The sequence below is a fragment of the uncultured Friedmanniella sp. genome, assembly GCF_964244005.1.
Lineage (GTDB): Bacteria > Actinomycetota > Actinomycetes > Propionibacteriales > Propionibacteriaceae > Microlunatus.
On record NZ_CAXTHG010000019.1, the window covers coordinates 1 to 55935 of the forward strand.

60 protein-coding genes and 2 tRNA genes (1 of these 62 only partly in view) are annotated in these 55935 nt (G+C 69.6%); 29 read left to right on the forward strand and 33 right to left on the reverse strand.

Translation table 11 applies throughout. The features are described 5' to 3' along the window. The first annotated feature begins 197 nt into the window (after positions 1-197). Both ACFE76_RS12865 and ACFE76_RS12870 read left to right on the forward strand, forming a co-directional pair. Positions 198-1115, forward strand: coding sequence for an RDD family protein (locus ACFE76_RS12865; protein ID WP_375432160.1), 918 nt, complete (start codon positions 198-200; stop codon positions 1113-1115). Between the two features lie 211 nt (positions 1116-1326). Then, positions 1327-3135, forward strand: coding sequence for an SdrD B-like domain-containing protein (locus tag ACFE76_RS12870; protein ID WP_375432161.1), 1809 nt, complete (start codon positions 1327-1329; stop codon positions 3133-3135). A gap of 9 nt (positions 3136-3144) precedes the next feature. Here ACFE76_RS12870 and ACFE76_RS12875 read toward each other — a convergent pair whose 3' ends face one another. From ACFE76_RS12875 to ACFE76_RS12890, 4 genes are all read right to left on the reverse strand, one after another. Further along, on the reverse strand, positions 3145-3939 hold the full coding sequence (locus tag ACFE76_RS12875; RefSeq protein WP_375432162.1) for a hypothetical protein: 795 nt from the start codon (positions 3937-3939) through the stop codon (positions 3145-3147). Further along, entirely contained in the window at positions 3936-4811 is an 876-nt protein-coding gene (locus ACFE76_RS12880) for an oxidoreductase (RefSeq protein ID WP_375432163.1), read from the reverse strand. Before ACFE76_RS12880 ends, ACFE76_RS12875 begins: the two co-directional genes overlap by 4 nt. A gap of 258 nt (positions 4812-5069) precedes the next feature. Then, on the reverse strand, positions 5070-5639 hold the full coding sequence (locus tag ACFE76_RS12885; RefSeq protein WP_375432164.1) for an isochorismatase family protein: 570 nt from the start codon (positions 5637-5639) through the stop codon (positions 5070-5072). Further along, on the reverse strand, positions 5636-7018 hold the full coding sequence (locus ACFE76_RS12890; RefSeq protein WP_375432250.1) for a nicotinate phosphoribosyltransferase: 1383 nt from the start codon (positions 7016-7018) through the stop codon (positions 5636-5638). Before ACFE76_RS12890 ends, ACFE76_RS12885 begins: the two co-directional genes overlap by 4 nt. An 87-nt stretch (positions 7019-7105) precedes the next feature. Here ACFE76_RS12890 and clpS point away from each other — a divergent pair, with 87 nt between their 5' ends. The 12 genes from clpS (at position 7106) to ACFE76_RS12950 (ending at position 14447) form a co-directional block, all read left to right on the forward strand. Beyond that, positions 7106-7432: an ATP-dependent Clp protease adapter ClpS gene (clpS, locus tag ACFE76_RS12895; protein WP_375432165.1), complete on the forward strand. Its 327-nt coding sequence runs from the start codon at positions 7106-7108 to the stop codon at positions 7430-7432. A gap of 30 nt (positions 7433-7462) precedes the next feature. Next, complete coding sequence (locus tag ACFE76_RS12900; RefSeq protein WP_375432166.1) at positions 7463-8038, forward strand: DUF2017 domain-containing protein; 576 nt, start codon at positions 7463-7465, stop codon at positions 8036-8038. An 80-nt stretch (positions 8039-8118) separates the two neighbouring features. Next, a complete protein-coding gene (locus tag ACFE76_RS12905; RefSeq protein WP_375432167.1) occupies positions 8119-8589 on the forward strand; it encodes a Mov34/MPN/PAD-1 family protein in 471 nt (156 codons plus the stop codon). 72 nt (positions 8590-8661) lie between these two features. Then, the gene (locus tag ACFE76_RS12910; protein WP_375432168.1) at positions 8662-8934 is read left to right on the forward strand and encodes a MoaD/ThiS family protein; all 273 of its coding nucleotides are present in this window, start codon (positions 8662-8664) and stop codon (positions 8932-8934) included. Positions 8935-8936: 2 nt separating this feature from the next. Further along, the gene (locus ACFE76_RS12915; RefSeq protein ID WP_375432169.1) at positions 8937-9887 is read left to right on the forward strand and encodes a PLP-dependent cysteine synthase family protein; all 951 of its coding nucleotides are present in this window, start codon (positions 8937-8939) and stop codon (positions 9885-9887) included. 71 nt (positions 9888-9958) lie between these two features. After that, positions 9959-10759, forward strand: coding sequence for a glutamate racemase (gene murI, locus ACFE76_RS12920; RefSeq protein ID WP_375432170.1), 801 nt, complete (start codon positions 9959-9961; stop codon positions 10757-10759). A gap of 24 nt (positions 10760-10783) precedes the next feature. Further along, a complete protein-coding gene (locus ACFE76_RS12925) occupies positions 10784-11575 on the forward strand; it encodes an MBL fold metallo-hydrolase (protein WP_375432171.1) in 792 nt (263 codons plus the stop codon). A gap of 75 nt (positions 11576-11650) precedes the next feature. Continuing rightward, positions 11651-12370 (forward strand): ribonuclease PH, encoded by a 720-nt coding sequence (gene rph, locus ACFE76_RS12930; RefSeq protein ID WP_375432172.1) that lies wholly within the window; start codon positions 11651-11653, stop codon positions 12368-12370. After that, entirely contained in the window at positions 12363-13031 is a 669-nt protein-coding gene (rdgB, locus tag ACFE76_RS12935) for an RdgB/HAM1 family non-canonical purine NTP pyrophosphatase (RefSeq protein ID WP_375432173.1), read from the forward strand. The genes rph and rdgB overlap by 8 nt, the downstream gene beginning before the upstream one ends. Next, positions 13028-13846 (forward strand): thymidylate synthase, encoded by an 819-nt coding sequence (locus ACFE76_RS12940; RefSeq protein WP_375432174.1) that lies wholly within the window; start codon positions 13028-13030, stop codon positions 13844-13846. Before rdgB ends, ACFE76_RS12940 begins: the two co-directional genes overlap by 4 nt. 1 nt (position 13847) lies before the next feature. Next, a complete protein-coding gene (locus ACFE76_RS12945) occupies positions 13848-14351 on the forward strand; it encodes a dihydrofolate reductase (RefSeq protein ID WP_375432175.1) in 504 nt (167 codons plus the stop codon). Between the two features lie 15 nt (positions 14352-14366). After that, positions 14367-14447, forward strand: a tRNA-Leu gene (locus ACFE76_RS12950). Between the two features lie 26 nt (positions 14448-14473). Here ACFE76_RS12950 and bcp read toward each other — a convergent pair. Then, the gene (gene bcp / locus ACFE76_RS12955; protein ID WP_375432176.1) at positions 14474-14953 is read right to left on the reverse strand and encodes a thioredoxin-dependent thiol peroxidase; all 480 of its coding nucleotides are present in this window, start codon (positions 14951-14953) and stop codon (positions 14474-14476) included. A 144-nt stretch (positions 14954-15097) separates the two neighbouring features. On the opposite strand from bcp, the gene ACFE76_RS12960 reads away from it, so the two are divergent. The 5 genes from ACFE76_RS12960 (at position 15098) to ACFE76_RS12980 (ending at position 19767) form a co-directional block, all read left to right on the forward strand. Further along, entirely contained in the window at positions 15098-15403 is a 306-nt protein-coding gene (locus tag ACFE76_RS12960; protein ID WP_375432177.1) for a DUF3618 domain-containing protein, read from the forward strand. A gap of 169 nt (positions 15404-15572) precedes the next feature. Then, a complete protein-coding gene (locus ACFE76_RS12965) occupies positions 15573-16883 on the forward strand; it encodes an ABC transporter substrate-binding protein (RefSeq protein WP_375432178.1) in 1311 nt (436 codons plus the stop codon). A gap of 77 nt (positions 16884-16960) precedes the next feature. After that, on the forward strand, positions 16961-18055 hold the full coding sequence (locus tag ACFE76_RS12970; RefSeq protein ID WP_375432179.1) for a carbohydrate ABC transporter permease: 1095 nt from the start codon (positions 16961-16963) through the stop codon (positions 18053-18055). After that, entirely contained in the window at positions 18055-18984 is a 930-nt protein-coding gene (locus ACFE76_RS12975) for a carbohydrate ABC transporter permease (RefSeq protein ID WP_375432180.1), read from the forward strand. The genes ACFE76_RS12970 and ACFE76_RS12975 overlap by 1 nt, the downstream gene beginning before the upstream one ends. A 147-nt stretch (positions 18985-19131) precedes the next feature. Next, positions 19132-19767 carry a DedA family protein gene (locus ACFE76_RS12980; RefSeq protein ID WP_375432181.1) on the forward strand — a complete coding sequence of 212 codons (636 nt, stop codon included), beginning with the start codon at positions 19132-19134 and terminating at the stop codon, positions 19765-19767. Positions 19768-19847: 80 nt separating this feature from the next. On the opposite strand, the gene ACFE76_RS12985 is transcribed toward ACFE76_RS12980, so the two are convergent. Beyond that, entirely contained in the window at positions 19848-20000 is a 153-nt protein-coding gene (locus ACFE76_RS12985; protein WP_375432182.1) for a hypothetical protein, read from the reverse strand. A gap of 142 nt (positions 20001-20142) precedes the next feature. Here ACFE76_RS12985 and ACFE76_RS12990 point away from each other — a divergent pair, with 142 nt between their 5' ends. From ACFE76_RS12990 to ACFE76_RS13005, 4 genes are all read left to right on the forward strand, one after another. Beyond that, positions 20143-20784 (forward strand): B12-binding domain-containing protein, encoded by a 642-nt coding sequence (locus ACFE76_RS12990; RefSeq protein WP_375432183.1) that lies wholly within the window; start codon positions 20143-20145, stop codon positions 20782-20784. Positions 20785-22279: 1495 nt separating this feature from the next. Then, a complete protein-coding gene (locus ACFE76_RS12995; protein ID WP_375432184.1) occupies positions 22280-23539 on the forward strand; it encodes an ABC transporter substrate-binding protein in 1260 nt (419 codons plus the stop codon). A gap of 34 nt (positions 23540-23573) precedes the next feature. Next, positions 23574-24443 (forward strand): carbohydrate ABC transporter permease, encoded by an 870-nt coding sequence (locus tag ACFE76_RS13000; RefSeq protein WP_375432185.1) that lies wholly within the window; start codon positions 23574-23576, stop codon positions 24441-24443. Continuing rightward, a complete protein-coding gene (locus tag ACFE76_RS13005) occupies positions 24440-25345 on the forward strand; it encodes a carbohydrate ABC transporter permease (protein ID WP_375432186.1) in 906 nt (301 codons plus the stop codon). Before ACFE76_RS13000 ends, ACFE76_RS13005 begins: the two co-directional genes overlap by 4 nt. Positions 25346-25480: 135 nt before the next feature. On the opposite strand, the gene ACFE76_RS13010 is transcribed toward ACFE76_RS13005, so the two are convergent. Genes ACFE76_RS13010 through hisD form a run of 3 tightly spaced genes read right to left on the reverse strand, consistent with a single transcriptional unit; the run spans position 25481 to position 28336 of the window. Further along, positions 25481-26224, reverse strand: a complete 744-nt coding sequence (locus ACFE76_RS13010) for an HpcH/HpaI aldolase/citrate lyase family protein (RefSeq protein WP_375432187.1) — start codon at positions 26222-26224, stop codon at positions 25481-25483. Continuing rightward, complete coding sequence (locus tag ACFE76_RS13015) at positions 26224-26979, reverse strand: SDR family NAD(P)-dependent oxidoreductase (RefSeq protein WP_375432188.1); 756 nt, start codon at positions 26977-26979, stop codon at positions 26224-26226. Before ACFE76_RS13015 ends, ACFE76_RS13010 begins: the two co-directional genes overlap by 1 nt. A gap of 16 nt (positions 26980-26995) precedes the next feature. After that, positions 26996-28336, reverse strand: coding sequence for a histidinol dehydrogenase (gene hisD / locus ACFE76_RS13020; protein ID WP_375432189.1), 1341 nt, complete (start codon positions 28334-28336; stop codon positions 26996-26998). Positions 28337-28490: 154 nt separating this feature from the next. Here hisD and ACFE76_RS13025 point away from each other — a divergent pair, with 154 nt between their 5' ends. The 3 genes from ACFE76_RS13025 (at position 28491) to ACFE76_RS13035 (ending at position 31839) form a co-directional block, all read left to right on the forward strand. Beyond that, positions 28491-29495, forward strand: coding sequence for a LacI family DNA-binding transcriptional regulator (locus ACFE76_RS13025; RefSeq protein WP_375432190.1), 1005 nt, complete (start codon positions 28491-28493; stop codon positions 29493-29495). Positions 29496-29648: 153 nt separating this feature from the next. Continuing rightward, complete coding sequence (locus ACFE76_RS13030) at positions 29649-30629, forward strand: ester cyclase (RefSeq protein WP_375432191.1); 981 nt, start codon at positions 29649-29651, stop codon at positions 30627-30629. A 46-nt stretch (positions 30630-30675) separates the two neighbouring features. Then, positions 30676-31839 (forward strand): cupin domain-containing protein, encoded by a 1164-nt coding sequence (locus tag ACFE76_RS13035; RefSeq protein ID WP_375432192.1) that lies wholly within the window; start codon positions 30676-30678, stop codon positions 31837-31839. A gap of 218 nt (positions 31840-32057) precedes the next feature. Here the strand turns inward: ACFE76_RS13035 and ACFE76_RS13040 are convergent, their stop codons facing one another. The 15 genes from ACFE76_RS13040 to ACFE76_RS13110 form a co-directional block, all read right to left on the reverse strand. Beyond that, positions 32058-33212, reverse strand: a complete 1155-nt coding sequence (locus tag ACFE76_RS13040) for an NAD(P)/FAD-dependent oxidoreductase (RefSeq protein ID WP_375432193.1) — start codon at positions 33210-33212, stop codon at positions 32058-32060. Between the two features lie 47 nt (positions 33213-33259). Then, positions 33260-34675, reverse strand: coding sequence for an FGGY family carbohydrate kinase (locus ACFE76_RS13045; protein ID WP_375432194.1), 1416 nt, complete (start codon positions 34673-34675; stop codon positions 33260-33262). Continuing rightward, the gene (locus ACFE76_RS13050; protein WP_375432195.1) at positions 34672-35061 is read right to left on the reverse strand and encodes a hypothetical protein; all 390 of its coding nucleotides are present in this window, start codon (positions 35059-35061) and stop codon (positions 34672-34674) included. Before ACFE76_RS13050 ends, ACFE76_RS13045 begins: the two co-directional genes overlap by 4 nt. Before the next feature lie 144 nt (positions 35062-35205). Next, a complete protein-coding gene (locus ACFE76_RS13055; protein ID WP_375432196.1) occupies positions 35206-36045 on the reverse strand; it encodes a DeoR/GlpR family DNA-binding transcription regulator in 840 nt (279 codons plus the stop codon). A gap of 380 nt (positions 36046-36425) precedes the next feature. Next, positions 36426-37073, reverse strand: a complete 648-nt coding sequence (locus tag ACFE76_RS13060) for an NAD(P)-dependent oxidoreductase (RefSeq protein WP_375432197.1) — start codon at positions 37071-37073, stop codon at positions 36426-36428. A 192-nt stretch (positions 37074-37265) separates the two neighbouring features. Next, the gene (locus ACFE76_RS13065) at positions 37266-37400 is read right to left on the reverse strand and encodes a hypothetical protein (RefSeq protein ID WP_375432198.1); all 135 of its coding nucleotides are present in this window, start codon (positions 37398-37400) and stop codon (positions 37266-37268) included. A 413-nt stretch (positions 37401-37813) separates the two neighbouring features. Next, positions 37814-39142, reverse strand: coding sequence for an FGGY-family carbohydrate kinase (locus ACFE76_RS13070; protein ID WP_375432199.1), 1329 nt, complete (start codon positions 39140-39142; stop codon positions 37814-37816). Next, positions 39142-40059 (reverse strand): dihydrodipicolinate synthase family protein, encoded by a 918-nt coding sequence (locus ACFE76_RS13075; protein WP_375432200.1) that lies wholly within the window; start codon positions 40057-40059, stop codon positions 39142-39144. The genes ACFE76_RS13070 and ACFE76_RS13075 overlap by 1 nt, the downstream gene beginning before the upstream one ends. Then, positions 40056-40847, reverse strand: a complete 792-nt coding sequence (locus ACFE76_RS13080; RefSeq protein ID WP_375432201.1) for an HAD-IA family hydrolase — start codon at positions 40845-40847, stop codon at positions 40056-40058. The genes ACFE76_RS13075 and ACFE76_RS13080 overlap by 4 nt, the downstream gene beginning before the upstream one ends. Continuing rightward, a complete protein-coding gene (locus tag ACFE76_RS13085; RefSeq protein WP_375432202.1) occupies positions 40844-41704 on the reverse strand; it encodes a ketose-bisphosphate aldolase in 861 nt (286 codons plus the stop codon). The genes ACFE76_RS13080 and ACFE76_RS13085 overlap by 4 nt, the downstream gene beginning before the upstream one ends. Positions 41705-41738: 34 nt before the next feature. After that, on the reverse strand, positions 41739-42503 hold the full coding sequence (gene rpiA, locus ACFE76_RS13090) for a ribose-5-phosphate isomerase RpiA (protein WP_375432203.1): 765 nt from the start codon (positions 42501-42503) through the stop codon (positions 41739-41741). Between the two features lie 29 nt (positions 42504-42532). Continuing rightward, positions 42533-43171: an HAD family hydrolase gene (locus ACFE76_RS13095; protein WP_375432204.1), complete on the reverse strand. Its 639-nt coding sequence runs from the start codon at positions 43169-43171 to the stop codon at positions 42533-42535. After that, the gene (gene xylB / locus ACFE76_RS13100; protein WP_375432205.1) at positions 43168-44655 is read right to left on the reverse strand and encodes a xylulokinase; all 1488 of its coding nucleotides are present in this window, start codon (positions 44653-44655) and stop codon (positions 43168-43170) included. The genes ACFE76_RS13095 and xylB overlap by 4 nt, the downstream gene beginning before the upstream one ends. Then, positions 44652-46076: an aldehyde dehydrogenase family protein gene (locus ACFE76_RS13105; protein ID WP_375432251.1), complete on the reverse strand. Its 1425-nt coding sequence runs from the start codon at positions 46074-46076 to the stop codon at positions 44652-44654. Before ACFE76_RS13105 ends, xylB begins: the two co-directional genes overlap by 4 nt. 5 nt (positions 46077-46081) lie before the next feature. Next, positions 46082-47062, reverse strand: a complete 981-nt coding sequence (locus ACFE76_RS13110; RefSeq protein ID WP_375432206.1) for a C-terminal binding protein — start codon at positions 47060-47062, stop codon at positions 46082-46084. Between the two features lie 211 nt (positions 47063-47273). On the opposite strand from ACFE76_RS13110, the gene ACFE76_RS13115 reads away from it, so the two are divergent. Beyond that, positions 47274-48080 (forward strand): FadR/GntR family transcriptional regulator, encoded by an 807-nt coding sequence (locus ACFE76_RS13115; RefSeq protein ID WP_375432207.1) that lies wholly within the window; start codon positions 47274-47276, stop codon positions 48078-48080. 91 nt (positions 48081-48171) lie between these two features. Here the strand turns inward: ACFE76_RS13115 and ACFE76_RS13120 are convergent, their stop codons facing one another. Then, a complete protein-coding gene (locus tag ACFE76_RS13120; protein WP_375432208.1) occupies positions 48172-48435 on the reverse strand; it encodes a hypothetical protein in 264 nt (87 codons plus the stop codon). A 17-nt stretch (positions 48436-48452) separates the two neighbouring features. Between ACFE76_RS13120 and ACFE76_RS13125 the strand changes: the two genes are divergently transcribed. Beyond that, on the forward strand, positions 48453-49172 hold the full coding sequence (locus tag ACFE76_RS13125; RefSeq protein ID WP_375432209.1) for an SDR family oxidoreductase: 720 nt from the start codon (positions 48453-48455) through the stop codon (positions 49170-49172). Positions 49173-49568: 396 nt separating this feature from the next. Here the strand turns inward: ACFE76_RS13125 and ACFE76_RS13130 are convergent, their stop codons facing one another. The 3 genes from ACFE76_RS13130 to ACFE76_RS13140 all read right to left on the reverse strand — a co-directional run bounded on the left by ACFE76_RS13130 (position 49569) and on the right by ACFE76_RS13140 (position 51472). After that, positions 49569-49724, reverse strand: a complete 156-nt coding sequence (locus ACFE76_RS13130) for a hypothetical protein (RefSeq protein ID WP_375432210.1) — start codon at positions 49722-49724, stop codon at positions 49569-49571. A 51-nt stretch (positions 49725-49775) separates the two neighbouring features. Then, complete coding sequence (locus tag ACFE76_RS13135; RefSeq protein WP_375432211.1) at positions 49776-50498, reverse strand: nucleotidyl transferase AbiEii/AbiGii toxin family protein; 723 nt, start codon at positions 50496-50498, stop codon at positions 49776-49778. Positions 50499-50566: 68 nt separating this feature from the next. After that, a complete protein-coding gene (locus tag ACFE76_RS13140) occupies positions 50567-51472 on the reverse strand; it encodes a type IV toxin-antitoxin system AbiEi family antitoxin (RefSeq protein ID WP_375432212.1) in 906 nt (301 codons plus the stop codon). Between the two features lie 257 nt (positions 51473-51729). Between ACFE76_RS13140 and ACFE76_RS13145 the strand changes: the two genes are divergently transcribed. Next, entirely contained in the window at positions 51730-51948 is a 219-nt protein-coding gene (locus tag ACFE76_RS13145; protein ID WP_375432213.1) for a hypothetical protein, read from the forward strand. 481 nt (positions 51949-52429) lie between these two features. On the opposite strand, the gene ACFE76_RS13150 is transcribed toward ACFE76_RS13145, so the two are convergent. The 5 genes from ACFE76_RS13150 to ACFE76_RS13170 form a co-directional block, all read right to left on the reverse strand. Then, positions 52430-52502 (reverse strand) — tRNA-Lys (locus tag ACFE76_RS13150). After that, positions 52485-54125: a phytoene desaturase family protein gene (locus tag ACFE76_RS13155; RefSeq protein ID WP_375432214.1), complete on the reverse strand. Its 1641-nt coding sequence runs from the start codon at positions 54123-54125 to the stop codon at positions 52485-52487. Before ACFE76_RS13155 ends, ACFE76_RS13150 begins: the two co-directional genes overlap by 18 nt. Before the next feature lie 2 nt (positions 54126-54127). Beyond that, complete coding sequence (locus ACFE76_RS13160) at positions 54128-55012, reverse strand: aldo/keto reductase (RefSeq protein WP_375432215.1); 885 nt, start codon at positions 55010-55012, stop codon at positions 54128-54130. A gap of 23 nt (positions 55013-55035) precedes the next feature. Further along, positions 55036-55800 (reverse strand): type 1 glutamine amidotransferase, encoded by a 765-nt coding sequence (locus tag ACFE76_RS13165; RefSeq protein ID WP_375432216.1) that lies wholly within the window; start codon positions 55798-55800, stop codon positions 55036-55038. Next, positions 55800-55935, reverse strand: partial view of a MurT ligase domain-containing protein gene (locus ACFE76_RS13170; protein ID WP_375432252.1) — the end only. Its footprint extends 1031 nt past the window's final position; 136 of the gene's 1167 nt are visible here — the last part of the coding sequence; its start codon lies off the right edge, out of view; the stop codon is at positions 55800-55802. The genes ACFE76_RS13165 and ACFE76_RS13170 overlap by 1 nt, the downstream gene beginning before the upstream one ends.

Here is a 55935-nt window from a genome sequence, read left to right on the forward strand (position 1 = left end):
GGTGCTCCCGATCTCACGCTGATCAGTGGGTGGCTCGTGCGGCGTAGCGGCCACAGAGGCTACAAGGTATAGCGCAAGCCGAGCCTCATGCCCAGACCTGTGGTGTTGGAGCCGAAGGTGTTTCGTCAGTGGTCGAACCGGCCGGGTCGGCGGCGCGGAGCGACGCCGGCACGGGGGCCAAGACCTAGAATGCTGCGGTGTCTGATATCCCCGTAGGTAGTCCGCCCGTCCCGCCCGGCCGCCACGCGGCGCCGTCGGGTTGGTACGAGGACCCGACCGACACCGCCCAGGACCGCTACTGGGACGGCTGGCAGTGGTCACGCAACACCCGGGCCCGCGAGGGGGCCGCCCCGGCGGCCGCGTACCCGCCCGCTCCGCCGAACGGCGCTGCTCCGGGACCGACCAGCCAGCCGCCGCAGGGGTACGGCCAGCAGGGGTACGGCCAGCAGGGTTACCTGCCCCAGGGGCAGCAGGGGTACGCACCCCAGGGCCAAGGTCAGCCGGGCTACGGCCAGCAAGGGCAGGGCTACGGCGGCTACAGCCGTCCGGGGCCGCCGCCGGGGGCGCGGGCCGGTCAGGCCTGGGCGACGGCCGACGGGGTTCCGTTAGCGGGCTGGTGGTGGCGCGTGCTGGCGGCCTTCGTCGACAGTGTGATCGTCTCGCTCGTCTCCACCCTGGCCAGCCTGCCCCTGCTGCTGCCCATCCTTCGACGCTTCTCGGCCCTCTTCACCGAGGCGGTGCGCGCGGCCGAGCAGGGACAGGTGGCCCCACCGCCGGACTACTTGTCGCTGATCTCGGCCGGCGACCAGTTCCGGCTGGCTCTGATCACGGTGGCGTTGACCTTCGCCTATCAGCTGCTGTTCCTGCGCTGGCGCGGCGCGACCCCCGGCAAGCTGCTCTGCGGTCTGCGGGTCGTCCTGCAGGACCAGGGCCAGAACCGGACCTCGCTGCCCTGGCGGGCGGTCGTGGTCCGGGCGGGCGTCTGGGCAGCGCCCGGGCTCTACGGCGCGCTCGTCCTTGTCCAGCTGCTCGACGTGCTGTTCCCGCTCTGGCAGCCCCGCCGCCAGGCGCTGCACGACCTGGCCGCGCAGACGCAGGTGATCCGCCGTCGATGACGACAAGCGTGGATAACGTTTGCCTCGCGCTTCTCCGACGATGTGCAGCCGGTGCGGTCGTCTGACTATATTGAACCCAGATCGGGGCGTTCGGGGCGCTCCTGTCCGCACCGAGTGGAGTGTCCCCGGTTTGTGACCCTGCAACCCAAAGGTGCCCGTGCTTCGAACTCCACGTCTGCTGATTCCGGCCTGCGCGGCCGGAGTCCTGACGTTGGCGACCGCTCCTTGGACGATGGCGCCGGCGTACGCCGACACCACCGACGGTACGATCACCGTGCTGGCCGACCTGGACGCGAACGGTGATGGTGCCTTCACCGACGGCGTCGACGCCCCGCAGAGCGGGATCACGATCACGGTCACCGACGTCAGCGGCCACTCTCGGGATGGCGTCACGGACGAGGACGGCAAGTTCGAGCTCAAGGCGTCCGACGAGCTGACCGGTGGGCGCTACTTCGTCGTGGCCAACATCCCGGACTCGCTCGGCCTGGTGCCGGTGCCGGCGGGCGAGGGGTACTCCCCGCTGAACACCACCGTCGACGTGACGGCGGGAGACCAGACCATCCGCTTCGGAGTCGCCACGACCCCCGCGACGCCCACGCCGACAGAGTCTGAGGCCTCCGACCCCACGACCGACCCCGAGCCGGACACCGGTCCGACCGCGTTGGAGACCGCGGCGGCGGCACCCCCACCGGCGGTCGACCCCTCAGAGCCGTCGTTCGCCGTCAGCGGCTTCGTGTGGCAGGACCTCGACCGGCAGGGGACCCAGGACGACAGCGATCTGCCCGCGGAGCCGACGAGCGTTCAGCTGCTCGACGCCGACGGGCACGTGGCGGCCTCCACGGTCACCCGCTACGGGCGCTACCGCTTCGACGGCCTCCCTCCAGGGGTCTACTCGGTCCGGTTCAGCGGCATCAAGGAGGGCTTCCGGTTTGCCCCGACCGGCGTGGGCAGCGCCGGCCGCGACTCCGACCCCGACAACACCGGGGTCACGCCGCCGTTCACCCTCGACGTCGGCGCGCCCAACGTGCACCTGGTCTCGGGCACTAACGCCGACTACCTCAACTCCACCATCGACGCCGGCCTTTCCCCGCTGCGGTACGCCGTCGGCGCCCAGGTCTGGCAGGACACCAGCGGGGACGGCATCCAGCAGGCCGGGGAACCCGCCAGCCAGGCTCGGGTGGCGCTGCTCGCGGCCGGCACCAACACCGAGCTCGCCACGACCACGACCGACCCCGCGGGACAGTTCCTGTTCGACGACCTCCCGAACGGGAGGTACCGGCTGCGCTTCAGCGACCTCGGGGCCCACCGGCAGCTCACGTCCGCGCACGTCGGCAGCAATCCGGCGGTCGACTCCGACCCGGACCCGCGGTCTGGGATGACGGCGGTCTTCAGCCTCGGGCAGTCCTCGACCGAGCTGGTGCCGGCGCGCGACTTCGGCCCGGTCGACGCGGACTTCGTGGACGCCACGCTGAACGCCGGCGTCGTCGGCAGCTACACCATCAAGAACCGGGTCTGGCGAGACGTCAACGGTGACGGCCTGTTCTCACCCGGCGAGTCCGGCATCGGTGGGGTCAGGGTCCAGGTGCTGAACGTGGCCGGCGCGGTGGTGGCCACGACCACGACCGACCGAGACGGGTGGTACGAGTTCAGCTTGCTACCGGCCGGTCAGTACCAGCTGAAGTTCAAGCGTCCGGCGGGCTTGCACTTCACCGCCACCGGTGCGGGGGGTGACCCTCTGGCCGATTCCGACGTGTACCTGGACGGGCTGACGGCGCCCATCACCGTCGACGAGGACCACCCGGAGGAGACTGCGGTCTCCGCCGGCCTCACCGCCTCCGCGGCGGTGGCGGCCAGCACGGCGCCCACCACGGCACCGAACGCGTCCGCCTCCGTGGCCGGTCAGCCCACGCTCAGCGGCACCGGCGGTCTACCTGCCGCCGTTCCCGTGGGCGGCGCGATCCTGCTGCTGGCCGGAGCCGCTCTGGTCTGGGTCGCCCGACGGCGACGTAGCCGCCGCTGAGGCGCCGCCTCAGTAGCGGACCACACCCAGCTGCACCAGGCCGGACACGGTCGCGGTCAGGTCCGTCGCGGCGAGCGCGAGCAACCGTCGCCGCACCCGGGCGGACGTGACCTCGTCCCACGCGGTGACGGCGGCCCGCAGGTGATCGGGGTCGCGCCGCGCCAGCAGGTGGGCCGCGTCGGCGGTCCCCGCCCCGTCGACCAGCGCCTGCACCGCCACCAGCAGGGCGGCAGCATCAAGTCCGGGCGCCGTACCGGCCCCGGGCCAGCGCACGCTGAACGGCAGGTCGGCCTCGATCAGGACCGACAGCTGCTCGGCCAGTGCGGCGGCCGTGCGCGCGTCGTCGGCGGGCGGACCGGCGGCGGTGAGCGCAGCGAAGAGCCCCGCAGCCTCGACCACCTCGACGGCACGGACCCAGCCGGGCGCCAGCGGCAGCCCGACCTGGACGATCACCTCGTCCAGCTCCTCGGCGGCGATGGCGACCCGGGCGGCGTTGCCAGCCAGGTCGTCGAGGTCGCGTAGCGGGATCACGGCCCCGACCAGGCGCAGTCCCGGCAGTCGGCGGCGGCCCAGCGCCACCAGGCTGCCGGCTCCACCCTCGACGAGCACGGTGACGTCGAGCTCGGCCTCGGTGGGCGCCGCCAGTCGGGCGGTCGCGGAAAGCGCGCGCTCGGGCAGCAGCAGGGACCGGACCAGCGAGCCGTACCCGGTGTCCCGGTGACCGGCGACGACGCTCTCAAGACCGCCGCCGACCGCCGGCTGGTCGTCGAACAGCCCGTCCAGCAAGCCGGCCGGGCCCCTCACGGGTAGCAGACCCCGGTCAGCTGCTCCGAGGCGGTCCAGAGCTGCCGGGCCAGGTCGGCGTCGGTGGCGGCAGCGCTGCGGCCGACCAGGGCCGGGAAGCCGCGCATCCCCGCAAAGCCGTCAGGCCCGACGTAGCTGCCGCCCGGCAGGTCCGTGACCGCAGCGTAGAGGGTCGGTAGCGCGCCAGCGGCGTCGCTCTGGGCGAACAGCCGGTTGGCCAGACCCATCGCCGCCCGGCCGATCGGATTGGCCGAGCGGGTCTGCAGATTGGTGGCGGCGTAGCCGGGGTGCGCGGCCAGGGCCCGGACGGGCGAGCCCTGTTCCTGCGCCCGCCGTTCCAGCTCGAGGGTGAAGAGGAGGTTGGCGAGCTTGGACTGCCCGTACGCCGCGTACGCGGTGTAGCGACGTCGTTCGAAGTTCAGGTCGTCGAGCACGATCTTGCCGCGGCGGTGCAGGTCGGAGGAGACCGTGACCACCCGGTCGGTGATCGAGGGCAGCAGCGCCACGGTGAGGGCGAAGTGGCCGAGGTGGTTGGTGCCGAACTGGCGCTCGAAGCCGTCGACCGTCGTGCCCTTGGGGACCGCCATGATGCCGGCGTTGTTGATCAGCACGTCCAGCGGACCGGACCAGCCCTCGGCGAACGCCCGCACCGAGGCGAGGTCGGCTAGGTCCAGCTCGCGGACCTCGACGTCGCCGGTCATGGTGGCGGCCGCCTCGTCCCCCCGAGCCCGGTCGCGGACCGCCAGCACCACCCGTCCGCCCGCTTTCGCCAGAGCGGCGGCGCTCACCCGGCCGAGCCCGCTGTTCGCGCCGGTGACCACGAAGGTCCGCCCGGTCTGGGAGGGGATCTGGTCGGTGGTCCAGGCGCTCATGACGGCCAGCCTAGGTAGGGGCAGCGACTCCAGCAACGCGCCCCGAACCTGCTCGAAGGCCCTCCAAGACGCGTCCTGAGCCTGGTGACGAAGGCCACGCCTCCTGCGGCGCGGCTGGTCGAGCCGAGCACGGATCATTGCGTAGAGCTGAGCCGCGACTATGCGGCTCAAGTCTCCGCAATCTTTCCCCAGCAGCGTGAGAGGGCTCTTTCCGCCCCTCCCGGTCATCTTCGTGCTCGCGGCGCGTTGCTGCCTGCGTCAGCGGACGGCGACGCCGGCGGCGCTCAGCTCGGTCAGGGTGGTCGCGACCCGGTCCGGGGCGACGGCGGCGGTCAGGTCGAGCAGCACGGTGGTGGCAAAGCCGGCGGCGGCCGCGTCCAGGGCGGTCGCCCGGACGCAGTGGTCGGTGGCGATGCCGCAGACGTCGACGGCGTCCACCCCGCGCTCCCGCAGGAAGGCGGCCAGCCCGGCGCCGTCGGGGCTGAGACCCTCAAAGCCGGAGTAGGCCGCCGCGTACTCGCCCTTGTCGAAGACCGCGGCGAAGTCCCGGAAGGTCAGCGCGTCGTGCAGCTCCACGCCCGGGGTGCCCACCTCGCAGTGCCGCGGCCAGCTGTCGACGAAGTCGGGCTCGGCGGAGAAGTGGGCACCGGGGTCGACGTGGTGGTCGCGGGTGGCCACCACGACGGCGTACGGGTGCTCGGTGGTGAGCAGGTCGCTGATCCCCGCCGCTACGGCCGCCCCGCCGGCGACGGCGAGCGACCCGCCTTCGCAGAAGTCACGCTGGACGTCCACCACGATCAGCGCCCTGGTGGTGGGGTCGCCGGTCACGCCTCGGCCGTCCGGACGGCGTACGGGTTGCCGACGCTCACCCCGGCACCGGCGTAGACGGTCTCGATCACCGGTTCGCCCCGCGACATCTTGGACGCCTCCAGCGGCAGCTCGGCCCGGCTCCGCCGGTGCCGTTCCCGGGCGGCGGCCAGCGGTTCGTCGCCGACCACTTCACCGGCGCGGACCAGCGGCACTAGCAGCTCGCGGTCGTCGGAGTCGTGCCGCGAGACCGCGCCGACGCCGATCAGCTCGGCCTCGGCGACCCCGTCGGCCGACAGCTGCCGGACGGCGTACTTGCGACCGCCGACGGAGATCTTGTCGGTGCTCTTCTTGGCCACCGGCACCATCGGCGCGCCTGGGTCCTCGGAGCCGGCGCGGGCGACCAGCTTGTAGACGAAGCCGCAGGTCGGGTGCCCGCTGCCCGTGACCAGCGAGGTGCCGACGCCGTAGCCGTCGACCGGCGCGGCCGAGAGGGCCGCGATGGTGTACTCGTCCAGGTCGCTGGTCACGATGATCCGGGTGGACGTGGCGCCGAGGGAGTCCAGCAGTCCGCGGACCCGGGTGGCCATCTGCGCCAGGTCGCCGGAGTCCAGCCGGACCGCGCCCAGCCGGCCGCCGGTCAGCTCCACGCCGGTCCGGACGGCCGTGTCGACGTCGTAGGTGTCCACCAGCAGGGTCGTGTCCTCACCGAGCGCGGCGATCTGGGCGGCAAAGGCCTCCCGCTCTTCTCGGTGCAACAGGGTGAACGAGTGCGCAGAGGTGCCTCGGGTCGGGACGCCGTAGCGCCGGCCCGCCTCAAGGTTGGAGGTCGCCTCGAAGCCGGCGATGTAGGCCGCTCGAGCGGCGGCGACCGCGGCGAGCTCCTGGGTGCGGCGCGACCCCATCTCGATGCACGGTCGGTCGCCGGCCATCAGGGTCATCCGGGACGCGGCTGAGGCGATCGCGGCGTCGTGGTTGTAGATGCTGAGCAGCACCGTCTCCAGCACCACCCCGGCGGCGAAGCTCGACTCGACGATCACGATCGGCGAGCCGGGGAAGTAGATCTCGCCCTCGGGATAGCCCCAGATGTCGCCGTTGAAGCGGAAGTCGGCCAGCCAGTCGGCGGTCGCACCGTCGACCACCCGGGCCTCGCGCAGGAACCGCAGTGACTCCTCGTCGAAGCGGAAGTGGGTCAGTGCCCGGAGCGCCCGGCCCACCCCGGCGACCACGCCGTAGCGCCGGCCGGGGGGCAGCCGCCGGGCGAAGAGCTCGAAGACGCAGGGCCGCTCGGCGGTCCCTGCCTGTAGCGCGGCCTGCAGCATCGTGAGCTCGTAGTGGTCGGTGAGCAGCGCGGTGGTGGGGACCTCGCGGGGCCCCCAGGGGTTCGCCCCCGTCGGCAGCACGTCGGTACCGCTCTGCTGGGTGACGGTCACGGCGGTCAGCCTAACCAGCCCGCTGATGTGCCGCGACGGCGCGGGTTTGCCAGAATGGGCGCCATGGCCGAATCCGAGGAGGGCAGTGTCGTCCCTGCCGGCGGGACGGCGATCGCCGAGCGCCCGCTGGAACAGACCACGCCGCAGACCCCGTGGGTGACCATCGTCTGGGACGACCCGGTCAACCTGATGTCGTACGTGACCCACGTCTTCGTGACCTACTTCAACTACGGCAAGCCGAAGGCCACCAAGCTGATGATGCAGGTGCACACCGACGGCAAGGCTGTGGTCTCCAGCGGTTCGCGGGAGGAGATGGAGCGCGACGTCGGCGCCATGCACGAGTACGGTCTGTGGGCCACCATCGACAAAGCCGATGAGTGATCCGGCTGGGCGAGCAGGGGAGCGATCGTCGTGAAGAAGTTCACCCGTCGGCGCGGGGTGATCACCACCTCTCTCAGCGGGTACGAGGTCGAGCTGTTGACCTCGTTGGTCAACCAGCTCGTCGAGCTGGTCTCCGACGGCGACCCCGAGCAGTACGCGCCGCCGGCGGAGGGCGCGGACCCTTTTGAGCGGCTGGTCCGCGACCTGCAGGCCGACCCGGACGAGCCGGAGGTCTCCGAGGACCCGGTGGTGCGTCGGTTATTCCCGAACGCCTACCCGCACGACGCGGCGGCGTCCTCGGACTTTCGCCGGTTCACCGAGCGCGACCTGCGGGCCAAGAAGGTCGAGGACGCCCTGGTGGTGCTGCACGCCCTCGGCGAGACCGGCGACGGCACCGCCGACCTGCGGATCGACCCGGCCGAGGCCGACGCCTGGCTGCGGACGCTGACCAGCGTCCGGCTCGCCGTGGCCATCCGGCTCGGCATCACCGACGCCGACAGCGCCGACGAGCTGAACGAGCTTCCCGACGAGGACCCACGCAGCTTCCTGGTCAGCGTCTACGACTGGCTCGGCTTCGCCCAGGAGACCCTGATCTCCTCGCTCTGAGCCACCCTGCCCGAAGACCGTGCGACATGGTGCCGCTTACTCCCGGCACCATGTCGCACGATCGCTGCGCAGGTCGGCCGTTGACCGTTCCAGGGCTCGACGACCAGGCTCCGGAGCGGGCCGGACACGTTAGGCTCGCCGCCGTGCTCAGCATCGCCCGCGCCCACGTGGACGCCATGGTTGCCCACGCCCGCGCCGACCACCCGGACGAGGCGTGCGGGGTGATCGTCGGGCCGGAGGGGTCGGACACTCCCACCCGCTTCCTGGCGATGACCAACGCGGACCGGTCGCCCACGTTTTTTCGCTTCGACCCCACCGAGCAGCTGCGGCTCTACCAGGACATGGAGGACGCGGACGAGGAGATCGTGGTGGTCTACCACTCCCACACCGCCACCGAGGCGTACCCGTCCCGTACCGACCTCTCCTACGCGGCCGAACCGCAGGCCCACTACGTCCTCGTCTCGACCGCCGATCCCGACGCGGTCTCGGTCCGCTCGTACCGGATCGTCGACGGCGTCGTGACCGAGGAAGAGCTCGCGATCACGGAATAGCCCCTGACGGGCAGGCGTTTCGGGACGTGGAGCGACAGCAACATGTGGACGACTGGCGATGAGAGGTTCGACATGGCGGTAGAGGTACGGATCCCGACGATCCTGCGCACGTTCACGGGCGGGGAGAAGAAGATCGACGGGGCTGGGGCCACGTTGGCCCAGGTGATCGACGACGTCGACTCCCGCCACCCCGGGCTGAAGTCCCGCCTGGTCGAGTCCGACTCGCTGCGCCGGTTCGTGAACGTCTACGTCAACGACGAGGACGTCCGCTTCGTGGGCGGCCTCGAGGCGCCGACCGCTGACGGCGACGTCATCGTGGTGTTGCCCGCCGTCGCCGGCGGCTGAGCGTGGTTCGCTACAGCTCCTTGGCCGACTCGGTCGGCCACACCCCGCTGATCGGTCTGCCCTCGCTGTCGCCGAGCTCCACGGTGCGGCTCTGGGCCAAGCTCGAGGACCGGAACCCCACCGGCTCGATCAAGGATCGTGCGGCCCTCAACATGATCAGGGTCGCGGAAGCGGCCGGCCAGCTGCGTCCCGGCTCGACGATCCTCGAGGCGACCAGCGGTAACACCGGCATCTCGCTCGCCATGGCGGCCAAGCTCGCCGGGTACCGGCTGATCTGCGTGATGCCCGAGAACACCTCGGTCGAACGGCGCCAGATCCTGGCGATGTGGGGCGCCGAGATCGTCTCCTCCGCCGCAGGCGGCGGCTCGAACGAGGCGGTCCGGGTAGCCAAGGAGCTCGCCGTCGAGCACCCCGACTGGGTGATGCTCTATCAGTACGGCAACCCGGCCAACGCCGAGGCGCACTACCTCACCACCGGTCCGGAGATCCTCGAGGACCTCCCCGAGGTGACCCACGTCGTGGCTGGCCTGGGCACCACCGGCACCCTGATGGGGATCGGCCGCTTCTTCTCCGACAAGAAGCCCGACGTCAAGATCATCGCCGCCGAGCCCCGCTACGGCGAGCTGGTCTACGGCCTCCGCAACCTCGACGAGGGGTTCGTCCCCGAGCTCTACGACCCTCAGTACGTCAGCTCGCGGTTCTCGGTGGGCTCGCGTGACGCCGTCCGCCGGGTGCGCGAGCTGCTGGAGCGCGAAGGCATCTTCGCCGGGCTCTCCTCGGGCGCCATCGTGCACGCCGCCCTCGCCCAGGCCGCCCGCGCCGAGAAGGCCGGGCTCGCGGCCGACATCGTCCTAATCATCTGCGACGGTGGCTGGAAGTACCTCTCCACCGGCGCCTACACCACCGACCTGGACGCCACCGAGGACTTCCTGGACACCCAGGTCTGGGCTTGACCCTCTTTTTGGGGCTGCGCTCGCGCTAGCCGCGCTCGCGGAGCGGCGCGGTGTCCGTAGACTTCCTCGTCATGATCCCCGACAGCAAGGCCCCGATCGGGATCTTCGACTCCGGGTTCGGCGGGCTGACCGTCGCGCGGGCGGTGATCGACCAGCTGCCGTACGAGGACGTGGTCTACCTCGGCGACACGGCCCGGTCGCCGTACGGGGAGCAGCCCATCGCCAGCGTCCGCGAGTACGCCCTCGAGTGCCTGGACCACCTGGTCGCCCAAGGGGTGAAAGCCCTGGTCATCGCGTGCAACTCGGCCAGCGCGGCCGTGCTGCGGGACGCTCGCGAACGGTACGCCGTCCCGGTCGTCGAGGTCATCCTGCCGGCCGCCCGGCGGGCGGTGGCGGCCACCCGTACGGGCCGGGTCGGGGTGATCTGCACCGATGCGACCGCCACCTCCCAGGCCTACGACGACGCCTTCGCCGCCGCGCCCCAGGTGTCCCTGCAGACGGTGGCCTGCCCGCGCTTCGTGCCCTTCGTCGAGTCCGGGGTCACCGGCGGGCCCGAGCTGCTGGCCTGCGCCGAGCAGTACCTGCAGCCGCTGCGCCAGGCCGGTATCGACACCCTCGTGCTGGGCTGCACCCACTACCCGCTGCTCACCGGCGTCATCTCCTACGTCCTCGGCGAGGAGGTGACGCTCGTCTCCAGCGCGGACGAGTGCGCCCTCGACGTCTACGCCACCTTGACCCGGCGCGGCCTCACCCACGACCGGCCGCGGACGCCCAGCCACCGCTTCCTCACCACCGGTAGCCCCGAGGCGTTCGAGGGTGTCGGCCGGCGGCTGATGGGCGGCCTCGTCTCCCGCGTCGAACAGTTCGCCTGAGCCGGTACCTGCCAGAGTGGACCCGTGGAGCTGACTGTCGTGGGCTGCAGCGGCTCGGTCTCCGGACCGGAGTCGCCGGCCTCGAGCTATCTGGTCCGAGCGCCGTACGAGGGCCGGACTTTCGCCCTCGTCCTCGACCTCGGACCCGGCGCCACCGGCGCCCTGTTCCGCTACCTCGACCCGCGCGAGGTCGACGCGATCGGGCTCAGCCACCTGCACCCCGACCACTGCCACGACCTCTGCGGCTTCTACGTCGCGGCGCGCTACTCCACCACCGCCCCCTGGCCGGGGATCAGCGTCTACGGACCGCCTGGCACCCGGGAGCGGATCGGCCGGGCGTACGAGGTGCCCGGCTCGACCTCCCGCGAACCGGGGCCCGGCATCGAGACCCACTTCGACTACCGCGACTGGCAGCCGCAGCAGCGGATCGGCCCGTTCCTGGTGCGGGCTGCACGGGTGGACCATCCGGTGGAGGCCTACGCGCTGCGGGTCACCGAGGACGTCCCCGACGGCGGCAGCCTGGTCTTCTCCGGCGACACCGGTCCCTGTTCCGCGCTCGTCGAGCTGGCCCGCGGGACCGACCTGCTGCTGGCCGAGGCCGCGTTCCTCGACCGGCCGGGCAACCCGACCGGTCTGCACCTGTCCGGACGTGACGCCGCCGAGGCGGCCGCGGCGGCCGGGGTCGACCACCTCGTCCTCACCCACATCCCGCCCTGGCACGACCGCGACCAGGTGCTCGCCGAGGCCGTGCCGCACCTGGACGGCCGCGTCGAGCTGGCGTCCCCGGGCGCGACCTGGACCATCGGCCCCCGCTAGAGTCCCGACCTGTCAGCACTGGTGGTCGCCATGGCGACCACCGACGCTGACAACTCGGGAAATAGGGTGGAGCTCATGACCCGAGCCGACGGACGCGAACTCGACCAGCTGCGCGAGGTGCGCTTCACCCGGAACTGGCTCAGCCAGGCGGAGGGGTCGGTGCTCGTGGAGTACGGCCAGACGCGGGTCCTGGTAGCGGCCAGTGTGACCGTCGGCGTCCCGCGTTGGCGCAAGGGATCCGGGCTGGGCTGGGTGACGAGTGAGTACGCGATGTTGCCGCGCGCCACCAACACCCGCAACGACCGCGAGTCGGTCAAGGGCCGGATCGGGGGCCGGACGCACGAGATCAGCCGGCTGATCGGCCGCAGCCTGCGTGCGGTGATCGACTACAAGGCGCTCGGGGAGAACACCATCGTGCTCGACTGCGACGTGCTGCAGGCCGACGGCGGCACCCGGACGGCCTCCATCACCGGGGCGTACGTGGCCCTGGCGGACGCGGTCGGCTGGCTGCGCAGCCGGAACGCGCTTGCCGGTGAACCGCTGCTGGACAGCGTCGCCGCCGTGTCCGTCGGCGTCGTCGGCGGGGTGCCGATGCTGGACCTCTGCTACACCGAGGACTCTGCCGCCGACACCGACATGAACATCGTGATGAGCGGGGCCGGCACCTTCGTCGAGGTTCAGGGCACCGCCGAGGGCGCGCCGTTCGACCGGGCGGTGCTCGACCAGCTGCTCGACCTCGGCGTCGCCGGTTGCGCCGAGCTGACCCGGCTGCAGCAGGCCGCCCTGGATGCCTGACGGCGCCCGGGTGGTGCTCGCCACCAACAACGCCAAGAAGCTCACCGAGCTACGCCGGATCGTGGCGGTGGCGGCTCCCGACGTCGAGGTGCTCGCCCTGGCCGACGTGGCGGCGTATCCCGAGCCGGCCGAGACCGAGACGACCTTCGAGGGCAACGCGCTGCTCAAGGCGCGGGCCTGCGTCGCCGCGACCGGGCTGCCGGCCCTCGCGGACGACTCGGGGCTGTCGGTCGACCGGCTGAACGGGATGCCGGGCGTCCGATCGGCCCGGTGGGCCGGCGCCGACGCGACCGACGCGAGCAACAACGAGCTGCTGCTACGACAGCTGTTCGACCTGGACGACGGCGACCGGCGCGCGCACTTCCATGCCGCGATGGCCCTGGTGCTGCCGGACGGCGCCGAGCACGTCTGTCTCGGCACCATGTCGGGGCGGCTGGTGCACGCACCGAGGGGTCAGAATGGGTTCGGTTACGACCCGCTCTTCGTGCCGGACGGGTACGAGCGGACCACCGCCGAGCTCGACGCGGCCGACAAGGACGCGATCAGCCACCGCGGTCAGGCCATCGCCGCCATCGTGCCCGTCCTGGTCGCCGAGCTCCGCCGCCTCAACCCCGACGACCTGCACTCCGACGACCGTGAGAAAGCCGAGAACCACCCGTGAAGACCTACCTGGACCTGCTCGCGCACGTGCTGGACACCGGGACGCCCAAGGGGGACCGCACCGGCACCGGCACCCTCAGCACCTTCGGCTACCAGATGCGCTTCGACCTGCGAGACGGCTTCCCGCTGCTGACCACGAAAAAGCTGCACACCCGCTCGATCGTGACCGAGCTGCTGTGGTTCCTGACGGGGTCGACGAACGTGAAGTGGCTGCACGAGCAGGGCGTCACCATCTGGGACGAGTGGGCCGACGCGGACGGTGAGCTCGGTCCGGTCTACGGCTACCAGTGGCGCTCCTGGCCCACCCCGGACGGACGGCACGTCGACCAGCTGGCCGCGGTGGTCGAGGCGATCAAGACCAACCCCGACTCCCGCCGGCACGTGGTCAGCGCGTGGAACGTGGCCGACCTCGACGCGATGGCCCTGCCGCCCTGCCACACGATGTTCCAGTTCTACGTCGCCCCCGCCGAAGGCGGTACCGGTGCACGCGGGCGGCTGTCGTGCCAGCTCTACCAGCGTTCGGCCGACGTCTTCCTCGGTGTGCCCTTCAACATCGCCTCGTACGCGCTGCTCACCCATCTGGTGGCGCAGGTCTGCGACCTCGAGGTGGGGGACTTCGTGCACACCCTCGGCGACGCGCACCTCTACGTCAACCACCTCGAGCAGGCCCGGCGCCAGCTCGAGCGAGAGCCCCGTCCGCTGCCGCGGCTCGTGCTCAGCCCGCGCGTCCGCAGCCTCGACGACGTCACTCCCGACGACATCGTGATCGAGGGCTACGACCCGCACCCGGGCATCAAGGCCCCGATCGCGGTCTGAGGTGACGACCCGTAGCCGGGGCGAGGTGATCGCGATCGCCGCCGTCGCCCGGAACGGGGTGATCGGCCGCGGGCCCGACATCCCCTGGCGCATCCCCGGTGAGCAGGCCCGGTTCAAGCGCCTGACGATGGGCCATCCGCTGGTGATGGGTCGGCTGACCTACGCCTCGATCGGCCGACCACTGCCGGGACGCACGACGCTGGTGGTCAGCCGGGATCCCGGTTTCGTGGCGGCTGGGGTCGAGGTGTTCACCGACGTCGACGCCGCTCTGGATCGCGCGCTCGCGCTCGACGACGTGGTCTTCGTGGCCGGTGGGGGACAGGTCTACCGCGCCGCGTGGTCCCGGCTCACCCGGCTCGAGATCACCGAGGTCGATCTCGTGCCGGACGGGGACGTGACCTTCCCGCCGACCAGCTCCCGCGAGTGGACCGAGACCGTCCGCGAGAAGCACGACGGCCACGCGTACGTGAGCTATTCGCGTGCCAGGAACGCGCCTGACGGCTAGGCTCCTCGCGGCTCAGCCGGAGTGGTGGAACGGTAGACACGCAGGATTTAGGTTCCTGTGCCTTCGGGCGTGAGGGTTCGAGTCCCTCCTTCGGCACGACGACACCGCCACGAGCGCCGGCCTCAGAGGCCGAGCTCGCGCCGCAGCTTGTCGACGTGACCGGCGGCCCGCACGTTGTACTGGGCGACCGCGACCGTACCGGCGCCCTTGGCGTTCACGTCGACCACGAAGGTTGAGCGGATGACGCCCTCGACGAGCTTGCCGTAGAGCAGCTTCTCCCCGTACGCGCCGTAGGCCCCCAGCGCCGACCGGTCGGGGTCGGACAGCAGCGGGAAGGCCACCGAGGACTTCTCGCGGAAGGTCGCGAGCTTGGGCTGAGCGTCCGGCGAGATGCCCAGCACGTGCACCCCGACGGCGCTCAGGTCCTCCATGGCGGCGGTGAAGTCGACGGCCTGGGTGGTGCAGCCGGGCGTCATCGCGGCCGGGTAGAAGTAGACGATCACCCGCTGACCGGCGTAGTCGGCCAGGGACACCGGGTGGCCGTCGGCGTCGGGCAGGGTGAAGGCCGGAGCTGAGTCGCCAGCGGTGAGTCGCGTCGTCATGGGCATGACCTTACTGGGGCCCACTGACGTGCCGGACGCCACGGACGCGGCCACCTCAGCGAGCGCCGACCGACTGCAATACGCTGGCCACCCAGACGCCGGCAGCTGCCGGCTCCGTGTACGCCCGATGGGCAAGGGGTGACGATGGTGGCAGGTCGACCGGATCGCGACAAGGACCAGATCGAAGCCGACCTGGCTGCCACCCGCGACCGCTTGGTCACCGCCGTCGAGTCCTTGATCGACCAGGTGCACCCGCAGCGGATCAAGCAGCGCGAGATCGCCGGCGCCAAGCGCTTGCTGAACATCGAGCTCGAGAACGCCAAGGCGCTGGTCTACAACGCGCGCGGTGATCTGCGTACCGACCGGCTGGCCGTGGTCGGCGGCGCGGCGGCCGGGGTCGTGAGCCTGCTGGTGGTGCTCCGGGCCGTGGTCCGCCGGAGTCGTTCCTGAGCGCTCAGACCAGGGTCGACCCGCCTTCCCCCCGGGGGGGGGTGTGGAAGGCTCACTGACGAATTCCGAAACTCGTTCAGCACGTAGTGCTCACGAGTGACAGGGATCATCTACTGTGGCTCAGTGGCACCAACGGATGGGTGCCTCTACACAACGAAGTGAGGCCTGAATGACTTTCGTACGTCCGGCGCGCCGCGTGCTCATCGCCGCCGCGTCCCTGACCGCGCTGCTCGCGGCCGCCGCCTGTGGTGGTAGCAGCAGCCCCGGCACCACAGCGTCCTCGGCCCCGGCCGTCGACTTGACCAAGCAGGGTGACACCGAGCTCTGGACCGGTAAGGACACCTCGGGAAACCTGAAGAACGTGGTGGCTGACTTCAACGCCCAGCACCCCGCGGGCAAGGTGATCATCCACGAGCTGCCCGACAACGCTGACCAGCAGCGGGCCCAGATGATCCAGAACACCCAGATCAAGAACCCCAAGATGGGCATCTTGAGCATGGACGTCGTCTGGACGTCGGAGTTCGCGGCCAAGGGCATCGTGGTGCCGCTGCCGGCTGAGCAGTTCCCGACCGACGGCTTCCTGAAGGCGACCGTCGACAGCGCGACCTACTTCGGCAAGCTCTACGGCATGCCGCAGTCCTCCGACGGTGGTCTGCTCTACTACCGCAAGGACCTGCTCACCAAGTACAACCTGCAGCCCCCGACGACCTTCGACGAGATGAAGGCCGACTGCAAGACCATCAAGGCGGGCGAGAACAACCCCAAGCTCGAGTGCTTCGCCGGTCAGTACAACAAGTACGAGGGCCTGACCGTGAACTTCGCCGAGGCTGTCAACAGCGCCGGCGGCGTCATCGTGGACGACCAGGGCAAGGCCAACGTCAACACCCCGGAGGCCATCAAGGGCCTGGCCACGTTGACCGACGACTTCAAGGACGGCACCATCCCCAAGGGCGCCATCACCTGGCAGGAAGAAGACGGCCGCCAGGCGTTCCAGAACGGCACGCTGATCTTCCACCGCAACTGGGGTTACGTCTACAACCTCGCGCAGAAGACAGACGGCTCGTCCAAGGTCGCCGGCAAGTTCGACGTGGCTCCGCTGCCGGGCATCACCGGTACCGGCGTCTCCAGCCTCGGTGGTCACAACCAGGCCATCGCCACGAACGCCGAGAACAAGGGCACCGCGGCGGACTTCATCAAGTACTTCACGAGCGAGCAGGTGATGAAGGACAACGTCATTGCGACCTCGTCGTCGGCCACGCGTACGACCGTCTATTCCGACCCGGCCGTGGTGAAGAAGTTCCCGTACATGCCCATCCAGCTCAAGAGCATCGAGACCGCCAAGCCGCGGCCCAAGGCTGTCGAGTACGGAGACGTGACCCTGGCCATCCAGGACGCTGCTTACGGCGCCCTGCAGGGCCAGACTCAGCCGGACGCCGCCATGGCGAGCCTGCAGACCAAGCTCCAGTCGCTGATCAAGTAGCTTCCAGTTCTCCGGACCCCGGCGTGGCAGTGGTCGCGCCGGGGCTCGGGGCATCTCTTCTCAAGGAGGTTGGCCGCATGGCAACTGCCACAGCGGAGTCGCAGAGTCTCCCGGCCGTCCAGCAGGACGGTCACAAGCACAAGAAGAGCGCGCTCAGTGACGGACAGGGCCGGCTGGCCTGGATCCTGCTGGCCCCGACGCTGCTCGTCATCATCGTGGTCGCCGGTATCCCGGTGCTGCTGTCGATCCGCGAGTCGTTCTTCCAGTCCAACTCCGCACCCGACCCGACCACGGGGATCATCACCCCCGGTGAGCGGTTCACGGGGCTCCAGAACTTCACCAGCATCTTCACCAATCCCGACACCGTGGTGGGGAACTTCGGCACCATCGGCCGGTTCTCCAACGCGTTCTTGAACACCACCGCCATCACCATCGTCTGCGTGATCCTCGAGACCGTCCTAGGTGTCGCGATGGCGCTGATCATGGCGAAGGCGTTCAAGGGTCGCGGCATCGTCCGCGCGGGCATCCTCGTGCCGTGGGCCATCCCCACCATCGTCTCCGCGCTGATGTGGAAGCTGATCTTCAACGAGTCCGGGGTGATGAACCGCATCATCGGGACCCAGATCCTCTGGCTCGCCGACTCACCGGCCTCGTTCTGGGCCGTCGTGATCGCCGACGTCTGGAAGACCGCACCCTTCATCGGGCTGCTGACCCTCGCTGGTCTGCAGACCATCCCGGCCGAGGTCTATGAGGCCGCCAAGGTCGACGGCGCCACCGCCTGGCAGCAGTTCGTCCGGATCACGCTGCCGATGGTCAAGCCGACGCTCGTGGTCGCTGTCCTCTTTCGCACGCTCGACACGCTGCGCATGTTCGACCTGCCCTGGGGCATGATCGGTCAGGGCAAGTACCGGGTGGAGACGGTGTCGATCTTCGCCTACCAGGAAGCCACGGCCCAGCGCTACGGGCCGGCCGCGGCCTACGCCATCGTGCTGTTCATCTACGTGCTGCTCGTCGCCTTCCTGTTCGTGAAGGTGCTGGGCGCGGACGTGATCGGTGACAGTGGGCTGCCGAAGAAGAAGAAGCGCCGCGGTCGTGGTGGCGGCGTTGGTGGCGAAGACACGGTCAAGGCCCAGGCTGCGCCCGGCCTCGAGATGATGGGAGGGGCTCACTGATGGCCACTGCAGTCACCACACCGACCGAGAGCCACCTGAGCTCCGACGAGGTTGCGCAGCTCGCGCACCCGAAGCGGAACGGCAAGGCGCTCTTCGGGATGATCGCCTCGTACGTCGGCATGGCCCTGATCGTCCTCTACTGCATCATCCCGTTCTACTGGATGATCGTCTCCTCGCTGCGGCTGCCCACCCAGGGCCGGAGCACCGACTTCATCCCCAACCCGGTGTCGTTGGAGAACTACAAGGGCGTGTTCTCGGGCGGTAACGCCTTCGGCCGTTCCTTGATCAACTCGGTCATCGTGTCCGGAACCACCACTGTCTTGACGCTGCTGTTCGGCATCGTGGCGGCGTACGCGCTGGCACGGCTGCAGTTCAAGGGCAAGGCGGCGGTGCTGTGGGTAATCATGGCCTGCTCGATGTTCCCGTTGATCATCCTGATTCCGCCGCTGCTGAAGATGTTCTCCTCGACGGCACCGTTCCAGTGGTTCCCGAACTGGATCAACACCTACCAGGCGGTCATCGTCCCGGGGCTCAGTTTCGGTCTGCCGCTCGCGGTGTGGAACTTGACCGCCTTCTTCAAGCAGATGCCGGTCGAGCTGGAGCAGGCGGCCATGGTGGACGGTTGTACCCCGGCCGTTGCCTTCCGCAAGGTGATCCTGCCGCTCGCGGCGCCGGGTGTCTTCACCACGGCGATCATCGTGTTCATCGGGTCATGGAACGAGTTCCTCGTCGCCCTGACCTTCCTGACCAACGCGGACCGGCAGACCGCCACCGTCGCGATCAGCAAATTCACTGGGGCGACAAACTTCGACACCCCCTACGGCAGCATCATGGCTGCCGGTGTGATCGTGACCGTGCCACTACTTATTGCTGTGCTGCTCTTTCAGCGCCGTATCGTCGCCGGCCTCACCGCAGGTGGCGTCAAGTAGGACAGGTCGTGCCCTGAGCTCGTCGAGGGGCTAGAACTGGCGCAGTCGCACCCGCGACTGCGCCAGTTCTGCGTGTGTGGTGCGTCTCACGACGGTGGACCCAGCCGGCTCGGTTCCGCGCTCACGGCTCAGACGTACCGTTGATCCGTGAACCAGCTGTACGGCCACCTGCTCTTGGCCGCGTCCGTCCTGATCGGCTCGGCCATCCCCTTTGTACCGACCGGCGAGATGGTCAGCGGCGCGGCGGCCGTCGCGGCGCACTCGAAGCTGAACGTCTTCCTCATCTTCCTGATCACCTGGATCTGCTCGGTGCTGGGCGACACGGTGATGCTGATTGAAGCCCGGCTGGGTCGCCGACGGCTGCAGCGCTGGCTCAACCGGGCCACGTTCGGGGCTCGGGTCACCGCCGCTCAGCAGGCGCTCACCGGCAACGCGGTCAACGCCGTGATCACCGGCCGACTGATCCCGGGCGGGCGGACGCCGGTCATCGTCGCGCTCGGTCTGTCCCGCTTCTCGATCCGACGCTTCATGCTGATCGACACCGTCGCGTGCGCGCTGTGGGCCGGTATCTACTCCACCATCGGCTCGATCGGTGGGCGGATCGCCAACCACCCCATCTGGGGCATGGTGATCGCGATCGCGTTCGCGGTCTCGATGGGCGTCCTGGTCCAGGAGCTGCGCAAGCTGTGGCAGTGGTACCGCGGCCGGTCGGTGGCCCAGGATCCGACGCCGGCCGTCGCGCACGCCATCGGCACACCCGAAGAGGCACCGGCCAAGCCCTGAGCCTGAGAACCACAGAGGCCGCCGACAGGAGTGATCCTGTCGACGGCCTCAACCCTCGGCGGGGCGGTCAGCGTGCCGGGTCAGCGCGAGAACGGACTGGTGTAGCGCTGCGCGGCGACTAACAGCTCGTCGCGCATGGTTGCGCTGCCGGCGTTGGCGATGGCGCGTTCGATCTCGTGGCGCGAGCGGCGGTGGTCGAGGCGGTTGCGGAGAGTCTGGGTGAGGCGGGCCATGATGGTTCCTTGCTGTGCTTTTCGGGTCAACTATTTGATATCGAAGTGTACAACCTCGAAATCATCGGCGGTATTCCGGGCACTACCATGAGTGCGCCGGCTGACGGCACTCTTCTCCCTCCCCCGTTCGGAGCCTGACACGATGTCCAAGACTCAGCAGCTCACACCCATGGCGATCGTCCCAGACATCCTGGACGCCACCCAGACCTACGACTCCCGGCGCCTGCTCGCGTTGCTGAACCGGTCCTGGTCGGCCTTCGGTCTGGCCGCGACCGTGGACGACGTGCTGATGCCCAGCATGCGTCTGGTCGGCCGGTTGTGGGCGAGCGGCGAGAGCGACGTGAGCGAGGAGCACCTCGCCACGGTGACCACCCAGCTGTGGCTCGGGCAGGTGAGCGCGGCCGCGACCGCACCCACCCGGATCGGGACGGTCTTGCTGGCCTGCGGTCCGAGCGACGTGCACACGCTGGGCTTGGAATGCCTGGCCGCGCTGTTGATCGAACGGGGCGCCGACTGTCGTAGCCTCGGCGGTTCGACCCCGACCGAGGCGGTGCAGATCGCGATGCGCCGGCTGCGACCCGCGGCGGTCGTCGTGGTGTCGCACTCGCCCAGGAGCCGGCCCGGAGCTCTCCTCAGTATCGGTCTGGTGGACGCCCAGGGGATTGACGTCTACTACGCCGGTGGCGCGTTCGCCACCGCGGAGGACCGCGACGGCGTGCCGGGGCGCTACCTCGGGGAGCACCTCGGCCCGGCGGCCGACCTCGTCGTCGCCGGGCTGGCCTGACCGCGCTTGAGCTGTCCCGAGTTGGTCGACGGCTTGAGCCCCCGGCCACGACCAACCGGTAGCGACGCGTCCCAGCTGGTCGAGGGCCTCGAAGAGGTTGCGCCGGCTGGCGCCCAGGCCAGCCCTACGACCAGCAGGAGGCACTACTCGTGCAGCACACTCCCAAGCCGCAGCAGTGTGAAGAAGGGACGCGGCGACGAGTGACCAGTCACCTTGGGCCTTTGGAGGGTGGTGTCAAACGCCGACCTCCTGCGCGTCACCCGGGCACGCACCGGTCTTCGTTGCCGTCGTCGCGGAGAGAATCCCGCGGTCCGACTCCTCCGGCGCCTTGCCCGCACCCGGACGCCTGCTCGCTACGGCCGCCGTTCGACACGACCCTCCCAGCGAACCCATCGACGGGCGTTCGTCGAGTCCGCTTTCCGGGCGGGCTCCATGCCCTTGCGCTTGCTTCGGAAGATCACGCTCCGCCGCCATGGTTTGCGGTTCGGCCCGGGAGACTCCTCCCGGGCGAAGCAAGACCGTTGAGGAAGGTCGAGGCGCAAGTGCGGTCCGGGGCCCTGTAGGCGAGGGCCGTCGCTACCCGGGACCGAAAAGACGAAGCGTGTGGCTGCCGGGGGAGGAGAAGTCTTGCCAAACAATCACGGGAGCCATATGTTATACGTATGCATCTCGGGGCACGCGACAGGGGCCATGTGGTGGGCTGCTTCACGGTGGTGCGCGAGACTGCCCGGGCCGACCCGGCCGCGCCGTCCAAGCCTGAGGTGGTTCAGCCTGTGTCCGAGATCCTCAGCAATCTCAAGCAGTACAGCGGCCCAGCCCTACGCCTCTCTGCCGACCCGCTTGACGGCTGGACCGGGGGTGACGACGTCGGGCTTGACGAGGGCACCTTCGGGACCTCGGCAGAGACGCTTCCCGAGGACCTACGGCCGGCCCTGGATGTTGGAGTCGAACGGCCTCACCGGTTCGCTCGGATGCAGCGGAGCCATCTGCATGTCTTCGAGGACGAGGTCGCGCTGGTTGGACCCTCGGTCATCTCGGACGAGACGGCTTCCGCTGGAGATCCTGACGGGGGATGCGGATTTCTACCTCGACAACCTGCACCGTTACGGCTCCCTGCTCCTGGGCCGGTGGTCCACCGTCGCGTACGCCGACCAGGGCAGGTCCGGCACGAAGCACGTGCTGCCGGCCGGGCGTGGGTCCCGTTACACCGGCGCCCTCTTGTCGCCGGCTATCTGAAGCAGCTGACCGACCCGCGGGCCACCCGAGACTGGACCCCGGCTCAGGCCGCCCGTCGTTGCGATCGCCGACTTCGGGGGCAGGTCCGGCCTCCGCGACAGCACTCAGCTGCCCCGAGCAGATCAGCGCCAAATGTTACAGTCTGAATACGTATAACAAGTCTATGCGCCGCGTCCGACACCATCGATCAGAAGAGGCCCTCATGCACATGTCCCGCCCGTCCCGACGGATCGTTGTCGGTTTGCTCTCTGCGTCGCTGGTGGTTCTGACCGCCTGCGGTGCCGGCTCGCGCACCGGCGCGGAGACCGCCGTCGCGGTCGCCTGCGACTTCGAGAACCCGCCCCAGGCGACCACGGTCAACGTCCTGGCCTACAACTCCTCGGCCGTGGACCCCTTCACCAACACGATGGTGAAGAGCTGTTCGCACGACAACGTGACGGTCAAGCACGACCCGATCGACTTCGGCGGTCAAGTGCAGAAGACCGTGGCCACCCTGTCCGGCGACAAGGGGTCCTACGACGTGGTCGAGACCTACAGCTTCGTGGTCGCGACGTACGCCGCGCAAGGCAAGATCCAGCCGCTGGACGACCTCTTCGCCAAGTACGCCGACAAGTACAAGCTCAACGACCTCAGCCCGGAGATGCTCAAGGGGATGAGCTATGACGGGAAGCTCTACGGCCTCCCCATGCAGGCGCAGACCCAGGTGCTGGCCTACCGCAAGGACATCTTCGACAAGCTGGGCCTCACCCCGCCGAAGACCTTCGAGGAGATGCGGACCGTCGCCAAGAAGATCCAGGACGCCGGCGAGATCAAGTACCCGCTTGCGCTGCCCTGGCTGTCCAACGCCGACATCGTGACCGGTTTCGGTGCCGCCATGGGCTCCCAGGGGACCGACTATGTTGACGACGCCACCAAGAAGGCCAACCTGACCTCCGACGCCGCGGTGAAGTCGCTGGAGCAGATGAAGTCCCTGCTGCCCTACATGGACCCCCAGGTCACCACCTTTGACCAGCCCAAGGTGCAGCAGCAGCTGTTCAACGGGTCGGCCGCGATGGGCATCATGTTCTCCGGCCGGATGCTCGACCTGACCCTGGAGAAGAACTCCAAGTTCTCGGCGAACTTCGCCTTCGCCGCGCCGCCGAAGGTCTTCGCCGACAGCCCCAAGCAGTACGGTGCCCTGTCCATCGACGGCTGGTCGCTACCGACGAACACCAGCGTCTCCCCGGACCTGCTGTTCCAGCTGATCGCGGCCTCGGTGAGCGAGGACGCCTCGAAGTCCTCCGTCCCGGCTGCCTACCCGGCCCGCATCGGGATGGCGACCACCGCCAACACCCCGTACGCCGCTGCGGCCGAGGACTCGATCAAGAACGCACCGCCCCTGCAGCCCTACCCCTACATCCCGGCGGTCGGTGGCGCCATCACTCCCATCGTGGCCAAGGTCGTGACGGGCGGGCAGTCCATCCCGGACGGCACTGAGCAGATGCAGCAGGCGGTCGAAGACATCCTGGCCAAGCAGTAACCGCGACGAGTCGGCACGACCAAGGAGCTCGAGCATGCGCAGACGTGAGTACGCAGTACTGATCGCCCCCAGCGTGATCATCATGTTCGGGTTCCTGGTCGTCCCGCTCTACCGGACGATTCGTTGGAGCTTCGAGTCCGTGGCCTACGGGAGTCCGGGCACGTTCATCGGGCTGGCCAACTACGCCAGCGCGCTGACCGACTCCCGCTTCGGTCGCGCGGTGTTGTTCACGGTGGGTCTCACCATCGTGACCACGGTCGTCCTGCTCTTCTTCGGCTACATCATCGCGACGCTGATGAACCAGATCGGCAAGTTCCGGCCGATCGTGCTCGGCATCTTGCTGATCTCCTACGTGCTGCCCCACGTGGTCGGGGCGGCCGCCTTCTCGTGGCTCTTCGACAGCAACTTCGGCGGTGTGGTCAACTACGCCCTCAGCTCGCTGACCGGCCAGGAGATCCTGTGGTTCACCGACCCCTGGCCGAACCGGGTCATGATCGCGATGAACGTCGTCTGGTCCCAGCTGCCGTTCGCGATGCTGATCATCCTGGCCGGCCTGCAGGGCGTCCCGGAGGAGGTGATCGAGGCCGCTCAGATCGACGGGGTGAACACCCTGCAGAAGCACCTGAACGTGATCATTCCCAGCATCCGTGGCGTCGTGGGCTTCGCGGCCCTGATCTCGATCATGGACATCCTGCGGATCTTCGACAACCTGATCCCGCTCGCTCCGCAGGCGGTCCCGATCGGCAACGAGTCGATCATGCTCTACATCTTCAACCAGGCCTTCCGTGAGGGAAACCAGAACCTGGGGCTGGGCAGCGCGGTCAGCGTGCTGACGATCGTGTTGATCCTGATCATGCTGTCCCCCTTCATCCGCGACGTCTTCCGGGAGGCGAAAGCCAAATGACCACCCTCGATGTAGGCAAGCTCTCCACCACGGGCGCCGGGACCGGGGTCGCTTCCGGCAGCCCAGGCCCCAGTGCCCGGTCGAGCCGCAAGACCTTCCTCGTCCTGGCCGGTCTGTTCCTCGGGGCGACCTGCCTGGTCATGCTGAGCCCGTTCATCTGGACGATCCTGTCAGTGACCAAGCCGACGGACGTGGCCTTCGTCAACCCGCCGGTCTTCGCCTACAAGCCGACGCTGGCCGCGTTCGTCGACCTGTGGCAGACGACGGACTTCTACCGCTACCTGATCAACACGGTGATCATCGCGGTGATCTGCACGGTGGTGGCGCTGCTGATCGGACTGCCGGCGGCCTACGCACTGTCCCGCTTCCCGGGCTGGGTGTCTGGACTCCTGCTCGTGCTGGCGCTGATCTTCCGGGCGCTGCCGCGGTTCGCCGTGGTGCTCCCGATGTACGAGATCACCAAGTCGATCGGGATCTACGACACGACCTACGCCCTGGCCCTGGCCCTGATCGCGATCAACCAGCCGTTCAGCATCTGGTTGCTGCGCAACTTCTTCGCCGAGATCCCGGTCACCCTCGACGAGGCGGCCATGATCGACGGCTGCACCCGCTTCCAGGTGCTGCGCCGGGTGATGGTCCCGCTGATGGGACCAGGCATCCTGACCGCGGGGATCTTCGTCTTCCTCTTCGCCTTCCAGGAGTACCTCACCGCGCTGATCCTGACCGACGTGAACTCCAAGACGGTGCCAGTCTTCATCGCCACTCAGCTGGGGCAGACCCTGCCCATGCTGCAGCAGGCCGGGGCGGCCGCGATGCTGCTCACCCTGCCGGTCGTCGCCATCGCGTTCATCGCGCAGAAGTACCTGGTGGCGGGGCTGGCAGCCGGGGCTGTCAAGGGCTGACCGGACCCAGTCGAGCTGACCCTGGCGGTGGGAGAGGTGCACGGCGCGCACCTCTCCCCGCGGGAACGGCTGGACCAGATGAGGGCCGTCCGCCGCGGCTGGCGGTCGGCCCGCAGGTCTGGACCGACCGGCGAGTCAGCGCTGGGCCGACCTCAGGTCGGCCAGGTGGCCCATCAGGGTGTGCGCGAGGTTGTAGACGACGAGGTCGGCGCCGCCGGCGAGCGCCTGCGCGGCCGCGTCGACGCCGGGGACGATGTCCATCCGCCGTGCCGACGAGCCGGCCAGCACCCGGTGCACCTCAGCCACCAGGTCGGCGAGGGCCGGATCGGACGCGGTCCGGGACGCCCCGAGGTCCGCCGTGCCGATCATGGTGCCGTCGATGCCGGGGACGGCCAGGATCTCTGCCGCCCGCGCCACGCCCGCCGGCGACTCGATCATGCCGATCAGCAGAGTCTCCTCGACCAGTCGCTGCCGGTGCTCGCCGGGGTCGGTGAGTCCGAAGCGCCCGGCGCGCGAGTACGTCGCGAACCCGCGGTGGCCCAGCGGCGGGTAGTGGACCGAGTCCACCAACGCCTGCGCGTCGGCGGCACTGTCGATGTGCGGCGCGATGATCCCGGCGGCTCCCTGGTCCAGGGCACGCAGCACCAGGGCTGGCTCGGCGGAGCCCACCCGGACGAGAACCTCGACCCCGTGGCACGCCGCCAAGGCCAGGTGGCTGCGCAGGTCGGCGACGTCGGCCGGTCCGTGCTCGCAGTCGATCACGATGAAGTCGAACCCGCTGACGGCGACCATCTCCGTCAGCTCCTCGGCCGGCATCCGGAGCAGGACACCGACCAGCTGTTCGCCCGCCGCCAGCCGTGCCTTCAAGGCGGCGGCCATCAGGCCACCATCCCGGCCGACAGGTCGATGTCGGCCCCGCAGAGACCGGGCATCGCCAGCATCGCGACCACGGCCGCACCGACCTCCTGCTCGGTCACCATCCGCCCGAGGGCGGCCCGGGACACGAAGGTCTCCATGGCGGCCGCGTAGGAGGTCCCCGACCGTTCGGCCTCGAGCCGGAAGTTCCGGTCCATCCGCGGACCCTCCACCGGACCGGGGGACAGGCTGTTCACGCTCACGCCGGCCGGACCGACCTCGAAGGCCAGGGTGGAGGTCAGACCGAGCACGGCCATCTTCGACGCGCAGTAGGGCGTCCGGCGGATCAACGGGCGCTTCCCCGACACCGAGGCGAGGTTGATCACGTCGCCGTGGCCACGAGCCACCATGGCCGGCAGGAAGGCACGGCAGACGAGGAAGACCCCGCGCACGTTGACGTCGAAGACCTCGTCCCAGTCCGACACGTCGACATCGACCAGCGGCGCGACCGGGCCGGCGATCCCGGCGTTGTTCACCACGACCGACACCTCGACCTCGGCCAGCGAGTCGGACAGCTGCTGCACCGACTGCGGGTCGGCCACGTCGCAGACCCGCCAGGAGGCGCGCTCACCCAGCTCGGCGCAGATCTCACGCAGCGGCTCGGACCGTCGACCGGCGACGACCACCGCGGCGCCCTCGGCGTGCAGGGCCCGGGCGATGGCCCCGCCGAGGCCGGTGCCGCCGCCGGTCACCAGAGCGGTGCGACCAGCCAGCGTCACGCCGCGCTCCGGTCCGTCACGGGGTCCGACCCGCCGATTCCAGGTCCGCACCTAGGGCCGTGTCGATCCAGGCGTACGGCTCCCCGAGGTGGCGCCAGACGCGGACGTCGCCGCTGCGGGCGTGTCCCTCGAAGAGCTCCACCCGGGCGGCCCGACCGCAGACCCGGCCGAGCTCTGCGCTGGAGGCGTCGTCGGTGATCTCCTGGTAGGTCACCGTCTTCAGGTACTTGCCGACCCACAGACCGCCGGTGTAGCGCGACGCTCCGAGGGTGGGGAGCACGTGGTTGGTACCGATCACCTTGTCACCGTAGGAGACGCAGGTGTTCTCGCCGAGGAACAGAGCGCCGAAGTCGTGCATCTTCTCCAGAGCGGCCCGGGGGTCGCGGGTCAGCACCTCGACGTGCTCGGAGGCAAAGCCGTCAGCCACCCGGAAGGCCTCGTCGAGGTCGTCCACGACGATCACCTGCCCGAAGTTGCGCCAGGCGGGCTCGGCGCAGTCCCGGGTCGACATGTCGGGCAGGATGCGCTCGATGTGCTCCATCACCTGTCGAGCCAGCACCTCGCTGGTGGTGACCAGGACCGCAGGCGACTCGGGGCCGTGCTCGGCCTGGGACAGCAGGTCCACCGCGACCACGAAGGGGTTCGCCGCATCGTCGGCGATGACCAGGATCTCGGTGGGCCCAGCGAACAGGTCGATCCCGACCTCGCCGTAGAGCTGTCGCTTGGCCTCGGCCACGTAGGCGTTCCCCGGGCCGGCGATCAGGTCGACCTTGTCCATGAACTCGGTGCCCAGAGCCATCGAGGCCACGGCCTGGACGCCGCCCAGGATGTAGATCTCGTCCGCGCCGGCCAGGCTCATGGCCGCGACCGTGGCGGCGGGGATCTCGCCGTTGATGGGCGGGGTGCACGCCACCACCCGAGGCACGCCGGCCACCTTGGCGGTCACGATCGTCATGTGCGCGGAGGCGGTGAGCGGGTACCTCCCGCCGGGGATGTAGGAGCCGGCCGCCTGGACCGGGATGTGGCGGTGGCCCAGCTTCACACCGGGCAGTGTCTCGATCTCGATGTCGGTCATCGAGTCGCGCTGGGCCTGGGCGAACCGCCGGACCTGCGCCTGGACGAAGACGATGTCGTCGATGACCTGCTGGGGCAGGCCGGCCATGATCTCGGCGATCTCGGCGGCGCTGAGCCGGAAGCTCTCCGGGTCCCAGCGGTCGAAGGTCTGGGCGTAGCGGCGGACCGCGGGCTCGCCCTCGTGGCGGATGTCGCCGATGATGCTGCGCACCCGGTCGCTGACGTCGGCCTGCGTGGTGTCGGCGAAGGTCTTGGACTGGGCCGTCTTGAGCCAGCTGGGCACGTGGTCTCCTCCTGTGGGGCGTCTCGAGCGAGCCATCGGGGTAGCGTCACGAGACACCGTTTACATACGTATGTGTAAAGTACGCCGGGACGCGAGCCGACGTCAAGATGGCCGGCATGCTGCCAATCCGGACCGGACGGGAGAAGATCGACTCATGGTGACCAGCCACGACGTCGCTCGACTGGCCGGAGTGTCGCAGCCGACGGTGTCCCGAGCCCTCCGTAACAGCACCAAGGTGTCCGAGGACACCAGGTACCGGGTCTTGCAGGCCGCGCGCGCCCTCGGCTACGTGCCCAGCGAGACCGGCCGGGCCCTCTCGAGCGGCCGGACCCGACGCATCGGGCTGCTGCTGACCGACCTGACCAACCAGTTCTACACCCACGTGATCGCCGACATGCATGACGAGCTCGAGACGCGGGGCTACCAGCTGATGCTGCAGACGGAGACCACGGACACCGCCACCGTGGCGGAACGGTTGATTGCCAACACGGTGGACGGAGTGCTGTTGGCCACCGTGACGTTGAACTCGCTGATCCCGGTCCGACTTCGCGACCGCGGCGTCCCTTTCGTCTACTTCAACCGGATCTCGGACGCGGTCGACGCTGACTCAGCCACCGTCGACCCCGTGTCCGGCCTCGACGCCGCGGCCGCCGCGATCCTTACCCACGGACACCGACGGGTGGGAGCGATTCTCGGACCGAGCAACACCAGCACCGGTGCTCAGCGCGAGGTGGCGCTACGCCGCGGCCTGGAAGCCGGTGGGGTCACCATCGCTTCGGCCTACACCTACCGCGGCCCGTTCGACTTCGACACCGGAGATGCGGGCACGAAGTACCTGCTCACGCGCGATCCCCGACCTACCGTCATCGTCTGCAGCAACGACGTGGTGGCTCTCGGTGCCCTCAACGCGGCGCGGGACCTTGGCGTCAAGGTGCCCCAGGACGTCTCGGTGGTCGGCTTCGACAACCTCCCGCCCGCGCAGTGGTCCCTGATTCAGCTCACCACCGTGGCTTTCGACCTCGACGGCATGGCTCGCCGGGCCGCCAACCTGCTGGTTGACCGGATCGAGAACGGGCCGGGGACCCCTTTCGCGCACGCGGTCTTCCCAAGCCGGCTGATCGAGCGGGCCACCCTGTCCGTCGCCCCTCCGCTCTCCTAGGAGGACTCCCGGCTCTGGGGAACGACCTCTGGTCCCCGCCTGGAGAGGTCGTCGCTCGCACCCAGGATCCTCCAATACTGTCTGCGGAATGGCCCCGGCGCTGAGCCGACCCCGTCTTGCGCCGTGTCGATACATACGCATACACTGACTCGCATGCCGCTCGACCCTGTTGCGTACCACCCCTACGCCGACCCCGATGACTTCATCCGAGAGGTGACCGACCTGATCTGGGTCGACCGAGCCATCGGGTTCATCCGGGAGAACTACGAGCCGGACTCGATCGTGCACGGCGGGTTCGGTACCTCGGTCGGGCGGGATGAGGTCATCGAGGGCAGCATGATGCGGATCGCGGACCACCCGGACCGCATCAGTCAGGCCGAGGACGTCATCTGGGAGGCGCGCGGCGACGATGCCTTCCTGAGCTCCCACCTGGTCCTCTCCGCGGACTGGAACAACGATTTCGTGAGCCGGACGATTGCCAACTGTCTCTACCGACGGGGGCGGATGGTGGAGGAGTGGGTCGTCCGCGACGCGCTCGGCATCGCCCTGCAGCTCGGCCAGGACCCCGATGAGCTCGCCCGGCACAAGCTGTTTCCGGGATTCACCGGAAGCATGACCCAACCGGCCCCTGCCGACGTCATCGCGGCCGGCGACTCCGGGCCGCGACCGGACGACCACCGTCCCGAGGTCGAGATGGTGCTCGAGCTGATTGAAGAGGTCTGGAACCAGCGTGGCCTGGAAAAGGTCGGTAGCTTCATGGTCCGCGACCTGGTGCTGCACACGGTCGGGTACCGGACGATCATTCGTCCGGAGGGTTATCGGCGAGCCCTGCTCCGGATGATCCGGCCGTTCCCGGCTGGGCAGTTCGAGGTCCGGGACGTGGCGACGAACGACGACCCCCGCTACGCCGGCCTCCGGATCGCTGTCACCTGGGTCTTCAAGGGCCGCTACAACGGGGCGGCCGACTTCGGCCCGCTCACCGACTCCGCGGTCGAGATCCTCGGTGTCTCGCAGTTCCTGGTCCAGGCCGGTCGGATCGTCCGCGAGGTCCGCATCTACGACGAGATCGCCCTGCGTACGCAGATCGCGGCCCGTCGTGGCGACCTTCCCTTCGCCAGCACCAACATCTACTGATCGCCCCGGAACCACCCATTCCGGCTAGACCCGAGTAAGGATTCCCATGGCCGAAGTACTCGTTCCGTCCGCCGAGCTCGAGCGTCGCACGATCCGGCGCTCGGCCTGGGTGGCCGAGAATGCTGCCTTTATCGACTGCCGGACGCCTGGTTCGGACCGGAAGGCTAACTATGCCTTCATCGGTCCTGGTGTTTCGCAGAACGCGAAGCAGTTCATCAACCTCAGTGAGCCGCACGGTTACAACGTCGGCGCGGCGGGGATGCCGAACGGTGTCAACAACAACCTGCATCTGCACTTCACTGCTGAGGTGTTCATCAACTTTGGTGGCACTTTCCGGGTCCGTTGGGGTGTGGACGGGCTCCAGGGTGAGTACGTCAGCCATGACGGGGACATCATTTCGGTGCCGGCGTGGATCTTTCGGGGTTTCACCAACGAGGGGCCGGATGAGGGGCTGTTGTTGACCGTCCTCGGTCAGGATGTGACCGGCGGTATCATCTGGGGGCCCTCGGTGCTCAAGGAGGCCGAGTCCTACGGGTTGCACCTGACTGCGGACAACCGGTTGATCGACACGGTTGCTGGGGACGAGCTGCCTTCGGATGTGCCGTTGATCAAGCCGATGAAGCAGGCCTTCATCGATGAGCTGACCCCGTTCAGCGTGGAGGAGATGCGGGGTCGGGTCACCCAGGCGGGGGACCGACGTTACAGCTCTCGCGCGTCGCTGGGACATGCGCTGCCTGGTGGGGGTGGGGAGCTGGCGTTGGTCATCGGCTACGGGATGAGTGAGGACCGCCGTCAGGTGCCGCGGCTGCACGAGCCGCACAGCTTCAACATGGCGTGGCTGCGCGCGATCCCGGGGGAGGGGCTGCTGCGGCACCGCCATTCCGCGACGCAGACGTTGCTGGTGAAGTCTGGGCGCTGGCAGGTCACGCTGAACACGGGGGAGGCGGAGGAATCCGTCGTCCTGGAGCCGCAGGACATGTTGTCGGTGCCTGCTGGTAGCTGGCGGCGCTTCGAGCTGCTGGAAGCCGGCCCGGATGCGGCAGTCGACGGGACGGGTGAGCTGCTGGTGGTGAACGCCGGGGATGGCCGGGTCCGGTTGGAGTGGGCGCCCGAGGTGGTCGAGGCCGCGTTCGACGCCGGCTGGATGCTCGACCCGAACGGCTACCTCGCCCCGGTCGCGGTGATGGTCACCGCCACCGAGGACGACTAGGACTCGACGAGGACAGCTTCGCCGATCGAGGTCGTCCCCGGACCGACGTCTTTGGGAACTGGGGACTTGGCGCTGCGCGCCTGGCGCATCGGCCTTCTGGCTGTGCCCGAACGTGTGTCGGGTCGGCGGCCGGTTCTCAAGGCTGCGCTGACTCGTGGCTCCGGATGGGCGGCTGTGACGAGCGGGCGTGGTCCCACGGCCGCCGGGCCAGCGGATCGTCAGCCCACGATGCCGCGAAAGCGGCTCGATGTGCGCTGCCACCACAGCTCGCTGCTGGGCTCGCGCGAGCTGACTCTGGGCAGGGTGGTCGGGCCGAGGGTGATACCGAGGGGCACGAGCAGGTCGCTCACGTAGTCGGCGATACCGAGCGAGGCGGTAAGGCCGGTAGAGCGGATAGCTGCGACGTTGATCAGCCGGGGGCAGGCGTGGGAGGGGCCGATGATGTAGTTGGCGTCTCGACCCGCCGGGCGCAGACCCGCATAGCTGTCGATGGGGGTGAGTCCCTCGAGGGCGGGGTACTGCTGACGGGCCTTGCTGAGGATCTCATCCTCGGCTTCGGCTCGGACGCTCCAGTCGGTCTTGTCGCTCTGGTCGACCGCGGTGGGCCCTGCGACAACTTTCCCGTCGAGAGTAGGGAAGACCAGAACCCCCTTCGTGCGCTTGGTGGGTACCGGTAGGACGATGTGGTCGAGTCGTTTCCCGTCCGGGAGCTCGAAGACGAAGAACTCGCCCTTACGCGGATAGATCTCGAAGGACTCGTCCCCGACGAGTCGGGCGACCTCGTCCGCGTAGAGGCCGGCGCAGTTGACGGCCACCGCGCAGGCGACGGTGCGACCGTCTTCGAGATGGAGATCGAGCCCGCTGCTGGTCGGGGTGATGGCGTTGACTCGGGCGTTGGTCATGACGTGGGCGCCGGCGGCCACGGCAGCGGCAATCATGGCCTGGGTGAACGCGACCGGATCGGTGACCGACTCTCCCGGGACGAGGAGCGCGCCATCCTGCTCGCGAACGGTGACCTCTACCCCGTTGTCGGTGGCGGCGCGGGCGAGTCGCGCGATGGTGTCGTGGTCCTCGGCTTGCTGGGGTCGCAGGACGGCTCCGCAGTGCATGACGGGGAGGTCGAGAGCTTCGAGCACGGGCGGACGCAGCCGGGCGGCGCGCAGGATGAGCTCAGTCTCCAGCTGGCCCGGAGTGGAGTCGAAGCCGGTGTGGAGGACACCGGAGTTAGTACCGCTGGCACTGTAGGCGAAGCCGCTGTCGGCTTCGAGCAGCACGGTGTCGACGCCGCGGTGGGCGAGTGTGTAGATCAGGGCGGCGCCGACGACGCCGCCGCCGACGACGCCAACGGTCGGACGGGTGCGGGTGCTGGTCATGAGCTTCTCCTTGGCAAGGTCGATGGTCTGGGGTCGGGCTTCAGCGGTCAGCGGTCGTCGAGAGCGGCAGCGGTCCAGCGCGCTCGGAACTCAAGGGCGTGCTCCGGACTCCACTGGGGCCCGTAGCTGAGGGTCGGGGTCCACCTGACCAGCGCGTCGGCGACCGAGAGCGACGGGTCGGCCGCCGTGCGGGCCAGTGCGGCGGCTCCGAGTGCGGTGGCGTGGGGATTGGGGTAGACCTCGATCTCGAGCTGCAGCAGGTTCGCCACAGCCTGCATCAGGGTGCGGCTCCGAGTCAGGCCGCCGTCGACCCGGAGTTGACTCAACGGGGTGCCGAGGTCGCGGGAGACGACGCTGGCGAGCTCGGCGACCTGAGCGGCGATACCTTCGAGGACGGCGACAACGATATGTCCGGTCGTCGTCGACAGCGTCATCCCGTGCAGCGAGGCTTTGGCGTCGGGTCGCCACCAAGGGGCGCCCAGGCCTGCGAGAGCGGGGACCGCGATGACTCCACCGTTGTCAGCTGCGGCGATGACGTCCATCTCGGCAGCGTGGGAGATGTAGCCGAGCTGTTCCATCCACCGGACCGCGGAAGCAGCGGTGTAGACCTGACCGTCAAGGCAGTAGGTGGTCTCGCCGCGAGCACGCCAGGCGATCGAGGCGGTGAGTCCCGAGCTGGACCGGATCGATGTGGTACCGGTGTTGGCCAGGAGGAACGCACCGGTACCGAACGTGCACTTGGCTTCTGCGGGCTGCAGGCAGCCCTCGCCGAGGAGAGCGGCCTGCTGGTCAACGACGAGACCGCCGACCTGGGCGGTCCGTCCGAATGCGGTGGTGGTACCGACGATGGTGTCGCAGGGCACGATCTCGGGTAGCCGCTCCTCAGCCAGCCCGAACAGGTCCAGCAGCTCGGGGTCCCAGGCGCCGGTGTCGAGGTCGGTGACCAACGACCGGCTAGCCGTCGACACGTCGGTGACGAACGCCCCGGTCAGCTGGTGCACGAGCCAGCTGTCAGAGGTCGTGACGACACCGCTCCGGGTGACGTTTCGCCGGAGCCACGCCTGCTTGGGGGCGGAGAAGTACGGGTCGAGCACCAGCCCGGTTCGCTGCTGGATCAGGTCGCGCTCCCCGTCGAGGCCGGCGCAGATGTCCTCGGCGCGACGATCCTGCCAGACGACCATGTTCGACAACGGCTGCCCGGAGCTGGGATCCCAGGCCAGGACGGTTTCACCCTGGTTGGCGATGGTGACGATGTCGACGTCCAGACCAGCCCGCGACATGGCCTCCCGGCCGCTGTCGACCACGGAGGCGAGCAGGTCCTGGGGATCCTGCTCGACACCGCCGTCGGGTAGGTAACGGGGTCGGACGAGCCGCTCGGCGGTGCCCCGGACCAGACCATCAGCGTCGACGACGACAGCCTTGGTGCCTGAGGTGCCTTGATCGATCGCCAGGACGATAGTCACCGGCGGCCCTCGTTCCGCGGCCCGGGCACCTCGGTGGCCGTGGAGTCGGCGTGGCTGCCGGCGGCGGCGGTTGCGTCGAGCTCGGCATCGATCGAAGCCAGATCAGGCAGCGGACGGTCGGACGGTCCACCACCCCGGATAAGCAGCACAGGCACCTCGAAGCGGCCCAGAGGGAATCCCTGACTGGACGGTAGCGAGCGCCGCTTCGCGATGTCGAGCAGGACAGCTGCGGCACAGATCGCGACGGGTAGCAGCGTGGCGGCGCCGAACAGGCTGAACGGTGCGTCGGTTGGCCACGCGAGCACCGCCAGGACCCCCTCGCCGACCACGATCACAGCGCCCGTCGCGGCCAGGGGGTGCGCGTGGCCGCGGAGACGTTGCCCCACAGCACGGCTGCGCCGGGAGCCGGGCTGGCGGCTGCTGGTTCGGACACGGTCGGGCCTTCCTCGGTGTGTTCAGGCTGATCGGAGCGACGGGTCGACCAGGACTGCTCGGCGCTGGTGCCTCGAGCACCTCACGACGACGGCCTCTCAAGCGACGAGCACGTATCCCCCGGAGCCTTCGAAGGCAGATCGGAGGCCGGCAGGTGGTTCAGCGTCGGTGATCAGCCCGGTTACCTCGTCCAGGCCGGCGACGCGGTGCCTGACCACCCGGCCCAGCTTGCTCGAGTCGGCCAGGATGTAGGAGGCGGTGGCGTTGCGGATCATGGTGCGGCGAACCACCGCCTCGTCGAGGTGATAGTCGGTCAGTCCGACGCGGGCGGCGACACCGCCCGAGCCGAGGAACACGAGGTCGGGGTGAAGGTCGGCGAAGAACGCCTGCGCCAAGGTGTTCGACAACGCCAAGTCGCCAGCACGGAGCCGGCCGCCGCACACCAGCACCTCCAGGTTCGGACGATCGGCGAGCTCGGTGGCGGCCAGCAGCGAGCAGGTCGCCACCGTGGCCGACAGGTCGTACGGCAGGGCGCGGGCCACCTGGAGAGCTGTTGACCCGACATCTATCACGATGGTCTGTCCGGGCTTGACCAACCTGGCGGCCGTCTGACCGATGCGCTCTTTTGCTTCCTTCGCGGCTGTTGCGCGCTCGACGAACGACGCCTCCTGGCGGGCCGTACCGGCAGACGGAACCACCGCCGCGCCGCCATGGACTCGGGCCAGCAGTCCTTGACGTTCCAAGTTGGTCAGGTCACGGCGGATTGTTTCGCCCGACACCTCCAACACGCGCGAGAGGTTGTCCGTGCTGATGATCCGGGCATCTCGGATCTCCTGGAGGATCCGTGCATGGCGCTCAGCTGCGAGCATCAGCGCCCGATCTTGGGGAAAACTGTGGATACATGTGGCTATGATGTCGAATAGTGCCGACCATCGCAAGCTCCCGGGACTACGAACCCACCCCTGAGCGGCCTTTCGGTGGGACGCTGCCGGTTGTCGTCTCGCGCTTCACCAAGGCCTCCCATGACGTCGCGTTCCCGGTCAGCTCCGAGTTCCGCCGCCAGACGTCCGCCGCCAGACGTTCGCAGCGCTCGAACGATGGCTGAGAGGGCCTGTTGACGCCTGAACCAACCGCTCCTCCGACCGGGTCCGCGGCGTTGAGCTCGCCGCCCGAGAAGCCGACAGACCTGAGTCGGTCGGCACTCCACGAGTGACTCCGGCCAGTCGAGTCGCTGGCGTCACCAATGAGCCGACGGTGCCGCCGCGCACGACGGCACCACAGTGTCGCGCCACTGGTAGGTCGAGGAGGTGGAGCCGCGTCAGTAGGCGACGCCGAAACGCGCCTGATGATGCTTCGGGTCCTCGACCTCGTCGACGAAGGCGATGGCGTAGTCCTCCCCCGAGATGTCAGAGTTGCCGTCGGCGTCGGTGAGCAGCACGTCGTCGGTGCTGCGGTAGGTGCCGCGCCGCTCACCGGGGTTGTAGCTGCCAAAGCTCGCCGCGGGGCTCACATAGAACCAGTCGACGTCGGTGCCGCCGGCTCGGAGTGAGTCGAGGATCTGTGCGTGGCTCTTCGCCTCGGGCTTGAACGCGTCCGGGAAGGCCGGGGTGTCGAACAGCGCCGGACCGCCATCGGCCACGAGCAGCGAGCCGGCGCCGCCGACGATGCCGAGGCGAGCACCGACCGCAGCGGCCGCGTCGAGGAACTGCTGGAACTTGTCCTTCAGCTCAGTGCCGTCGGCCTGGACCGCGTGCAGTGCGACGACGATGACGTCGGCACCCTTCGTGACCGCGGCCACGACGTCGGCGTCGAAGGCATCGCCCGGCGCCAGGGTCAGCCCCTCGACCGGCTCGAGCTTCGAGGTGTCGCGGGCGACGGCGGTGACGGCGATGCCGCGAGAGAGCGCCTCACGGGCGATGGCGGAGCCGGCATAGCCGGTGCCACCGAAGATGACGATGCTGGTCATGGTGTTCCCTTGGTGTTGAGGTCAAGGACGTTCCCCCTCACCCTATAAGCGGCTCCTCCTACCAGAGGTGGGGGTTGTCAGTCCGCCGCCGATGACGAGCATCCGTAGTCGGTCCCTGCGAGAGTGTCGGGTCAGCTCGGGCATACCGACCGGTGCGCGGGCCGACGCCGAGCTACCACACGACCAGGCTTCTCAGCGGTTCCGTTCGAGCCGGCCCGACGGCTGGCGCCACGACGACCCGCTGACGAGGACGAGGAAGACATGGGCGGCACCCAAGATCCAGGGGATGTCGGTCCAGGTGTCGGCCGGCGAACCTTCCTCACCCACGTGGACGACGAGGGGCGCGCGCCGCCGCCCAGGCGGACGAGGCGGACCGATCCCTGGTCCGCACGTGCTGCAGGCGCTTCGCGGCAGACGAACGGCCGGCATCGGCCTCCGCTGAGCCCACCGCCGATCTGTGCGATCAAGCTCAGCAACAACCCCGACATCATCGACCTCCCCTCCGCCGCCTGGATCAACCCCCACCCAGAGACGTCGCAGGCCCGATTCGGTAGCTCCCGCTGGCCTCAGTCACCTTGACGAGCTCCGCATCGTGGCGAACTTCGAGCTCGACCCTCCCGGCGCGTGTCACACCTGTTCGGTCAGGACTGGACGAGCAGATGGCCGCACCGGCCTCTCAATCGACTCCGGCGTGGCCCGCCGCGTCCGAGCTCATGATCGGTTGGCCCAGGCAGGAGTGATCAGGCCACCCCGAGCCCCTGGCGCGCGAGCCAGACGTTGCCGAGGATCGGACAGTTGTCGACCACCTCGAAGTCAAAGCCCGGCATCTCTCGCTTCTTCAGTGCGACGTACTTTGCGTCCGACATCCCGCCGGTCAGCTTGACGACCGGGTCGAGCGCGACGACAGCGGACGCCTGACGCAGCGTGTCCGCGAGTACGCGGTTCATGCTCTTCAGCAGCGCCGCGAGCATCTCCTCGCGGGTGGTACCCAGGGTGAGCCCTTGCCAACTGGCCGTGCGCCTCTCCAGGGACTGGCGGTCGCCGGTCAGGTAGGGGGCGAAGGTGACCTCGCCGTCCTGTGGCCAGGCGTTGAGCGATCGGACCACGAAGTCGTCGTAGAACTTCTCGCGGCTCAGGTCCTGGCAGAACTGAGCCCAGAACCAGTCGAGGGCGAAGCCGCCCGCCGTGGTGGCGTAGATCTGCCACAGCCCCGGGATCGCGGCGTTGCGCAGGTAGTAACCGGGGCTGGTGGCCGGCCGGTCGGTCAAGACACTGACCATGTCGCTCGAGCCGGCCGTGTTCATGACGCGACCCGCCTCGACGTTGCCCGCGCCGCACTGTGCGGCGGCCATGTCGTTGGTGCCGACGGCGACCGTGATGCCCGCTCTGACGCCGAGCCGCTCGGCCTCCTCCGGGCGCAGACTGCCACCGGGGGTGCCCGGCACGACGATGCGGCACAGCAGGGAGCGGTCGATGCCGAAGGCGGTGAGCAGCTCGTCGGACCAGGTGCCCTGCGTCGTGGTCTCGTAAAGACCCGTCATCGAGGCGTTGACCAAGTCGGTCGTCCACTCGCCCGTGAGCCGGTGGTGCACGTAGGTCGGGAGGTGCCCGATCCGGTACGCGTCGGCGAGGTGCTCGGGCGCGTTCTGCGCGAACCAGATGAAGGTCATCGCCCCGGCACCGCCGGCGAAGGGCAGGATCCCCGCAATGTCGAGGAAGCGCTCGTTACCGACCACCTCATCGATGAAGGCGCCCTGTGCTCGGCTGCGGCGGTCGAGGTGGGTGACGATGTTCGGGTAAGACAGCGAACCGTCACGACGCACGAAGACCGGCGACGGCGAGAAGGTGTCGTAGCAGACCACCTCGGCCCGCTTCCGGAGTGCGGGGTCGAGCTGCTGGCAGGCCCGGTAGCAGCCCGCCCACAGGTCGTCAGGGTCGATCTCGTTCTTCTCCCCGGGCAGCAGGATGGTGGGGTACGCGGCGCTGGCCGTCGCGATGATCGACTGACCCTCGTCGACGATCGCCACCTTAACCGAGGACGTACCGAAGTCGATGGACAGGGCGAGCACTAGCGGTTCCCTCCCTCGTCCACGATCTTGCCGTGCGCGACCAGCGCGTCGCGCACCGCGCGTCGCTCGTCCTCGTCGAGCGGACGGACCGGGGCGCGGGGGATGCCGGCCCGGTAGCCGAGCAGGTTCATGCAGGCCTTGAGGCTGGCCACTCCGCGACGTCCGCCGGTGATCGTGATCAGCCGCTGGAGGTCGGCGTACGCAGTGAGCGCCTCGGTCTGCCTGCCCTCGGACGCGAGCCGGACGACGTCGGCGCACTCGTCGGGGAAGAAGTTCGCCGCGGAGACCACGCCGCCGGGCGAGCCGAAGAGGAGGCCGGTCATGATCGTGCTCATCGTCCCGGCCAGGACGGAGAAGTCGTCACGACCGCCCGCGGCCAGCAGGTAGGACGTGATCTGGTCGGTCGAGGTGTCCTTGATGCCGACGATGTTGGGGTGGTCAGCCAGCGATGCCACCACCGGGGGTGGGATGAGTACGCCGTTGGCGTAGCTCGGGGCCACGTAGAGCAGGACCGGGATAGGGCTCTGGTCGGCTACGGCGAGGTAGTGCTCGCGCAGCGCCTCCCCGGTCATGGCGCTCTTGAAGTAGTGCGGGGGCAGGACGGAGACGTAGTCGACCGCTTCGGCGTGCTCGGCGATGCTCGCGATGAACTGCACGGTCAGCCGGGTCGACTCCCGCCCCGCGCCGACGATCAGCGTCTTGTCCCCGCGGTTGGCGGCTGCGGTGGCCACCACGGCGCGGGCCTCGTCGTCGGCGACCGAGCGGAACTCGCCGTTCGTGCCCAGGACCATGATCCCGCGCACGTTCGTCGTGCTCCAGCGGCGGAGGTTGTGCTCCAGCCAGTCGAGGCGCAGGTCGCCCGCGTCGTCGAACGGGGTCGTGGCCGGGACGAGGACCCCGGTGAGCTTGTCGTTCACAGCGCCGTACCTGTCTTGGTGGCCAGGCACGCGGCGAGATCGTCGAGGGTCAGGTAGGCGCTGGGCGTCGCCGGTCCACGGTTGACGATGACCTCGACCGGCTCGTGCCCCGGGTCGCCCAGGTCCGACACCACCAGGACGGCCTCGCTGAAGTCTTCGTCGCGGGTATAGCCGTTGACGGTGACCAGGCAGGTGAGTCCGGCACCGGTGGCGGCGAGGAGACCGTTGCGGGAGTCCTCGACCACCAAGGTGTCGTGCCGGTCGAGCCCGAGCTCGGTGACCGCGAGATCGTAGACGGCCGGGTTGGGCTTCTTGGCCGGCACGACGTCGCCGGCGAAGACGGGGATGCGCGCCGCGACCTCGGGTCCCACCGCGTGCTGGAGCACCGCGCGCACCGACGCCTCGGCCGAGGTGGAGGCGACGGCGACCGTCCAGCCCGCCTCCAGGGCCGCCGGGATCAGGCGCGCGACGCCGGGCCGCGCGGGCAGCTGCCCGTCCCGCACCAGCTCCTGGAACGACGCGGACTTGTGGCGGTGCCATTGCGCCAGCAGGTCGCGGCGCAGCGTCTCGTCGTCGGCGATGCCTGCGGCGTCGGCGAAGCCGGGGTCGGCAAAGAGGCTCGCCATGCGTTCCTTGCCGCCGCCGATCTTCAGCCGACGGGCATACTCGTCCACGTCCCAGCGGACCGGAAGGCCGAAGTGCTCGAAGGTGAGGTTGAAGGCAGGCAGATGGCCGTAACGCTCCGTGTCGGCCAGCACGCCGTCGCAGTCGAAGACCAGCGCGGTCATCGGACCTGCCCAGCGCTGCCGAAGATGCGCATGTGGTCGCGGGCCATCGCCGACACCGCCTCCTTCTGGTCCCGGAACAGCGTGAGCGGGTCCCACGAGCCCTTGTCCTCGGCCCGTCGGAGCGACGCGAGGCTCGAGCGCAGGAAAACCTCCTTGAGCGCGGTCGAGATGTTGACCTTGGCGCAGCCGCGCGCGACGAGGTCCTGGAACTGCTCGGGCGCCAGGCCGGTGCCGCCGTGCAGGGCCATCGGGACCCCCGTGGCCTCGAGCAGGTCGCTGACCTTCTGGTGGTCGAGCACCGGGGCGGACTTGTACTGGCCGTGGGCGTTGCCGATGGCGGGGGCGAAGCAGTCGACGCCCGTCTGCTCGATGAAGTCGATCGACACCTCGAGGGACTGCTCCGCTGACACCTCGTCGGAGCCGATCCCGTCCTCGATGCCCTGAATGGCCTCGATCTCGCCCTCGACGCTCGCCCCGACGGCCCGCGCTTCGGCCACGACCTCAACGGTCTGCCGCAGGTTCTCGGCGACGTCGAGCTCGTGGGCGTCGAACAGCACCGACGTCCACCCGGCCTGCAGGCAGTCTGAGATGACTTCGCGCTCGGGGCAGTGGTCAAGGTGCAGCACGACCGGTACGGCGGCGTCCCCGGCCAGCCCGGCGAGAATGGTGAACAGCTTCTTGTGGCCGTACATCCGAACGGTCTTGACCGACGTCTGCAGGATGACTGGCGATCGCTCCTCGGCGGCCGCCTCCAGCACCGCCTCGGTGCTGACGTCGTTGACGATGTTGAAGGCGGGGACGCCGTAGCCGCCCGCCAGGGCGTCGGCGAGCACGGCGTTGAGCGGTACGAAACTCATGGTGTTCGGGTCCTTTCTGGGCTGCGGATCGGGTTCAGCGTGCGGGCTGCCGGAGCGGGAGCTCGAGCGGGAACGGGTAGGTCTGGGCCGAGCCGTCCGGCCAGCCGAAGACGACCTCGTCGGCGATGCCCACGAAGAAGCCGTTCTCGACGACCCCGGGGATCTCGTTCAGCTCGACCGTCAGCTCGTTCACGTCACGGGCGGTGTCGAGCTGGACGTCGATGATGAAGTTGCCGTTGTCGGTGACCACCGGCGAGCCGCCGCGCTCGCGGCGGGCGATGCCGAGGTCGGCCGGGTAGCCGTGCTCGCGCAGCAGCGCGCGCACCGCCTTGGTCGTGGTGCCCCACGAGAACTGCACGATCTCCACGGGCAGGGGGAATCTCCCCAGCGTCGGCACCGCCTTGGTGTGGTCGGCGACGACGACCATCGTGGCGCTCGTACGGGCGACGAGCTTCTCCCACAGCAGGCAGGCGCCGCCGCCCTTGATCATCGAGCCGTTGGGGTCGATCTCGTCGGGACCGTCGATGCAGACGTCGAGCTGGTCGACGTCGTCGAGGTCCACCAGCGTGATCCCCAGCGAGAGGGCCAGGTCCCGGGTGCCGTTCGACGTCGGCACACCGACGACCCGCAGGCCGTCGCGGACCTGCTCGGCGAGTGCGCGGACGAAGTAGTGGGACGTGGTGCCGGAGCCAAGGCCCAGACGTGCGCCCTCGAAGCAGTACTTCGCAGCGGCGGACCGACCAGCGGCGAGCTTGGCGCGGTCCTGGTCGCTGGACGTGGCGATCGGGGTGGTGGTCATGGACGCCTCCTACGGGTGGTGAGGATAGTTCAGACGGCGACGAGGCCGGTGAGGGCCTCGAAGGAGGACAGGCGGCGCCCGAGGAGCGCGGCGGGAGCCCAGGGCACGGCGAGGAAGTCGATCGCCGCGGCGCTCGCACAGTGCTCGTCCACGGGCGAGTCCCCGACGAGCACGGAAGTCGAGGGGTCGGCGTCCAGCTCCGCCACCGTCAGCCAGAGGTGGTCTGGATGGGGCTTGCTGCGCTCGATCCGGTCCCCGCCGACGACCACGGGGAAGTAGTGCGCCACCGACAGCCCGGTGAGGACCTGGAGCGCGATGGCTTCGGGCTTGTTGGTGCAGACCGCCATCGGGACCCGGGCCTCGTGCAGCGCGGCGAGGGTCTGCTCGACCCCCGGGAACAGGGTCGAGTCCACGACCGGCCGACGCCGGTACTCCGCCAGGTAGTGCCGGGCTACGGCCGGCAGATCGGCCCCCTCGACCCCGGACAGGCCGGCGGCCCGGGCGACCAGGGCGGCCACGCCGTCGCCGAGCATCGGCGCCACCTCGACCGCGCCGAGGGCGCGCCCGCCGAGAGGCTCGAGCGCGAGGTTGAGCGCGCCGGCGATGTCGACGGTCGAGTCGACCAGGGTGCCGTCGAGGTCGAAGACGATGGTGCGGTAGGTGGTCACGGGGTCCTCAGGGTTGACAGCGCCGGGTAGATCCGGCGGAACTCGGCGTAGCTGGCATCGTGGACCGCCGCCGCGGCCGGGTCGGGGCTGACCCGCTCGGCCACGACGACGTAGCCCAGCGCCTCCGACAGGTGGGCCCAGCGGCCCCCTCCGACCCCGGCGAGCAGGGCCGCGCCGTACGCGGCTCCGTGCTCGCCGCCGGTCACCAGGTGCACGGGGGTGCCGAGCACGTCGGCCAGCGTCTGCCGCCAGACCGGGTAGGCGGAGGCGCCGCCGGAGATCCGGACGTCGTCGGTGGCTACGCCGGCGTCGGCCATCACGTCACGGATCTCACGCAGGTTCAGCAGTGCTCCCTCGAGGACGGCGCGCGAGAAGTCGGTCAGGTCGTGGGAGAGGTCGAGGCCGACGAAGCCGGCGCGCGCGTCCGGGTCGACGTGCGGGGCGCGCTCGCCCACGAGGTAGGGCAGGAAGCGCAGACCGCGAGCGCCCACGGGGGAGCGGTTCGCGAGCTCGGTCACGGTGGCGTTGCCGGCGTCCGGCACCAGCGCGCGCAGGGCGTTCGTCCACCACTGCAGCGCACCACCGGTGGAGAGGGCGACACCCATGACGTGCCAGCGCCCGGCCTCGTTCCCGCAGGAGATCTGCAGCCGGCCCCCGGCGTTGTCGGGGCAGCTCTCGGTGGCGGCGCCGAGGATGCCGGCCGTGCCGAGCGTGATGCCGAGCGTGCCGGGGGACACGATGCCCATCGAGGTGGTCTGGAGGACCGAGTCGCCGCCACCGGCGACGACCGGGGTGCCGACCGGCAGGCCGGTCAGGGCGGCGGCCTCGGGGGTGACCCGGCCCGCGGTGGCGTCGGACTCGAGGACCGGCGGGAGCAGCGACTCCGAAAGCTCGAGCGCGGCCATCAGGTCGCTGCTCCAGCGGCGCCGCCGCACGTCGAGGGCCCCGAAGCCGGAGGCATCCGAGACGTCGGTGGCGCGCTCGCCGGTCAGGCGAAGACGGAGGAAGTCCTTGGGGTTGAGCACGACCTCCGTGCGCTCGAACACATCCGGCTCGTGCCGGCGCAGCCAGAGGATCTTGCCGAGGGTGTAGCCGGGCAGGGCGGCGTTGTTCGTCAGCCCGACGAGGGCGTCGAGGCCCCCGACCCGCTCCACCTGCAGCTCACACTCGGCGGCGTTGCGGTTGTCGTTCCACAAGATGGCCGGGCGCAGGACCTCTCCGTGGCGATCGAGGGCGACCATGCCGTGCATCTGCCCGGACAGACCGATGCCGGTCACCGCGCCGTCGACCGCGACGACCACGGCCCGGACCGCCTCGAGCGTGGCGTCCCACCAGTCGTCGGGGCGCTGCTCGGTCCATCCCGGCCTCGGCGTCTGGAGGGGATAGGAGCAGGTGTGCGTGGCGACGACGTCACCGGAGTCGTCGACGGCGACGACCTTGACCCCGGACGTGCCGAGATCGACGCCGAGCCAGTGCCCGCTCACCGCGCGTACCGGATGCGCAGGTGCTTGAGCTGAAGGTAGGCGTGGAGACCTTCGCGCCCGTGCTCAGAGCCGTGCCCCGACCCCTTCCGGCCGCCGTAGGGGGCGTTCATGATGCCCGCGTCCGGGTTGTTCACCGCCACGTTGCCAAACTCGAGGGCGTGGCCGATGGAGAACACCTCGCCAAGGTCGCGCGCGTACAGGTACGCCGCGAGGCCCGCGTCCGTCCCGTTCGCCAGGGCGACCGCCTCCTCCGAGGTGTCGTAGGGGACGACCCCGACCACCGGGCCGAAGGTCTCCTGGCTGCCGAGCAGGCTGTCGGGGGCGACGTGGTCGACGACCGTGGGGGAGAACCAGGTGCCCTCGCGGTCGGCCGGGCTGCCGCCGCCGACGCGGACCTGAGCGCCCCGGGCCACGGCGTCCTCGACGTGCGCGGCGCACCGGTCGCGGATCTCGGCGTTGGTGACCGGACCGACGTCCGGGTCGTCGAGGCCGCGTCCGATGCTCAGCGCGGCGACGGCTGCGGTCAGCTTGTCGACGAACTCGGCGTGCACGGCGCGCTGGACGTAGACCCGGTTGATCGCGATGCAGATCTGCCCGGCGTTGCGGAAGCCGCGGCGCGCGCACCCGGCGACGGCGTCGTCGATGTCGGCGCTCGCGGTGACGATCTGCGGGCAGGAGCCGCCGAGCTCCATCGAGGTCGGGATGGCCTTGGCCAGCGAGCGCGTGATGGCGGCACCCGTCGCCTCGGACCCGGTGAAGGCGAGCTTGTCCAGGTCGGGGTGGGACGCCAGCGCGCGTCCTGCCACGCCGGCGCCGAGCACGAGGTTCGCGACCCCGTCCGGCACGCCGGCGCCCGCGAGCAGCCCGAACAACCGCACGGCGCTCGAGGGTGTGTACTCCGAGGGCTTGACGACGATCGTGCAACCCGCGGCGAGCGAGGCCGCCAGCTTCCAGCCGATGAGCTCCAGCGGGTAGTTCCAGGGGGTGATGGCCCCGACCACGCCGACCGGCTCGTACCGGACGATGCTCGTCACGCCGGCCTGCTCGTTGGGGACGGTCTCGCCGTAGACCCTCACGCCCTCCTCGGCGTAGTAGTCGAAGGCGTCGGCGAGCTTGGCCGTCTCCCCGCGCGCCTCGCCGATCGGTTTGCCCATCTCCAGCGTGATCAGCCGGGCCAGCCCGTCGAGGTCGCTGCGGACGACGGCGGCCAGCCGGTGCAGGACGGCGGCCCGCTGGAAGGGGGTGGTCGAACGCCAGGCGGGCAGCGCGGCCCGCGCCGCCCGGACGGCTTCGTCCACACCGGTCGCGGAGGTGTCCGGGATGGTCGTGAGCACCTGGCCGTCGGCGGGGTTCACGACAGCGATGGTGGCGTCGCCGCCGTCCACCCAGTTGCCGGCGACGAGGTTGCGGGGCTCGGGCATCTCGGTCACGTCTGATCCTTGGTCTGGGGGACGGGAACAACGGGGCAGCGCAGCGGCTGGCCCTGAGCCGCCCGTACCGCCTCCTCGGCGGCGAGCCGCTGCAGGTTGTCCAGCGACGACTCGGAGTAGAAGGCTGCGTGCGGGGTGAACAGGGTGTTGGGGGCGCTCCGCAAGGGAGAGCTGGCGTCCAGGGGCTCGGGGTCGAAGACGTCGAGCCCGGCACCGCCGACCCGTCCCTCGACCAGGGCCTCGGCAAGCGCGCCTTCGTCGACGAGGGCCCCCCTCGAGGTGTTCACCACGACGCAGCCGCGGCGCACGTGGCTCAGCAGCTCGCGGTCGACGAGGTGACGGGTCGAGGGCGTGACGGGCAGGTGCAAGGAGATGGCGTGCGACTCGGCCAGCAGGGTGTCCCGGTCGACGAGCGCGAGCCCGTGGCCCGCCACCACGTCTGCGTCGGCGTAGGGGTCGTCGGCGATCAGCCGGAAGCCGAAGGGGCGCAGGCGGTCGGCCAGCGAGCAGGCGATCCGCCCCGCCCCCAGGAGTCCGACGGTGGTGTTGGCGAAGGAAAGGATCGGACCGGCGTCCCCAGGGAGGACCCACGTGCTCGTACGGATGCCGCGATCGTAGAAGGGGATCCGGCGCAGCAGCGACAGCACCAGGGCTGCCGCGTGATCGGCGACGATGTCGACGCCGTAGTCGGGGACATTGGCGACGCGAACGCCGAGCCGCTGGGCCGCGTCCACGTCCACGTTGTCGAAGCCGACGCCGTAGCGGATGACGGTGGCGCCGGTTCGCATCGCCGACAGCTGCTCGGCTCCCATCGGCGCGAAGTTGACGAACGCCACGTCGGCCCCCCGGACGGCCGCGGTGGTCGCCTCAGCCGAGGAGCACTGGTGCACGGCGAGCTCCGCGCCGACCCGCTGCGCCGCAGCGCGTTCGTGGGCGACGTCGGCAAAGGCGTGGTCTGTGACGACGAAGGTTGTCATGCGGCGTCCCTCAGGTGCGGCACCGGTGCCTCCTATGCTTCAGCGATCGTGCGCCGAGAAGTCTCGAGCGCTTCTACCGAACGTAACGTCGTACGTTGGGATCGGTCAACCGGGGATGTGTGACGAAGCAGTCGGCCCGCTTGCGCCTAGAGATCGGGATCGCCGGGCGATTAGGGTTGCGGCCGCGGCCCAATCATCGTACGTTCGGCCCATGACTCCATGGCGAGACGGTCGAAGCCGACTGTCTGAGCGCATCGCAGACGAGCTGCAGACCGAGATTCTCCGTGGCGGTCTGGTGCCCAACCTGCGGCTGCCTACCGAGGTGGAGCTGATGGAGCGGTACTCAGTCAGCCGCACCGTCGTCCGCGAAGCCGCCAAGCTGCTCGAGCAGCGCGGGCTGGTGAGCGTCGCCCCCGGCCGAGGCATGGTCGTTGCCGCCTTCGACGGCGCCAGGATCGCCGAGCAGTTCTCGATCCTCATGCTGGCCAGCGACGGCACGTTCGGCGACCTGCTCGAGCTGCGCCTCGCGCTCGAGCTGCAGGTGACCACGGCGGCGGCGGCTTCGGCGACGACCGACGACCTCGACCGGCTGGCCGCATCGATCAGCGAGGGCTCGGCCGCCATCGGGGAGGACGGCTCGGTGGACGCCGAAGCCTTTCTCGACGCGGACATGAACTTCCACGAGCTGCTCGCGCAAGCCAGCGGCAACCCTTTCTTCGACCTCGTCTGCCGACCGATCAACAGCTTCCTCCGCTCGTACTACCAGCACCGGGATGGCTACCCCTCGAACCCCTCGCTCACCCTTCGGGAGCACGAGGAGATCCTGCAGAACCTGCGCCGGCGCGACACCTACGCCACCCGCAAGGCGGCCGAGGAACACCTGCGCCGGTTGCAGCGCAAGTGGCGGCCCCCTACCGACGGCGCCAGCCCGCCGAGTATCCGCGAGATGAGCTCCACCAACGACGCCGAGGCAGCGCAGCGGCGCCAGACCACGTACACCCACGTCCAGGAGGCATGAACCTGACGTCATCGCCCCCCGCTGCTGATCGCCAAGCCGGCCTTCCTCCTCGCCGACCCGATCGACTCCGGGGGCCTCGACACCCCGATCGTCACTCTGGCGCGCTGTCCTCGTCCCCGTGGCGGGCGCGCACGGAGGGTTTCGAGGGTGTGCTGGCCACGTGCCCCGACATCAGGCTCATCTCCCGCCCGACCGAGGGTGACGAGGCCACGGCGGTCCGCGTCGCGGGCGCACCGCTCGCCGAGTCCCGGACCTCGACCCGGCCCACGCCCCACGTGGCCATGGTCGGCGGTGTGTCATGATCTTTCTCGCCGTCGGCGTCGATGCCGTCCGCGTACGCCGCCAGACCAGGCACTGAAGAGGGAGCGGGCAGTGAGCACTCCTCACCAGGACAAGGTTGTCGCGGTCACCGGTGCGACCGGCGGCATCGGGCGTGCGGTCTGCGAGCGCCTACGCCGCGACGGGGCGACCGTCTGGGCGATGGACCTCCGGCTTCCGGACGGCCCGACCGGGCTGGCGGTGGACGTCACCAACGCTGATTCGGTCGAGCAGGCCTTCCGGTTCGTCCGGCAGCAGGAGGGCCGGGTCGACGCCGTCGTGGCCGGAGCCGGGATCGTCGAGGACGACGTCGCGGCGGAGGAGATGAGCTCGGAGCAGTTCAGCAGCATCCTCTCCGTCAACCTGGTCGGCGTCTTCCACACGCTCACCAGTGCGGGTCGGATCATGCTGGACCAGGGCTCGGGTTCCTGCGTCGCCATCAGCTCGATGAGCGGCACGCACACCGTGAACACGCCGCAGCGCCAGTGCGCCTACAACGCGTCGAAGGCGGGGGTTTCCGCACTTGTCCGGTCGCTCGCCGCCGAGTGGGCCGAACGTGGTGTGCGGGTCAACGCCGTCGCACCCGGCTACATCGGGACCGAGCTGTTGGCGCGCAAGACCCACCAGTTCGACCAGTGGTTCGCCCACACCCCGCAGCGCCGGATGGGCTCGCCCGAGGATGTCGCCGCCACGGTGGCGTTTCTGCTCTCAGACGAGGCTGGCTACTTCTGCGGGAGCGAGCTGCTCATGGACGGCGGCTACACCCTGGTCTGACGGCCTTCACGGCGCTTGTCGACCGCTGTCCGGAGTGGCTGTGTGGAGCTTGGCGGCCGATCACCACCGTCTGCTAGCGAACACTTTCGGCTCGGCCGGTTCCTCGGTCGTGGCGCCGGGTTGTCGGCCGGCATGGAACGAGTTCTGGCGGACCCACTATGGAACGGTTCCGGCCGTGCCGATGCCAAGCAGGCCGACAAGCTCGGAATCGAACCCCCAATACGCTGAAATCTGACTCTAGGAGGCTCGCGCGGTCGGCTCACGCTCGGACACCGTGCTGGTTGGGCGTGGTTGGGGTTCGTCAGCCGTCTGCCTCGCGGTGCGATTCGTCCCCTCATTCGTCCCCTCATTCGTCCCTACGCTGCTGATCTTGATCGGGTAGAGATAGCGGCAGGCTCAGCGGAGGCCGATGCCGGCCATTCGTCCGCCGGGAAGGGCTTTCAGCATGGTGAGCACCAATGATCGGTCCGCTTCGTTCGCCTGGGCGGCGGTGCGCTCCTCGTCGTCGAGGTCGGCGAGGAAGCTGTGGGCGGCCGACACCTCGGCCGACAACTCCTGGAGTTTGGGTGGCGGTACGGCCAGAGCGCCGATGTCTTCCTCGTCCTAGTCGGCCGGCCGTCGTGGCGCCAGCCATCGATCCGGCTCGAACGGGACCGCTGCGAACCTGGTCGCCACTGCGCACCGTCGGCGGAGACACCGCAGGCGTCGGTCCAGATCTTGAGCACGGCGAGCCGTCGAAGCAGCAGGTCCAGATCCAGCACGGTACGCAGCAGGGTGTTCGCGACCCAAGCAAGGTCGTACACGTCGCGGGCTGGAGTCGCGCGATACAGCCGGGAGATCTTCTCCGCCAGGTTCTCCTCCAGCCGCACGGGTCAGCAGGTGCGGCAGCGGCGGGTCGCCGTAGGTCCGGTGGACCATCATCGGCACCCAAGCCCGACGGATCGGCGGCAGCCAGGGCGGCGCCGAGACGTCGATCTTGCTGTCCAGCTGCTCGCTCTGGCCGAACTCAGCGCTCGACATGAGCAGGTGGCGCTTGCCACGGTGCACGCGGATGCCGTAGTCGAACGGTCCCAGCTGTAGCCCGTCGACGTACTCGACGAGCAGCTCGAGTAGGTCCTCGGCGGACGAGCCGACCTCGGCGACCGAGAAGTCGAGGTCGAGGGAGAACCGCCCTTGGGTGCCGGCGTAGAGCTTCCGCAGGGAGGTTCCGCCCTTGAATGCCATCTCGTCCAGAAGCCCGATGGCGGCGAGCTCACGCAGCAGTAAGTCCTGGGCGATGTCGACCAGCGCAGCCTCCCGCCCCGGCCCAGCAGCACCTCTTGGCATATGGCGAGCCAGGTATCCCGTGGTCAGCCGCACCTGGTCACCGGTCGAGCCCGGCCTTCCCGGGACGCTCACCGGCGTTCCACCATCGTCGTGGTCGTCGTCGTCGCTGCTGTCTGCGGAGTCGCGTCTGTGGGCGTGACGGGCGAGAGATCTCGCGGGTCGAAGGGCAGGACAGTGTCGACGACATCGGTGGCGGCGTCGCGGCGACGGCTGGGCCCACGACCACCGAAGTAGACGACGCCATGGCCGGCCGGCAGCCGGGTGGAGATGTCGGGGCGCAGGCCCGACAGGAGGTAGGCGGTGCGGGCGGTGACGGATCTGGGCCGGTGGGCGAGCTCGGCAGCTAGCGTCTCGGCCTCTATGGTCTCGGCCAGGTCTGGCAGCCATTCAGGCACCGAGGACCAGGAGCGGACGTCACCGGGCCTGGCAGCCAGGTGCACGATCACCGACTCTGCCCTCAACACCGGGACGGACCGGGCACGGACCGGCGGTAGCGCGGGCGCAAACCAGGTGATCCGGGCCTGGGTGGCCAGCGTCGAGGCGAGCTGGCGGGCGGTCAGGGCGTCCCCTACGGCGATTTCCAGCCGAGCCGGAGTGCGGTCGGCGGCGCCGAGGGCCCAAGCTGCGGACTGGAAGGTGAGGGCAGCGGTGACGTCGGGCCGGGCCCGGATGAGAACCTGCAGCGTCTGGCCGACCCTTCCAGCCGAGACGGCGCCGGCGTTCGCGCCAGGGGCGAACTCATAGACTCCACGGCGCCCGGTAGGCAACAGCCAGCCGCGTTTGCGGAGCCGGTCGGCTAGCACCTTCGCGGGGGTCGAGATTCCGGTCTCTTTCCGAAGTTGCTCCAGGTCCGCCGTGGTCACCAGTTCGGCGCGATCGAGCTCGAGCGCCTCGACCAACGGCGCCAGACCGGCCGGCAGGGTACGGGCCGACGCCTCGGATCCTGGAGGAGCGCTGCTCGAACCACTGGACATGTTGTCATGGTAAGCCATTAGGTAACCGTCAGGATTACTTCGGCTCCACACGGACAACCACTGCTCAGGAGGCTAAGCCCCCGCCGCCAGAGCCCACGACTGAGGGAGCCGCGGGGGCGGCACCGTGGTCCGGGCGTGGTGCGCTGTCGACGCGCCGCGGCCGGACTACTGCACGGACTGGGGTGTGGCTGCCGGGAGCGCTTCTGACTTGCCCTCCCGTGGGGCTCAACCCCCGCCCGGGTCTGGGTGTAGGCGTCATGATCACCGTTGAAGGGCTGAGTCAGATGATCTTCAACGTGCGTTGCGTGCGGTTCGTCGATGACCAGGGGCAACCGGAGGAGTTCGCGGGCTGGTTCGACAGCCTCGACGCTGCTCGCAACAAGATCGGAGACGCTGAACCGCGCCCGCAAGGTGGTGGTCGCTACGTAGCCACCGACTCGAAGCGCGGAATCAACTACCGCGTCGAGCCCGCGTAGACCGAACTCAGCAGCCGCCCCGACTCCGGGGATGCATCCGGGCCGACATCGGGTGATTCTGGTCGTTCTCTTGGCCTTTGACATCGGCTCCCTGAACTGCCCCTGGGTCTGATGGAGGCTCGGGCCAGTGCGCTGGGGTCCCGTAAGACCCGCCCGGTGAGGTCGTCAGTGAGGGTGCCTCAATCCCAGCGGAGGTAGCGGTGGAGTCGTCACCGCGGCACCGCGGGATCATCGTGGTCGCGTAGTGGACTTCGCCCAATCGCCGAACAGATGGCGGCGGAGCACAGATTCGTTCAGCGGCGTCTGGTGGAACGTCCGCCGAGACGCGGCCCCGCAGGGCCGTCCCAACTTGCCCAAGTCGGTCGCGCTGAGCGCGCCCGACTCCAACTTGGCTTTAGTCACTGAGGTCCGCTTCATGCGTCCCCTGACCTTGAATTTTCCGGTCGTCACGGCCGGCACACGTGTCTGACTAGGTCATATGTGCGCCGCGAGGGAATCGAACCCCCAACCCGCTGATTAAGAGTCAGCTGCTCTGCCTATTGAGCTAGCGGCGCGCGAGGGACAACACTAGCAAACGGGGGCGGTGCGGTGAAACCGGCCTCCGGCGCCTCTTCGAGGACGGCCATCGCGGCGTTGTGCCCGCCCAGTCCGCTGACCGCTCCACCGCGGACGGCGCCGGAGCCGCAGAGCAGCACGCCCGGGTAGGCGGTGGCGGCGCCCCAGCGTTCGGCCGCCGTCGTGGGCGACGCTCCCGCCGGCAGCCACGGCCAGCTCAGGTCGCCGTGGAAGATGTGCCCGCCGGGCAGCCCGAGCTCGGACTCGAGGTCGAGCGGGGTCATCACCTCGACGCACGGTTGGCCGTAGGCGTCGACGGCGAGGCAGTCCTCGAGCGGCTCCGCCAGCACCGCCTGCAGCGAACCCAAGGCCGCCTGCCGGACTTCCTCCCGGCGGCCGTCCGGGTCGTCGACGAACAGCCGGGCCGGGGTGTGCAGGGCGAAGAGCGTCAGGGTGTGCGCGCCCGTGGCGCGGAGCTCTGGGCCCAGGATCGTCGGATCGGTCAGGCTGTGGCCGTACGCCTCCACCGGCAGCGGGTCGGGAATTCGGCCGGCCGCGGCCTCGGCGTACGCCTGGTCGAGCCGGCCATAGCCCTGGGCCAGATGCAGGGTGCCGGCGAACGCGATCAGGGGGTCGAGCCCGGACCTCAGCCGCGGCAGCCGACGGAGCACCAGGTTGACCTTGGTCTGGCTGCCTTCTGGCGGGGGAGCGTCCTCGCCGAGCAGCCGCCCGAGGGTCGTCGGCGCGCACCCGACCAGGACCGTGCCGGCCGTCAGCGAGCTGCCGTCGGCCAAGGTGAGGGTCGCGCCACCCGCGGCTCGTGGATCGAGCGAGGCGACCCGCGCTCCCGTCCGCAGCTCGGCACCGGCCTCGCGGGCCACGCGTTCGAGCTCGGCCGCGACCCGGCCCATGCCGCCCACGGGCACCCGCCACTCGCCGGTTCCGTTGCCGACCACGTGGTAGAGAAAGCAGACGTTCTGCCGCAGGGTGGGGTCGTGCGCACGGGCAAAGGTGCCGATCAGGCCGTCAGTGAGCACCACCCCGCGCAGCGCGTCGTCGGCAAGGCTGGACTCGATCAGCTCGCCGAGTGGACGCTCGACCAGCGCCCGCCAGAGGTCGGGTCCCAGCTCCGCGCGTAGGTCCTCCGCCCGCGGCAACGGCTGCACCAGGGTCGGCGCGACGGCGGAAGCTGACGCGCGGAGTTGTTCTTCGAGACTGCGCCAAGGTGACGCGTCCGCCGGCGCCATCGCCGCGAACGACGCAGCCGTCACCGGCCCGGGCTGCCGTTCGACCAGCAGCCCGCCGGCGCCGATCGGGGTGTAGGAGGCGATCCGGCGCGAGGCGAGCTCGAGGTCGAGCCCGAGCTCGTCGACCAGCTGCTGCGGCAGGAGCGAGACCAGGTAGGAAAAGCGGGACAGGTTGGCGTCGACGCCGGCGAAGGGCCGGCCGCTGGCCACGGCCCCACCGAACTGGTTGCGCGCCTCGAGCACGACCACGCGGCGTCCGGCGCGAGCGAGGTAAGCGGCCGCCACCAAGGAGTTGTGGCCGCCGCCCACCACGACCACGTCGAGTTGATCATGGTCACGGCGACCATGATCAACTGCGACGTGGTCGATGATCATGCTCAGGCGCCGCCCGTGGCGTTGCAGCTGGCGACCTCGTCGGCGGTCAGCTCGAGATCGGCGGCACGTGCGGAGTCGCTGATCGACTGCGGCCGGCTGGCTCCCGGGATCGGGATGACGTGCTCGCCGAGCGCGAGCTCCCAGGCCAGCACGACCTGCTGCGGGCTGACGCCGCGGCCAGCAGCGATCTTGCCGAACGCCGGATACCGCTGGGCGACGGCCTTCGCGCCGCCGCCGGTCCCGCCGAGCGGGCTCCAGGGCAGGAAGGCGATGCCGTGCTCGCCGCAGAAGTCGAGCTCGTCCTTGCTCGAGCGGAACCGCGGCGAGAACTCGTTCTGGACGCTCACCAGGCCACCCTCGCCGAGCACCTCGATCGCGACCTCGATCTCTTCCACGTTGGCGTTGGAAATGCCGATGGTCTTGATCAGCCCTTCGTCCTGCAGGGTCTTGAAGCTGGCGATCACGTCGCCGTACACCTTCCAGCGGTCGGGGCGGTGCCACTGGTAGAGGTCGATGACGTCGACGCCCAGGTTGGTCAGCGACTTCTGGACCGCCGACCGGAGGTATTCCAGCGACCCGTCGCGGCCCCACACCTCGCCCTCGCTGCGGGTGATCCCGCCCTTGGTGCCGATCACGATGCTGTCGCGGTCACCGCCCCACGACTTCACCGCCTTGCCGACGATGAGCTCGTTGTGGCCCATCGTGTCCCAGCTGGGGGAGTAGATGTCGGCGGTGTCGACGAAGGTCACGCCGGCGTCGAGCGCCGCGTGGACCGTCGCGATCGCGGCGCTCTCCTCGGGAAAGATGTTGTCGTCGTTCATGGACACCGGCATGGCGCCCAGGCCGATGGCGGAGACGGTGTACGGGCCGAGCTGTCTGGTCTTCATCCCGCAGACGCTACCCCGGCGGATCAGCGCCGGACCGCAGCCAGTCGCTGCCGCCGCAGCTCGGTCACCTCCGGCCGGTCGAGCGCGCTCATCGGCTCGCCCAGGGCGAGCTCGAGGACGTGGTCGGCCAGCGCGGGGTTGCGGGCCAGCACCGGCCCGTGCGGGTAGGTACCGACGACCGTCCCGGCGACCGCGCCCTCGGTGCCGTCGCCGCAGTTGCCGACTCCGACCTCGACCGTCGCCAGCGGCGAGGCCCCGGGACCCAGCACGGTGTAGCCGCCGTGGTTCTCGAACCCGGTCAGCCACTGCTCGTCGCCGTCCCGGCCGGTCCACCGGCTGAGGATCTCCCCGACTGCCCGTACCGGCCCGCGGGTGGTGGTCACGTCGAGCAGCCCGAGTCCGACGATCTCGGTGTCCCCCTCGGCTGTCGCACTCGGACCGTCCGCCACGGTGAAGGAGCGGCCGACGATCTGGTAGCCGGCGCAGACCGCGAGCACGGCCGCGCCCCGGTCGACGGCGCGGTGCAGACCGCCGTCCGCGCGCAACGCGTTCACCGCGGAGATCTGGGCCGCGTCCTCGCCACCGCCGAGCAGATAGACGTCGCCCGTGTCGGGCAGCGGGTCGCCGGGCTCGACGAGGCTCAGCACCGCGTCGAACCCCCGCCAGGCCAGCCGCTTGGCCAGCACGGTCGCGTTGCCCCGGTCCCCGTAGATGCCGAGCAGCGACTGGTAGACCAGCACGACCTCCGCCCGCCGGCCCTGTCCCTGACCCGTCGGCGTGCTCGTCATCAGACGCCTCCCAGCTTGCGCAGCCGCTGGAACGGTGTGTAGGTCGCGATCACGTCGACCGGCGCCTCGTGGCCGGCCAGCGCCTCGCGGAGGTCGGGCACGCAGCGGAACGTCACGTCGGCGTAGGCCAGCCGG

Coding starts and splice junctions, on each gene's coding strand:
- ACFE76_RS13010 (WP_375432187.1), bottom strand. CDS start 26,224: ATGGCCGCCGCCTTGAAGGCACGGCTGGCGGCGGGCGAACAGCTGGTC.
- ACFE76_RS12970 (WP_375432179.1), top strand. CDS start 16,961: ATGGCAACTGCCACAGCGGAGTCGCAGAGTCTCCCGGCCGTCCAGCAG.
- ACFE76_RS13060 (WP_375432197.1), bottom strand. CDS start 37,073: ATGACCAGCATCGTCATCTTCGGTGGCACCGGCTATGCCGGCTCCGCC.
- ACFE76_RS12880 (WP_375432163.1), bottom strand. CDS start 4,811: ATGAGCGCCTGGACCACCGACCAGATCCCCTCCCAGACCGGGCGGACC.
- ACFE76_RS13005 (WP_375432186.1), top strand. CDS start 24,440: ATGACCACCCTCGATGTAGGCAAGCTCTCCACCACGGGCGCCGGGACC.
- ACFE76_RS13105 (WP_375432251.1), bottom strand. CDS start 46,076: ATGCCCGAGCCCCGCAACCTCGTCGCCGGCAACTGGGTGGACGGCGGC.
- rpiA (WP_375432203.1), bottom strand. CDS start 42,503: ATGACCACCACCCCGATCGCCACGTCCAGCGACCAGGACCGCGCCAAG.
- ACFE76_RS12965 (WP_375432178.1), top strand. CDS start 15,573: ATGACTTTCGTACGTCCGGCGCGCCGCGTGCTCATCGCCGCCGCGTCC.
- ACFE76_RS13145 (WP_375432213.1), top strand. CDS start 51,730: ATGATCACCGTTGAAGGGCTGAGTCAGATGATCTTCAACGTGCGTTGC.
- ACFE76_RS12990 (WP_375432183.1), top strand. CDS start 20,143: ATGTCCAAGACTCAGCAGCTCACACCCATGGCGATCGTCCCAGACATC.
- rdgB (WP_375432173.1), top strand. CDS start 12,363: ATGCCTGACGGCGCCCGGGTGGTGCTCGCCACCAACAACGCCAAGAAG.
- ACFE76_RS12910 (WP_375432168.1), top strand. CDS start 8,662: ATGGCGGTAGAGGTACGGATCCCGACGATCCTGCGCACGTTCACGGGC.
- murI (WP_375432170.1), top strand. CDS start 9,959: ATGATCCCCGACAGCAAGGCCCCGATCGGGATCTTCGACTCCGGGTTC.
- ACFE76_RS12985 (WP_375432182.1), bottom strand. CDS start 20,000: ATGGCCCGCCTCACCCAGACTCTCCGCAACCGCCTCGACCACCGCCGC.
- ACFE76_RS13110 (WP_375432206.1), bottom strand. CDS start 47,062: ATGACAACCTTCGTCGTCACAGACCACGCCTTTGCCGACGTCGCCCAC.
- ACFE76_RS13080 (WP_375432201.1), bottom strand. CDS start 40,847: ATGACCGCGCTGGTCTTCGACTGCGACGGCGTGCTGGCCGACACGGAG.
- ACFE76_RS13165 (WP_375432216.1), bottom strand. CDS start 55,800: ATGACGAGCACGCCGACGGGTCAGGGACAGGGCCGGCGGGCGGAGGTC.
- ACFE76_RS13030 (WP_375432191.1), top strand. CDS start 29,649: ATGCCGCTCGACCCTGTTGCGTACCACCCCTACGCCGACCCCGATGAC.
- rph (WP_375432172.1), top strand. CDS start 11,651: ATGACCCGAGCCGACGGACGCGAACTCGACCAGCTGCGCGAGGTGCGC.
- ACFE76_RS12975 (WP_375432180.1), top strand. CDS start 18,055: ATGGCCACTGCAGTCACCACACCGACCGAGAGCCACCTGAGCTCCGAC.
- ACFE76_RS13025 (WP_375432190.1), top strand. CDS start 28,491: ATGGTGACCAGCCACGACGTCGCTCGACTGGCCGGAGTGTCGCAGCCG.
- ACFE76_RS13040 (WP_375432193.1), bottom strand. CDS start 33,212: ATGACCAGCACCCGCACCCGTCCGACCGTTGGCGTCGTCGGCGGCGGC.
- ACFE76_RS13155 (WP_375432214.1), bottom strand. CDS start 54,125: ATGATCATCGACCACGTCGCAGTTGATCATGGTCGCCGTGACCATGAT.
- ACFE76_RS12960 (WP_375432177.1), top strand. CDS start 15,098: ATGGTGGCAGGTCGACCGGATCGCGACAAGGACCAGATCGAAGCCGAC.
- ACFE76_RS13035 (WP_375432192.1), top strand. CDS start 30,676: ATGGCCGAAGTACTCGTTCCGTCCGCCGAGCTCGAGCGTCGCACGATC.
- ACFE76_RS13140 (WP_375432212.1), bottom strand. CDS start 51,472: ATGTCCAGTGGTTCGAGCAGCGCTCCTCCAGGATCCGAGGCGTCGGCC.
- ACFE76_RS13160 (WP_375432215.1), bottom strand. CDS start 55,012: ATGAAGACCAGACAGCTCGGCCCGTACACCGTCTCCGCCATCGGCCTG.
- ACFE76_RS13085 (WP_375432202.1), bottom strand. CDS start 41,704: ATGAGTTTCGTACCGCTCAACGCCGTGCTCGCCGACGCCCTGGCGGGC.
- ACFE76_RS13000 (WP_375432185.1), top strand. CDS start 23,574: ATGCGCAGACGTGAGTACGCAGTACTGATCGCCCCCAGCGTGATCATC.
- ACFE76_RS13115 (WP_375432207.1), top strand. CDS start 47,274: ATGACTCCATGGCGAGACGGTCGAAGCCGACTGTCTGAGCGCATCGCA.
- clpS (WP_375432165.1), top strand. CDS start 7,106: ATGGGCGCCATGGCCGAATCCGAGGAGGGCAGTGTCGTCCCTGCCGGC.
- ACFE76_RS13135 (WP_375432211.1), bottom strand. CDS start 50,498: ATGCCAAGAGGTGCTGCTGGGCCGGGGCGGGAGGCTGCGCTGGTCGAC.
- bcp (WP_375432176.1), bottom strand. CDS start 14,953: ATGACGACGCGACTCACCGCTGGCGACTCAGCTCCGGCCTTCACCCTG.